Here is a 57671-nt window from a genome sequence, read left to right on the forward strand (position 1 = left end):
AGACCCCGATCGGCGTCTACGGCAAGCTCGCCGCCGAGCGAGAGGGCACCTTCCTGCTGGAGTCCGCGGAGAACGGCGGCGTCTGGTCCCGCTACTCCTTCATCGGCGTCCGCAGCGCCGCGACCCTGACCGAGCGCAACGGCGAGGCGATCTGGACAGGCAACCCACCGGTAGGCCTGCCGCAGACCGGTGACCCGTTGCGGGCGCTCCGCGAGACCCTCGAGATCCTGCACACCCCGCGGCTGCCCGATCTGCCCCCGCTCACCGGTGGCATGGTCGGCTTCCTCGGGTACGACGCGGTCCGCCGGCTCGAGCGGTTGCCGGACACAACCGTCGATGATCTCGGCCTGCCCGAGCTGACCTTCCTCCTTGCCACCGACATCGCCGCGCTCGACCACGAGACGGGCGAGGTCTGGCTGATCGCGAACGCGGTCAACTGGGACGACTCCGACGAACGCGTCGACGAGTCGTACGCCGATGCGGTTCGCCGGCTCGACGCGATGGAGAAGGACCTGGCCCAGCCCACCCCGTCGTACGTGGTGCACGCGGATCGCAGCGCGAAGCCGGACCCGATCCGGCAGCGGTCGAGCGCGGAGTACAGGGAAGCCGTGGAGCACGCGAAGGAGGAGATCCGCGCGGGCGAGGCGTTCCAGATCGTCGTGTCGCAGCGGTTCGAGCTGCAGACCACGGCGAGCGCGCTGGACATCTACCGGGTGCTCCGCCGGTCCAACCCGAGCCCGTACATGTACCTGGTCCGGCTCGACGGTTTCGACATCATCGGCTCCAGCCCCGAGGCCCTGGTCAAGGTCACCGAGAACAAGGTGATCCTGCACCCGATCGCGGGCACCCGCCGGCGAGGTGCGACCCCGGAGGAGGACCACGCGCTGGAGGAGGAGCTGCGCGCCGACGCCAAGGAGCGGGCCGAGCACCTGATGCTGGTCGACCTGGGCCGCAACGACGTCGGCCGTGTCTGCGCACCCGGCACGGTCGAGGTGGTCGACTTCATGGACATCCGCCGCTACTCCCACGTCATGCACCTGGAGTCCACCGTCACCGGGCAGCTGGCGGCCGGCAAGACCGCGTTCGACGCGCTGACCGCGGCGTTCCCGGCCGGAACGTTGTCCGGGGCCCCCAAACCGCGGGCGATGGAGATCATCGACAAGCTGGAGGTGACCCGGCGCGGCGTGTACGGCGGGGTGGTGGGCTACCTCGACTTCGCCGGTGACGTGGACACCGCGATCGCGATCCGGACCGCCGTACTGCGCGGGACGACCGCGTACGTGCAGGCCGGTGCGGGCATCGTGGCCGACTCGGATCCGGCCGCAGAGGACGCCGAGTGCCGGACCAAGGCAGCCGCCGTCCTGAACGCGATCGCCGTCGCCGGCACCTTCTCCGAGGTCTGATGCGACCACAACGAATTGTTGATCTGCTGGCCGTCGTCGCGCTGGCCCTGCTGGCGTTGTCGGCGTATCTGACCTGGTCCCACGCGGATCCGGGCAGCGGCCGGCCGACGGTCGACTTCAACGGGTACGCCGTGACCCGCGCCCCCGTCACGTTGGCGTTGGCGGCAGTGGTCGCCGTGGTCGTCACCAAGCTCGCCGGTACTGCGCTGCGCCGGGTGCTGGCCGTCTTGGTTCTGCTGATGGGCGTGGCCGCGATCGGTGTCGCACTGCAGGTCCGTCCGGACGCGGGCGAGCTGAGCCGGCTTCGCCCCGAGCTGAGTCAGGCCGTCACGGACCAGGTCGCGCTGTCGACGGGACCCGCGCCTTGGTTCGCCCTGGCCGGCGGCCTCGCGTTGTCCGCGGCCGGTCTGATCGGGCTGCTGACCGCACACCGCTGGCGGCGGCCGACGATGCGTTACGAGCGGGATCCGGCCGCCACTCCCGCTGATCAGTGGAAGGCGATCGACGCGGGTGAGGACCCGACGATCTGATCGCGGCGGGGTACCGCCACAATAGGGACGGGACGACAAGAGGGAGTGGCACAGGGATGGACAACACGACCGCTGGACAACCGGTGACGTACGAGAGCGAGGACGCCCACGCGGGCGGTCTGCACGGCAGCACTCCGGCGGCCTGGACCGCTGTGGTCATCGTGCTGGTCGGCTTCACCCTGGGCGCCATCGCGATGGTGATCGGCCCGAACTGGGTGCTGTTCTGGATCTCGGCGGCAATCGCGGTGGCCGGCGGCCTGGTCGGCAAGGTCATGCAGTTGCTCGGCTTCGGCGCCAAGCCTGACGCGCACCACTGACGGACGGACCTGATCATGACTGTGCTTGACGACATCCTCGCCGGGGTCCGGGAGGACCTCGCGGAGCGCCAGGCGCGGGTCAGCCTGGACGACCTGAAGCTCGAGGCGCACCGCAAGCCCGACGCGAAGGACCCGATGCCGGTGTTCCGCGGCGACGGGATCGCGATCATCGCCGAGGTGAAGCGCTCCAGCCCGTCCAAGGGCCCCCTGGCCGAGATCGCCGACCCGGCCGCGCTGGCCGCGGAGTACGCCGAGGGCGGTGCGGCCGCGATCTCCGTGCTGACCGAGAAGCGCCGGTTCAACGGCAGCCTGGACGACCTGCGCGCGGTCCGCGGCCGGGTCGACGTACCGGTTCTGCGCAAGGACTTCGTGGTGTCCTCGTACCAGCTGTGGGAGGCGCGCGCGGCCGGTGCCGACATGGTGCTGCTGATCGTCGCCGCGCTCGAGCAGGAAGCCCTGGTCTCGCTGATCGAGCGGGCCCATTCGATCGGCCTGTGCCCGCTGGTCGAGGTGCACGACGAAGAGGAGACCCGGCGTGCGGTGGACGCCGGAGCCCAGCTGATCGGCGTGAACAACCGCAATCTGAAGACGCTGGACGTCGACCGGGGGACCTTCGCCCGGGTGGCGCCGCTGATCCCGTCGAACCTGGTCCGGGTGGCCGAGTCCGGCGTCCGCGGTCCGCATGATGTAATCGAGTTCGCGCGCGCCGGGGCCGATGTCGTCCTCGTCGGCGAAACCCTGGTGACCGGCAGCGATCCCCGCTCCTCGGTCGCCGACCTGGTCGCTGCCGGATCACACCCCGCCATCCAGCAGCGGCACTGACAACTTACGGGGCCCGCTTCCAACCCGGGCTCGCGAGCGGGTTCAACGGTCGTTGAACCCGCTCGATCGGTTTTTCCGACCTTCGGGTCACGGAAGGCGACACATCATGACCGCAGTGCTGCCCGACCAGCTCGGGCACTTCGGCCGCTTCGGCGGCAGGTTCATGCCGGAGGCGCTGATCGCCCCGCTGGACGAGCTGACGAAGGCCTGGCAGGAAGCCATGGCCGACAAGGAGTTCACCGGTGAGTTCGAGCGGATGCTGCGCGAGTACGCCGGCACCCCGAGCCTGCTGTACGACGCGACCCGGCTGTCCGACGTCGCCGGCGCCCGGATCCTGCTGAAGCGCGAGGACCTCAACCACACCGGCGCGCACAAGGTCCGCAACGTGCTCGGCCAGGCGCTGCTGACCAAGCGGATGGGCAAGACCCGGGTGATCGCCGAGACCGGCGCCGGTCAGCACGGGGTCGCGACCGCGACGGCGTGTGCGTACCTCGACCTCGAGTGCGTGGTCTACATGGGCGAGGTCGACACCGAGCGGCAGGCGCTCAACGTGGCCCGGATGAAGCTGCTCGGCGCCGAGGTGATCCCGGTCAAGACCGGTAGCCGGACGCTGAAGGACGCGATCAACGAGGCCCTCCGCGACTGGGTCGCCAGCGTCGACAACACCCACTACCTGCTCGGTACGGCGGCCGGTGGGCACCCGTTCCCGGCGATGGTGCGCGACTTCGTCCGGGGCATCGGTGACGAGGCCCGGGAGCAGTCGCTGGAACTCCTCGGCCGGCTGCCCGACGCCGCTGTCGCGTGTGTCGGTGGCGGGTCGAACGCGATCGGCCTGTTCGCCGCGTTCGTACCGGACACCGAGGTGAAGCTGTTCGGGATCGAGGCCGGCGGCGACGGGTACGAGACCGGTCGGCATGCCGCGACGATCACGGCCGGCCAGGTCGGCGTACTGCATGGCGCCCGGTCGTACCTGCTGCAGGACGAGGACGGGCAGACGATCGAGTCGCACTCGATCTCGGCCGGGCTCGACTACCCGGGGGTCGGCCCGGAGCACGCGTGGCTGGCGGAGACCGGCCGGGCGTCGTACCGGCCGGTGACGGACGCGGCCGCGATGGAGGCGTTCCGGCTGCTGGCCCGGACCGAGGGGATCATCCCGGCGATCGAGTCCGCGCACGCGATCGCCGGCACGCTGGAGATCGCGGCCGAACTGGGGCCGGAGGCAACCATTCTGGTGTGCCTGTCCGGTCGCGGCGACAAGGACATGGACACGGCCGGCGAGTGGTTCGGCCTGATCGACGGGGAGACCCAGGCATGAGCGACCTGATGGCCCTGGGCAACGCCGGTACGGCGATCCGGCGGGCGAACGAGGCCGGCCGGGCCGCGCTGGTTGGATACCTACCGGCCGGCTACCCCACGATCGACGGCGGGGTCGACGCGATCAAGGCGCTCGCCGACGGCGGGGCCGACGTGATCGAGGTCGGCCTGCCGTACAGCGACCCGGTGATGGACGGCGTCACCATCCAGCGGGCCGCCGAGATCGCGTTGGCCGGCGGGCTGCGGATCCGCGACGTCATCGCCACCGTCGAGAAGGTCGCCGCGTACGCCGGGATCCCGGTGCTGGTGATGACGTACTGGAACCCGATCGAGCGGTACGGCGTGGACCGGTTCGCCGCGGACTTCGCGAGTGCCGGGGGAGCGGGGCTGATCACGCCCGACCTGATCCCCGAGGAGGCCGCCGAATGGGCCGCCGCCGCGGACAAGAACGAGCTGGACAAGGTGTTCCTGGTCTCGCCGTCGTCCACCGACGAACGCATCGCGCTGACTACCCGGAGTTGCCGCGGTTTCGTCTACGCGACCGCTGTGATGGGTGTCACCGGGGCCCGGGAGCAGCCGTCCGACCTGGCCGCTCCGCTGGTGGCCCGGACGAAGGCTGCGACGAGTCTGCCCGTCGGGGTGGGCCTTGGTGTGTCCAACGCGGAGCAGGCGGCGGGCGTCGCAGCGTACGCGGATGCCGTGATCGTGGGGTCCGCGTTCGTGAAGCAGCTCGAGGCAGGGAACGGGCCGGCCGGCGTACGGGAGCTGGCGGCAAGCCTCGCCCAGGGTGTCCGGCGGGAACCCTGAGCGACCGTCGATCGTTGGAGTGCAAGTGAGTCGAACCAGGAACGCGGCCGTTTTGCTTGCCGCGGTGGCTCTGCTTGCCCTCGCGGGCTGCAGTGGCGGTCAGAAACCAGAAGCCAACAACCCGGGCGGTGCGATCATCCGCACCCCGGCCGGCGACGCGAACGGGTTGCGCGGGGCAACACTGGACCGGCCGTATGCACTGCCCGCCAAGTCGCTCACTGATACCTCGGGCAACGAGTTCAACCTGGTCACGTCGACGAAGAAGCCCGTCACCCTGATCTTCTTCGGTTACACGAACTGCCCGGACGTGTGCCCGACGGTGATGGCCGACGTGGCTTCGGCGCTGACCAAGCTGGACAAGTCGGTCCAGGACGAGATCCAGATGCTGTTCATCACCACCGACCCGGCGCGCGACACCGGTCCGGTGATCCGCAAGTACCTGGACCGGTTCGACCCGTCGTTCGTCGGCCTGACCGGCTCGCTGACCGAGATCAAGGACATCGCCAAGGCGGTCGGCGTGCCGGTCGAGGGGATGAAGAAGCTGCCGTCCGGCGGGTACGAGGTCGGGCACGGCGCGCAGGTACTGGGGTTCGGCAACAACGACAAGGCCACCGTGCTGTGGCTGTCCAACGCCGCGATCGGTGACCTGGCCCACGACTTCGGCAAGCTGGTGGAGGACAACCGGTGAGCCGGCCGCCCGTATTCGAATCGGACCCCTCGACAGGAGCAACCGCGTCGTGAGCAAGACCAAACAGCCCGTCAACCCGTTGCTGCAGCAGAAGAAGCGCCGGATCGGGCCCGGCGTCGTCATCGTGATCGTGCTGGTGCTCGCGCTGGGCGGCGGCGTCGGCGTGCAGTACTGGCGGAACAACTCCGCGGTCGAGGTGAGCTCGAACGGGCAGGCCGAGCCCACCGTGATCACCGGCCCGGGCGCCAACGGCAACGGCGTCACCGTCGGCAAGGCCGGTGCCAAGGCGCACATCGACCTCTACATCGACTTCCGCTGCCCGCACTGCAAGGAATTCGAGGACGAGTCCGGCGCGACCATCAACAAGCTGGTCGACGACGGCACCGCGACCGTGACGTACTGGCCGATGATTTTCGTGGCGGATTCCTCGCCCCGGCTGGCGAACGCGTTCGCTGCGGCCGCAGCGGAGGGCAAGGCCCGCAGCTACGCCGACGAGCTGTACTCCGACTTCGCGAAGAGCTGGACGAACGACCAGTTGATCGAACTGGGCAAGCAGCTCGGCGTGGACAACTCGAAGTTCGAGGCCGCGGTCACCGGCAACACCTACGCCGGCTGGCTGACGTCCGTCGGGCAGGCCGCGACCGACCGCAAGGTCGAGGGCACGCCGACCGTCTTCGTGAACGACAAGCTGCTCAACGCCGACCAGCTGACGCCGGACGGGATCACCAGCGCGGTCAACGCCGCGGGTTGATCGGTGTTCGCTCACCCGAGTCCCCATCGTGACCACGGGTTTGTGGTCGCGCTGGGGGCGGTCGAGTAGCGTTCGTCCTTGCCATGATTAGTTCAGTGCCCGCCGTGATCGTGCCGGCGTTCATCCCCAGTCCGAGCCAGGGTGTCTGGCACCTCGGTCCGATCCCGTTGCGGGCCTACGCGCTGTGCATCCTGGCCGGTATCTTCGCCGGCTACTGGCTCGGCCGGAAGCGCTGGGTCGCCCGCGGCGGCTCGGCCGAGGTACTGCTCGACATCATCTTCTGGGCGGTGCCGTTCGGCCTGGTCGGAGCCCGGATCTACCACGTGCTGACCGACTGGCAGCGGTACTTCGGCGAGGGTTCGCCGGACGACCCGATCGACGCGCTGAAGATCTGGCACGGCGGTCTCGGTATCTGGGGCGCGATCGCGTTCGGTGCGTTCGGCGCCTGGCTCGCCTGCCGGCAGAAGAAGGTGCCGTTCCTGGCCGTCGCGGACGCGATGGCGCCGGGGATCGCGCTGGCCCAGGTGCTCGGCCGGGTCGGGAACTACTTCAACCAGGAGCTGTTCGGCCGGCCGACCACGCACTTCTGGGGGCTGGAGATCGACCCTGGGCACCGGCCGGACGGGTACGAGCAGTTCGCCACCTTCCACCCGACCTTCCTCTACGAGGCTGTCTGGAACCTTGCCGTGGTCGCGCTGGTGATCGTGGCTGACCGGCGGTTCAGGCTGGGACATGGGCGGGCGTTCGCGTTGTACGTCGCGGGGTACACGGCCGGACGGGGCTGGATCGAGACCCTGCGGATCGACGAGGCCGATCACATCGCGGGCCTCCGGCTCAACGTGTGGACGTCGATCATCGTGTTCGTGGCCGCGGTGATCTACTTCGTCATCAGTGCCCGACTGCGGCCTGGTCAAGAGGACATCACGGCAGGACCGTCCGCAGGCAAGCCCTCCGACTCGGCCGCCGCTGAGGTTTCTGCCGGGGACACGGCGGAGACGGACGCCGCTGAGGGTGCCGACACCGCCGTCGACGAGGCTGCTGCGAAGCCCGCATCCGAAGGCGATCCGAGCACCCGCGACACCGCCAAGCCGACGGTCGACGCGAACGCCGTCGCGGCCCCGGGCGATCCCGGGGCTCTCGGCGACGCAACCGACGACGGGCCCCGTGACTGACGACACCACCGACCCGGCCGACGGCGAACGAACCACGTCGCCGCCGGCCGAAGTACGGGGTGAGCCCGCAATACCGGCTCAGCCCGCGGTCGTCGTACGGGGTGTTTCGGCGGAGCATTCTGGGGATCACACGCATCGGGATGTGACCGGGGGATGGTTGCGGCCGGCCGTGTTCGGGGCGATGGACGGGCTGGTGTCGAACTTCGCTCTGATCGCGGGCATGGACGGCGGTACCGAGTCCGGTTCGCGGTTCATCGTGCTCGCTGGTCTGGCGGGTCTGGCCGCAGGAGCGTTCTCAATGGCGGCGGGGGAGTACACCTCGGTCGCGTCGCAACGGGAACTGGCGCGGGCCGAGATCGAGGTCGAACGGCGCGAGATCGAACGGCACCCCGTCGATGAGGAGTACGAACTCGCCGAGACCTACCAGGCGAAGGGCCTCGACCCCGACCTGGCGGAGAAGGTTGCCGAGCAACTCCACGCCGACCCCGAGCAGGCGCTCGAAGAACACGTCCGCGAAGAACTCGGCCTGGACCTCAACGACCTCCCGTCCCCGGTCACCGCGGCCGCTTCGTCGTTCATCTGCTTCGCCGCCGGCGCTTTCGTCCCACTCCTGCCGTACCTCCTCGGCGCCGCCAACGTCATCCCCGCCCTGATCGTCTCCCTGACCGCCCTCTTCGCCTGCGGCGCCATCGTCAGCCGCGTCACTAGCCGCTCCTGGTGGTACTCCGGCCTCCGCCAACTCCTCCTCGGCGCCGCCGCGGCCACCCTCACCTACTTCGTCGGCACCTTGGTCGGCCCCGGCGTCGGCTAACCCGCTCGCGCGACGTCTGGCCGCTCAGTAGCCTCGGAGAAATGTTCCCTGGGGAGATCCACGAGCAACCCATCGACTTCATCCAGCAACTCGGCACAGTGTTCGCGAGGTTCGGCGCGGACACCCAGGACTCCGGCAACGTCTCGTACGGCGTGGACGCGGGCGGGCAGCGGTACTTCGTCAAGACCGCGGGCGATCCCACCGCCAAGCCGTTCCTCGACTTCGACGAACGCGTGGCCCTGCTCCGCAACGCGGCGTACCTGGCCGAACACGTCCGGCACCCGGTACTCCCGGCGTACCACGGCCTGATCGAATCGCCTGGCGGACCGTTGCTCGTCTACGAATGGCGCGACGGCGAGCACCTCGGCACCACGCGCGAGCGGCGAGAAGACCCCGACACCGCCTTCCAACGCTTCCGGGCCCTGCCGGCCGAGGAGATCCTGGCCGCCCTCGACCAGCTCTACGACCTGCATGCCGGGCTCACCGAGGTCGGCTGGGTCCAGGGCGATTTCTACGACGGCGCCCTGCTCTACGACTTCGCCCGTCGCCGGCTCACCGTGGTCGACCTGGACAGCTACCACTTCGGTGCCCACCGCAACGACATGGGCCGGATGTTCGGCTCGACCCGATTCATGGCCCCCGAGGAGTTCTCCCTGGGCGCCCCCATCGACGACCGCACCACGGCGTACGTGATGGCCCGCACCGCCCTCGTCCTCCTCTCCGACGGCACCCTCGACCCCACCGCCTTCCGCGGCACTCCCGCCCAGTACGCCGTACTCCAGGAAGCCACCACCACCCGCTACTCCACCTACTCGGCCTTCCATGAAGCCTGGCTCGGTGCGTGAAAGATCCCGGAAAGTTCAGCCTCAGTGCATGGTTCCGGAGGGCTGGTGGGGGGAATATGGGTGGGGACAGTGAGCGCTTGCTTACGAAAGGTGAGCGTCAGGTGTGAACGGCGCGTTGAATGGTGGAATGGCAGTCCACCAGGCGGGCGTCATGAGGTAGTCTCGGGACTCCCGGCTTGGGCCAGTGTTGTCCCGCGGCCAGTTGTTGACCGTAGGACGACGGGAGCCCCTGAATGTATGGTCGCCCCCCCTTTTCGATCGGGCACAGGCCGAGCGAGGGTCTGTACGACGGACAGCACGAGCATGACGCTTGTGGTGTCGCTTTCGTCGCGACCCTGACCGGTGAACCGAGCCACGACATCGTGGCGAAGGCCTTGACCGCCCTGCGCAACCTCGAGCACCGCGGTGCCTCCGGCGCCGAACCCGATTCCGGCGACGGCGCCGGCATCCTGATCCAGGTCCCGGACGCGTACTACCGCAAGGTGTGCGACTTCGAGCTGCCCGTGCAGCGCGGCTACGCGACCGGTATCGCCTTCCTGCCGCAGGACGCCGACGACGCCGCCAAGGCCGTCGCGCGGATCGAGGAGCTGGCGGACGAGGAGAACCTCACCGTGCTCGGCTGGCGGGACATGCCGACCGACGACTCGATGCTCGGCGCGACCGCGCGATCGGTGATGCCGGAGTTCCGGCAGCTGTTCGTCGCGGCCAAGGCCGGCCGGGTGCTCGGCCTCGGGCTGGAGCGGATGGCGTTCCGGCTTCGGAAGCGGGCCGAGAAGGAGACCGAGACCTACTTCCCGTCGCTGTCCGGCCGGACCATCACCTACAAGGGGATGCTGACCACCGACCAGCTGGACAAGTTCTTTCCCGAGCTGACCGACCCGGATCTCGCCTCCGCGATCGGCGTCGTGCACTCGCGGTTCTCCACCAACACGTTCCCGTCCTGGCCGCTCGCCCACCCGTACCGGTACATCGCGCACAACGGCGAGATCAACACCGTCCAGGGCAACCGCAACTGGATGCGGGCCCGCGAGGCACTGCTGGCCAGCGACCTGATCCCGGGTGACCTGGAGCAGCTGTACCCGATCTGTACGCCGGAAGCGTCGGACTCGGCCACGTTCGACGAGGTGCTGGAGCTCCTGCATCTCGGTGGTCGCTCGTTGCCGCACGCGATGCTGATGATGATCCCGGAGGCGTGGGAGAACGCCACCACGATGGACCCGATGCGGCGCGCGTTCTACGAGTTCCACTCCACCCTGATGGAGCCGTGGGACGGCCCGGCGTCGGTGGTCTTCTCCGACGGCAACCAGGTCGGCGCCGTGCTCGACCGCAACGGCCTGCGCCCGTCGCGGTACTGGGTCACCGAGGACGGGCTCGTCGTGCTCGCCTCCGAGGCCGGCGTACTGGACATCGACCCGGCCACCGTCACCCAGAAGGGCCGGCTCGAGCCCGGCCGGATCTTCCTGGTCGACGTCGAGGCGCACCGGATCGTCACCGACGCCGAGGTGAAGTCCCAACTCGCCGAAGCCCACCCGTACGACGAATGGCTGCACGCCGGCCTGATCCGGTTCGAGGACCTGCACGAGCGCGAGCACGTCGTCCACAGCCACGCTTCGGTCACCCGGCGCCAGCAGGTGTTCGGGTACACCGAGGAGGAGCTGCGGATCATCCTCGGCCCGATGGCGAGGACAGGCGCCGAGCCGATCGGTTCGATGGGCACCGACACCCCGATCGCGGCGCTGAGCGACCGGCCGCGGCTGCTGTTCGACTACTTCGCGCAGCTGTTCGCGCAGGTGACGAACCCGCCGCTGGACGCGATCCGTGAGGAGCTGGTGACCTCGCTGTCGTCGTCCCTCGGCCCGGAGGCGAACCTGCTCAACCCGGGCCCGGCGTCCTGCCGTCAGGTGGTGCTGCCGTTCCCCGTGATCACCAACGACGAGCTGGCCAAGCTGCGGCACATCAACCTGGACGGCGACATGCCGGGCCTGGCGACCACGGTCCTGCGCGGCGTGTACGACGTGGAAGGCGGCGGTACGGCGCTGCGCGAGCGGCTGGACGAGATCTGCGCCGAGGCGTCCGCCGCGATCGCGGACGGCGCCCGGATCGTGGTCCTGTCCGACCGGCACTCCAACGCGGACAAGGCGCCGATCCCGTCGCTGCTGCTCACCTCCGCGGTCCACCACCACCTGGTCCGGGAGAAGACCCGCACCCAGGTCGGCCTGGTCGTCGAGGCCGGCGACGTCCGCGAAGTCCACCACGTCGCCTTGCTGATGGGGTACGGCGCGGCCGCGATCAACCCGTATCTCGCGCTCGAGTCGGTCGAGGACCTCTGCCGGCAGGGCACCTACCTGCCCGGGATCGAGCCGGAGCAGGCGGTCCGGAATGTGGTGAAGTCGCTCGGCAAGGGCGTGCTCAAGGTGATGTCCAAGATGGGCGTCAGCACCGTCGCGTCGTACACGGGCGCCCAGATCTTCGAGGCGACCGGGCTGGCTCCGGATCTGGTGGACACCTACTTCACCGGGACGTCGTCCAAGCTCGGCGGTGTCGGGCTGGACGTCATCGCCGAGGAGGTCCGCCGCCGGCACCTGCGCGCGTATCCGGCCGACGGCATCCTGCCGGCGCACCGCAAGCTCGAGATCGGCGGTGAGTACCAGTGGCGCCGGGAGGGCGAGCCGCACCTCTTCGACCCGGAGACCGTGTTCCGGTTGCAGCACTCCACCCGCACCGGGCGGTACGACGTCTTCAAGCAGTACACCCAGCGGGTCAACGAGCAGTCCGAGCGACTGATGACTCTGCGCGGGCTGTTCGCCTTCAAGTCGGGCCGGCAGCCGATTCCGGTCGAGGAGGTCGAGCCGGTCAGCGCGATCGTCAGGCGGTTCTCCACTGGTGCGATGAGCTACGGCTCGATCAGCGCCGAGGCGCACCAGACGCTGGCGATCGCGATGAACCAGCTGGGTGGCAAGTCGAACACCGGTGAGGGCGGCGAGGACTCCGACCGGCTGCACGACCCGTCCCGGCGGAGCTCGATCAAGCAGGTCGCGTCCGGCCGGTTCGGCGTCACCGCGGAGTACCTGACGAACTCCGACGACATCCAGATCAAGATGGCGCAGGGTGCCAAGCCCGGCGAGGGCGGGCAGCTGCCCGGCCAGAAGGTCTACCCGTGGGTGGCCAAGACGCGGCACTCGACGCCGGGCGTCGGGCTGATCTCGCCGCCGCCGCACCACGACATCTACTCGATCGAGGATCTGGCCCAGCTGATCCACGACCTGAAGAACGCGAACCCGTCGGCCCGGATCCACGTGAAGCTGGTCTCCGAGGTCGGGGTCGGCACGATCGCCGCCGGGGTCAGCAAGGCCCACGCGGACGTAGTACTGATCTCCGGTCACGACGGTGGGACCGGCGCGGCCCCGCTGACGTCGCTGAAGCATGCCGGTGGTCCGTGGGAGCTCGGGCTGGCCGAGACCCAGCAGACCCTGCTGCTGAACGGTCTGCGGGACCGGATTGTGGTCCAGACCGACGGCCAGCTGAAGACTGGCCGGGACGTCATCATCGCGGCCCTGCTCGGTGCGGAGGAGTTCGGTTTCGCCACCGCGCCGCTGGTGGTGTCGGGCTGCATCATGATGCGGGTCTGCCACCTCGACACCTGCCCGGTCGGCGTCGCGACCCAGAACCCGGTACTGCGTGAGCGGTTCGCCGGGAAGCCCGAGTTCGTGGTCAACTACTTCGAGTTCATCGCCGAGGAGGTCCGCGAGTACCTGGCGGAGCTGGGTTTCCGGTCCCTCGACGAGGCGATCGGGCACGCCGACGTAGTGGACATCCAGCGCGCGGTGGACCACTGGAAGGCCGACGGGCTCGACCTGACCCCGATCCTGCACGTGCCGTCGTTGCCGGAAGGCGCAGCCCGGCACCAGACCGTGCTGCAGGACCACGGGCTCGACAAGGCCCTCGACATCGAGCTGATCCGGATCTGCTCGCCGGCCCTGGAGTCCGGCGAACCGGTCCGCGCCCAGCTGCCGATCCGGAACGTCAACCGGACCGTCGGAACCATGCTCGGCCACGAGATCACCAAGCGGTACCGCGCGGCCGGGCTGCCGGACGGAACGATCGACCTGACCTTCACCGGGTCGGCAGGCAACTCGTTCGCCGCCTTCGTGCCGAGCGGCGTGACGCTGCGGCTGGAGGGCGACGCCAACGACTACGTCGGCAAGGGCCTGTCAGGTGGCCGGGTCGTCATCCGGCCGGACCGGCACGCGCGGTTCGACGCGGCCGACCAGATCATCGCCGGCAACGTGATCGCGTACGGCGCGACCTCGGGCGAGCTGTTCATCAGTGGTGGGGTGGGGCAGCGGTTCTGCGTCCGCAACTCCGGTGCCACCGCCGTGGTCGAGTCGGTCGGCGACCACGCGTGCGAGTACATGACCGGTGGTCGCGTCGTGGTGCTGGGCGCGGTCGGCCGGAACTTCGCGGCGGGCATGTCGGGCGGCGTGGCCCACGTGCTCGACCTGGACCCGACCTTGGTCAACCCGGAGCTGGTGGATCTGCACCCGCTCACCGAGGCGGAGTCCGACCTGTTGCACGACCTGGTCCGCAGGCACCACGAGGAGACCGGTTCGGAACGGGCGGCCAAGCTGCTCGCCGACTGGCCCGAGGCGGCCGCCAGGTTCACCACGGTGATGCCCCGTGACTACGCCCGCGTGCTGGCGGCCAAGGCGGCCGCCGAACGGGACGGGCTGGACGAGGACGCCACAACGCGAGCGATGATGGAGGCCATCTGATGGCTGACCCGAAGGGATTCCTGACCACCCCACGCGAGGTCGCGGACCGCCGTCCGGTGACCGAGCGCGTACAGGACTGGAAAGAGGTCTACCCCGGTGGGCCCGGCAAGGCGTTGCTGCCGATCATCACCAAGCAGGCCGGCCGCTGTATGGACTGCGGTATCCCGTTCTGCCACTCGGGCTGCCCGCTCGGGAACCTGATCCCGGAGTGGAACGACCTGGTCTGGCGGGACGACTGGTCCGGCGCGATCGAGCGGCTGCACGCGACGAACAACTTCCCGGAGTTCACCGGCCGGCTCTGCCCGGCGCCGTGCGAACCGGCCTGCGTGCTCGGCATCAACCAGGAGCCGGTGACGATCAAGAACGTCGAGGTCGCCATCATCGACAAGGCCTGGGAGTCCGGTGACGTCCGGCCGCAGCCGCCCGAGTGGCTGACCGGCAAGACGATCGCGGTCGTCGGCTCCGGGCCGGCCGGTCTGGCCGTCGCCCAGCAGCTGACCCGCGCCGGTCATACCGTCGCGGTCTACGAGCGGGCCGACGCACCGGGCGGGCTGCTCCGCTACGGCATCCCCGAGTTCAAGATGGAGAAGGTGCAGGTCGAGCGCCGGATCCAGCAGATGAAGGAGGAGGGCACGGTCTTCCGTTCCGGCGTCAACGTCGGCGTCGACGTCACCGGGACCCAGCTCAAGCAGCGGTACGACGCGGTCGTGATCGCCACCGGCGCCACGGCTGCCCGGGATCTGCCGGTGCCGGGACGCGAGTTCGGCGGCATCCACCAGGCGATGGAGTACCTGCCGCAATCGAACCGGGTGGCGCTCGGCGAGACGGTGCCCGACCAGATCGTTGCTACCGGCAAGGATGTGGTGATCATCGGTGGTGGTGACACCGGGGCCGACTGCCTCGGCACCGCGCACCGGCAGGGTGCTCACAGCGTCACCCAGCTGGAGATCATGCCGCGCCCCTCGGACGACCGTCCGGCCGGGCAGCCGTGGCCGACGTACCCGATGATCTACCGGGTCGCCTCGGCGCACGAGGAAGGCGGCGAGCGGGTCTACTCGGTCTCGACGGTCGACTTCGCCGCCGATGCCGAGGGCAACGTCTCCGGCCTGAACCTGGTCGAGGTCGAACTGGTCGACGGCCGCTTCACCCCGATCGAAGGCACCGAGCGCACCATCCCCGCCCAGCTGGTGCTGCTGGCGATGGGCTTCCTCGGTCCCGAGCGGGAGGGTTTCCTCGAGCAGCTCGGTGTGGACCTGGACGAGCGCGGCAACGTCAAGCGCGACAAGTCCTACCAGACGTCGGTCCCCGGCGTCTTCGCCTGCGGCGATGCCGGCCGGGGCCAGTCCCTGATCGTCTGGGCCATAGCCGAAGGCCGCTCCTGCGCCAACGGCGTGGACGCCCACCTGACCGGCTCCTCCACCCTCCCCACGCCCATCCCCCCAACCGCCCGCCCCCTCGTGGTCTAGACCGCGCGGGAGTCGGGGCAACCTGTGAAGACAACCCCAACAACGACTGCTTACGTTTGTTCTTTCTCACCCGGCCGGACCCGGGAAAGTTGCCCACGGCCCGCACAAGGGTGAGAAAGAGCAAGCGGAAGCTACCCGCACCAACCGACCCACGCACCGGCAGTAGCGGGTGTCCGCAGTACGAGACCGCACCGCGCGCCCGGATGCGCCACCTTGATGAGCGCAATACCTTGGACACCGTGTCTCGACGGCTGGTCATACAGGCCCGGGTGCGCAAGGCCGCACCCTGGGCCGCGCTGACCCTGCTCTTTCTGATCGTCTCAACCGCCGTCGCCCTGGTCGGCTTCCTGAACGACTCCGAGCGCGTCACCATCGGTGCCCACGCCGCCACCGTCTCACCCACCCTGGACGGCCACGCCACCCTCGATCTCGGCGCCGTACTCCCGCGCCTCCGCCTCCCCACCGACCTGCCTTCCGACCTCGGCGTCCACATCGACGTCCAGGAGACCGACGCGAACAGCCTCACGGACCTCCTTACCCGTGACGCCCTGATCGCTTCCCAGCCCGACGGTGAGATCGCCCGGATCCAGCAGGTCGTCCAGGAGCTGGCCGTCGACAACGCGGTCGCCGGCGTCGGCACCGGGCTGCTGGTCGCGGTCGTCGTCGCGACCGGCTGGACGATGCTCGGTCCCCGTCGCCGGCGCGAGCTGTTGCATCTGGTCCACTCGCACGAGCGGCGCGTCCAGCACCGGGAGATCGTCGTCCTGGTCGCGATGCTGATCACGATCGCCTCGATCATCGGGCCCGGCCAGATGCGCCCGGCCCAGGCCCCGCCGACCCAATGGCGCCCGCTCGCCGAGCTGCTGCCGGAGCTGTCGTTTGACGAGCGCCTGCAGAACGTCGAGGTCGCGACCGGCTTCTCCACCACGGGCGGAATCGGCATCATCCGTACGGCGGTCGAGACGTACGAGCGGTCCACCGAGTTCTACGGGCGGCTGCGCGACCAGGTGCCGCGGATCGGCGGCCGGATCCGGCAGGCGGCCGACGGCGAGACCGTGGCACTGCTGGTCTCGGACCGGCACGACAACATCGGGATGGACCCGTTCGCGGCCGAGGTGGCGAAGGTGGCCCGCGCCAAGGTGCTGATCGACGCCGGTGACGACTCTTCGTCGGGCCAGTCCTGGGAGGTGTTCAGCATCAACTCGCTGGCCGAGCACTTCAAGGACCTCAAGGTGGTCGCGGTGGCCGGCAACCACGACTCCGGCGGGATCATCGAGGACGCGATGCGGAAGAACGAGTTCACCGTGCTGGACAGCAAACCGGTAGAGGTGGAGGGGATCCGCTTCCTCGGCGACAGCGATCCGACCCGGACCGGGCTGGGCAGCGCCGACACCGCGGGCGACGAGACCACCGCCGAGCAGTCCAAGCGATTGGCGGACGTGGCCTGCAACCAGTCGGAGGACCAGCGGATCTCGACGTTCCTTGTGCACGACCCGGCGTCGTACCAGGACACGGCGACGCGGGGTTGCGCGACGTTGCTGCTCTCGGGACATCTGCACCGCCAGATCGGGCCCGATACGAAGACGGTGGACGGCAGCCCGGTGACGACGTATACGAACGGCACGACCGGGGGAGCGGCGTACGCGTTCGCCCTTGGCTACACCTTGCGCCGCCCTGGTGAGGTCACGCTGATCACCTACTCGGACGGCCAGCCGATCGGCATGCAGACCGTGACCGCGGAGCTCACCGGCGAGGTCACGGTCGGCACGTACCGGCCGCTACCTTCATGAACTGCACGATCGCCACGAGGTGTTAACCGTCCAGTAACGGGGGCGGACCAGCAACCGAGTGGTCTTGTAGGAGTAGGGTTTTGTGACGTGCGTCGCGCAAAGATCGTTTGTACGCTTGGCCCGGCTACGGCCGCCCCCGAGCGCATCCTGGAACTCGTCCAAGCAGGCATGGACGTCGCCCGGCTCAACTTGAGCCACGGCGCCCACGCCGAGCATGAGCGCATCTATCAGCGGATTCGGACGGCCGCGGCCGAGACCGGGCAGAACGTCGGCATCCTGGTCGACCTGCAGGGCCCGAAGATCCGGCTGGCGGAGTTCGCCGAAGGCAAGGTCACGCTGACCTACGGCGAGCGCTTCACCATCACCACCCGGGAGGTCCCGGGTGACGTCACCATCTGCGGTACGACGTACGACGGGCTGCCGGGTGACGTGAATCCCGGGGACCAGCTGCTCATCGACGACGGCCGGATCGCGCTCGTCGCCGAGGAGGTGACCGAGACCGACGTGGTCTGCCGGGTCACCGTCGGCGGTCCGGTCTCGAACCACAAGGGCATCAACCTCCCCGGTGTGAACGTCAGCGTGCCGGCCCTGTCCGAGAAGGACGCCGAGGACCTGCGCTGGGCGCTGCACCTGCCGGCCGACATGATCGCGCTGTCGTTCGTCCGGGACGCGGCCGACATCCAGCTGGTGCACAAGATCATGGACGAGGAAGGTCACCGGGTGCCGGTGATCGCCAAGATCGAGAAGCCGCAGGCGGTCGCCAACCTGGACGAGATCGTCGACGCGTTCGACGGTTTCATGGTCGCTCGTGGCGACCTCGGCGTGGAACTCCCGCTCGAGGAGGTCCCGCTGGTGCAGAAGCTGATCATCGACCAGGCCCGGCTGAACGCGAAGCCGGTGATCGTCGCCACCCAGATGCTGGAGTCGATGATCTCCGCCCCCCGGCCGACCCGGGCCGAGGCGTCCGACGTCGCCAACGCGGTGCTCGACGGCGCCGACGCGGTGATGCTGTCCGGTGAGACCAGCGTCGGCCGGTTCCCGATCGAGACGGTCAAGACGATGGCCCGGATCGTCAAGACCACCGAGGAGCAGGGCCTGAGCCGGCTCAAGGAGATCGACTGGGAGCCGCGGACCAAGGGCGGCGTGATCGCCAAGGCCGCGGCCGACGTGGCCGAGCGGATGGAGGCGAAGTACCTGGTCGCCTTCACCCAGAGCGGTGACACCGCGCTGCGGCTGGCCCGGTACCGCACCGAGATCCCGGTGCTCGCGTTCACCCCGGTTCCGTCGGTGAGCGCGTGGCTCAGTGTGGTGTGGGGGATCGAGACGCATATCGTCCCGACCGTCGACCACACCGACGACATGGTCCGCCAGGTCGACCAGCGCCTGCTCGAACTCGGCAAGCTGAAGAAGGGTGACCTGGTCGTCATCGTGGCCGGCAGCCCGCCCAGCATCCCCGGCTCCACCAACGCCCTCCGAATCCACCGAATGGGCGACGCCATCGAAGGCATAGCCCCCGGCTACCGCAAGTAGAACCGAAGTACTCGATCGAGGCGGGCACCCACAGGCTGCCCGCCTCGCCCCCTTTGCGGGAGGCGCGCGGCCGGCTTCAGTCCGGCAGGTTGTAGGCGACCGGATGCATCGGCTGGTACACCGGCAACCTGGCGCCGCTCGGCAGGGTGATGGACGCCAGCCGTCCCCAGCCGGCGTCGGTGATCTCTCCGGAGACCGACGCACCGGCCGCCGACACCTTGGCCAACGCCGCCTCAATGTCCTCGCACATCAGATAGAACTCGTGCGCCTCGTCGCCCTCGGTCGGATGTACGGCGATCTCAGCCGGCGGCAACCGGAAGATCAGCCAGCCTCCACCTGCGTCAACGTGCGGAAATCCCAACACGTCGGCAATGAACGCCCGATCCGCCTCAGCATCCCGGCTGTAGATGATCACGTGCGACCCGACGAACATGACCCACTCCTCTCCCGGTCGACCCCGCTCAGACGACGACTTTACGACTTCGGCCCGACATACCCGTCGACCTTCCCAACTGCCTCCCGCCGAGCCGCCCAGTTGATCACCCGGCAACCATCGGAGTTGAACACCCCACTCACGAACGGCTCGGGGCACCCGGCAACGATCTCCCGCTGCCAACCGGCCAACTCGATCCTGCGCTTGTGCTTCGGCCCCACACCCATGCTGCGGAAACAGACAAGGCCAGCGAGTAGACGTCCTTCTTCAGATTCGACAGACAACAGCACCGAGGTACAACCCCAGCAGATGCGCGTTGGGCCCCACCGGGAGCTGCCCCTTGGCGCACCGCGGACAAGCCGTCGGGTCGTTCTGAGGAGCCCGCCGGTCCCGCCACTACGGAGAGTGGCGGTCGTCATCCCCCGTCGCCGGCTGGTTGAACTCCAGCCTCCAGCCTCCAGCGCACCAAGCGTGGCCAGACGCACCCGAACGTCATACATGAGATGAGATTCGCAGCAACGACCGACAGATTCCGATCGAATGTGTGCCCTGGGTGCCCTGGGTGGGACTCGAACCCACACTGTATGGTGTTTGAGACCATCATCTCTGCCGAAATTGGATTACCAGGGCGTGTGCCCGAAGATCGTAGCCCACCGAGTGGAGCGCTGCCTGGTTGGGCGCGCGGTCTCAGTGAACTGATCACCTCGAGGCGACTGCTTCGACTCGGACTATCTTCTTGTTTTTTAGGGCTTCTGGCAAATCCGGGTTGGACTGAGACTGTCGGCGGCGAGCGCGAACATGAGACATGCCACATTTCAGGTCGCGGGAGACGGTGGAGTCGGCGCTGCGGATGTCCGATGACGGGGTCAGCGATCGGGTGAACGCCGAGATTCACGGTGTTGCACTACGGACCATCCGGACCTGGCGGCGGCGATACCAGGTTGAGGGGCGGACTCGCGGGGGTGCCGGGTGTCCACGGTGTGATGGGGCTGAGCTGGACGAAGCTGCATACGCCTTGTTGTTGGGGTGGTACCTGGGCGATGGGTCCATCGCACGCGCGCGGCGAGGCGTGTTCACGCTGCAGATCGCGAACGACCAGAAGTATCCAGAGTTAAACCAGGAGATCGCCGCGACGATCAAGCTCGTGAAGCCGAACGCGAGTCCGTGCCTGCGGGGTGGATCGAGCGCGATCCGGATCGAGGCGCGTTGGAAGCATTGGCCGTGCGTGTTCCCGCAGCATGGCGTCGGACGGAAACATCTGCGGAAGATCGAGCTGCACCCCTGGCAGCGGGAGATCGTTGCCAAGTACCCCGAACAGCTCCTGCGCGGGTTGTTCCACTCCGACGGGTGCCGGGTCGTCAACTGGGCCAGCAAGACCACAGCGGACGGCGGGTCCAAGCGGTACCACTACCTCAGATATCAGTTCTCGAATGAGTCTGAGGACATTCGGAACATCCTGACGGACGCTCTGGATCTGCTGGGGATTCCCTGGCGGCAGCCGCGGCGGAACGCGATCGCGGTGAGCCGGCGGGAAGCGGTTGCTGCACTCGACACGTTCGTTGGTCCGAAGAGGTGACAGGGGATCGATAAGGTGTGGCTGTGACTGGGAAGCGTGTGGTGATCGCTGAGGACGAGGCGTTGATCCGGATGGATCTGGCCGAGATGCTGCTGGAGGAGGGTTATGACGTCGTCGGGCAGGCGGGGGATGGGGAGGAAGCGATCCGGCTGGCGACGGAGCATCGGCCCGATCTGGTGATTCTGGACGTCAAGATGCCGAAGCTGGACGGGCTCAGTGCGGCCGAGAAGATCGCCGGCGATCGAATCGCACCGGTGCTGATGCTGACCGCGTTCTCGCAGCGGGAGCTGGTTGAGCGGGCGCGGGATGCCGGCGCGATGGCGTACCTGGTGAAACCGTTCTCCAAGGCGGACCTGCTGCCCGCGATCGAGATCGCCGCGAGCCGGTACGTCGAACTCGCGGAGCTCGAGCGTGAGGTGGCCGACCTGGCGGAGCGGTTGGAAACGCGCAAACTGGTGGATCGGGCGAAGTCGGTGCTGCAGACGAAGTTCGGGCTGAGCGAGCCTGATTCGTTCCGGTGGATCCAGAAAACCGCTATGGATAAAAGAGTTTCCATGCGCCAGGTCGCTGAGTTGGTCGTTGACGAGGCGGGTAGTAGCGATTGATTTACTGTGCGCGAAGGGAGCCCAGGCGGGAAACCATGCTGTACAGCTGTCACTGATCCTCATGCTGCTTACGGCGGTAACGACCTCGCAACACACGCAGGGTGACGTTCGCCGGATGAGGTTCACTGGGTCTAACCTGCGGGTGCTCGCGGCATTCGCGAGGATCCGGGGTATCGCTCGGATTATCCAGACATGGGAGGAACAGTGCAGCAGCGTTCCGTAGTACGGGTCGGCGCGTCGCTGATCGTTGCGTCGTTGGCCCTGACTGCTTGCGGCTCACGCAGCGAAGACGGCGGCGGGGGCACCGCAACGAAGACCGCCAAGATCGGTGTGATCGCGCCTCTGTCGGGAGACCTGTCGGCGCTGGGTCTGGGTATCCAGCACTCGGTGGAACTGGCCGTCAAGCAGGCCAACGACTCGAACGCGATCCCGGGCTGGAAGCTCGAGGTGGACGCCAAGGACGACGAGGCCAAGCCGGATGTCGGCAAGACCGCCGCGACGTCGCTGTCTTCGGACAAAGACGTGATCGGCGTGGTCGGCACGCTGAACTCGAGTGTCGCCCTGCAGGTCCAGCCGGTGCTCGCGCCGAAGAACATCGTGCAGATCTCGCCGGCCAACACCAACCCGAGCCTGACCCAGGGCGCGAACTGGCAGAGCGCCCCGAAGCGGGCGTACCCGACCTACTTCCGCACCTGCACGACCGACGCGGTCCAGGGTCCGTTCGCGGCCCGGTACCTGTTCGAGAAGGCCGGGATCAAGAAGGTCGCCACGATCCACGACAAGAAGGCCTACGGTCAGGGTCTGGTCGGCACCTTCACCGAGGAGTTCAAGGCGGCCGGCGGTCAGGTCGTCGCGGCCGAGACGATCAACCCGGAGGACTCGAACTACCAGGCCGTCATCTCGGCCGTGAAGCCGTCGGCCCCGCAGGCTGTGTACTACGGCGGTGAGTACCCGCAGGCCGGTCCGCTCTCGCAGCAGATGAAGGCCGCCGGGCTGAACGTCCCCCTGATGGGTGGCGACGGCATCTACGACCCGAAGTTCATCACGCTGGGCGGCAAGACCAGCACGGGCGACCTGGCCACCTCGGTCGGCGCGCCGGTGGACACCCTCGAGTCGGCGAAGAAGTTCATCTCGGACTACAACGCGGCCGGCTTCAAGGACCCCTACGCGGCGTACGGCGGCTACTCCTACGACGCGGCGAACGCGATCATCAACGCGCTGAAGGAGTCGCTGAAGGACGCCAGTGACGTCGAGTCCGCGCGGCCGAAGACGGTCGAGGCCCTCGGCAAGGTTTCGTTCGAAGGCGTCACCGGCAAGGTCGCCTTCGACCAGTACGGCGACACCACGTCTAAGGTGCTGACCGTCTACAAGGTCGCCGGTGGCAAGTGGGCCACCGAGCTGACGCAGGACCTGGCAAAGAAGTAATTAGGTCGACCTGATGGCCTCGGGGGTGGGAACCCGATTCCCACCCCCGAGGCATGTCGGAACTGATTCGGTTTGGAGGTCGACGTGGACCAGTTCTTCCAGCAGCTCGTCAACGGGCTCACCCTCGGATCGCTGTACGCCCTGATCGCTGTCGGGTACACCGTGGTGTACGGCATCGTGCAGCTGATCAACTTCGCCCACGGCGAGGTCTTCATGATCGGTGCGTTCGGCGCGCTGAGCACCTACCTGCTGTTCTTCGACGGTCAGACCGGTGTGTGGATCCTGCCGATCATGATCGTCGGCGCCATCATCGCGTCGGTCGTCACCGCCGTCGCGATGGAACGTGTCGCGTACCGTCCCCTGCGGAACGCGCCCCGCCTGGCGCCACTGATCACCGCGATCGGCATCTCGGTGTTCCTGCAGGAGCTCGTCCGGGTCTTCTACGACCGGATCCCGTTCGCGGACTTCCCGAGCGCGAAGCAGCGGATCCCGTTCCCGCAGCTCGACGGGGTCAGCGGCAAGGCTGTGGAGGTCGGCGATGTGACGATCCAGCGCTCGGCCATCTTCACGGTCGCGGCCCTGGTCGTCTGCGCGATCCTGCTCTGGTACTTCATCAACCGGACCAAGTTGGGTCGCGGCATGCTGGCCGTCTCCCAGGATCCGGACACCGCCCGCCTGATGGGCATCAACGTGGACCGGATCATCGTGGTGGCGTTCGCGCTCGGCGCCGTACTGGCCGCCGTGGCCGGTGTCTCGCAGGGGCTGCAGAACAACAACATCGACTTCAAGATGGGCTTCATCGCCGGTCTGAAGGCATTCACCGCCGCGGTGCTGGGCGGTATCGGGAACATCCAGGGGGCCGTGTTCGGCGGACTGGTTCTCGGCGTGGTCGAGTCGATGGCCACGCAGTACGTCCCGGGCCAGTTCGGTGGCGGCACCTGGAAGGACGTCTGGGCGTTCGTGCTCCTGATCCTGGTCCTCGTCTTCCGGCCGCAAGGCCTGCTCGGAGCAAGGGTGGTGGACCGCGCATGAGTATTCCGACCCTTCCTGACGCGTTCGTCGAGAAGCACGCGGCCAAGGGCTGGCCCGTCGGCCTGGCCGGCGTCGCGCTGGTGATCATCGGCACGTTCATGTCCTGGAGCTTCGACCCGAACATCCTGGGTGACCTGTCGGTCTACGGATATCCGGGTGGGCTGCAGATCCTCGCGATCATCCTTTCGCTGCTGGCGCTCGTCCTGCTGCTCACGGTCAAGGGGCCGCTGGCCTCCCGGCTCGGTCAGTGGCTCGACGCCGCGCTCGGTCTGCGAGCGCTCGGCCTCTGGCTGCTGATCTACATGGTCGGCGTGATCCTCGCGATCGCGACCGACTCGAGTGGTCTGGTCAACGTCGACCCCGGTGGCTGGATCTCCTTCGTCGGCGCGGTGCTGGTGTTCGCCGGCTCCCAGGTGATCCCGCTGCGGGAACTTCGCGACCTGGGCCGGGCCCGGCTGCCGGGCTGGTTCGAGATCGCGGCCGTCGCCGTGGTGATGGCGGGCGTCCTCTTCGGCGCGGCGTACGCGCTGGCCCGCGAGGACGCCTGGTCGTTCGTGCTGGTCCTGGTCTTCGCCGGCGGGACCGTCGCGGCCATGTTCCGGACCGGGACGATGGGCTGGTTCGGTCACGTCGCCACCCGGCGCAGGAAGGTGCTCACGCTGGCGGCGTTCGCGGTCGCGTTCTTCTTCCCCTTCACCCAGCAGGGGTCGGACGCGAACATGTCGATCGCCACTTCGGTGCTGATCTTCGCGGCCACCGCGATCGGCCTGAACATCGTGGTCGGTCTGGCCGGTCTGCTCGACCTCGGCTACATCGCGTTCCTCGGTGCGGGCGCGTACGTCGCGTCCTCGCTGTCGCGGTCGGCCTTCGCCACCATCGACTGGCATCCGCCGTTCCTGGTGATCGTGCTGCTCGGTGGCTGCGTGTCGGCGACCCTCGGCCTGATCATCGGTACGCCGACGCTGCGGGTCTCGGGTGACTACCTGGCCATCGTGACGCTGGGCTTCGGGGAGATCTTCCGGTTCTCGATGTTCAACCTGGACGGCAACAACGGCCCGAACCTGACCAACGGCCCGAACGGCATCCCGGGCATCCCGGAGCTCGCGGTCGGCGGCTTCAACTTCGGTGACGAGCACGTTGTGGCGGGCATCACGCTGGGCCGGTTCTCGAACTACTACTTCCTGCTCCTGCTGCTGATGGCCTTCGTCATCCTGGTCTTCACCCGGCTGAACAACAGCCGGATCGGCCGTGGCTGGGTCGCCATCCGCGAAGACGAGAAGGCCGCCGAGGCGATGGGCGTCAACGTGTTCGGCCTGAAGCTACTGGCCTTCGCCGTCGGCGCGTTCCTGGCCGGCCTGGCGGGCACCATCAAAGCGCACCAGGACGGTGCGACCAGTCCGGACCAGTACATCTTCCTCGAGTCGGCGTTCCTGCTCGCGGCGATCGTCCTCGGCGGTATGGGCACCATCGCGGGTGTGTTGCTCGGTGCAACCATCCTGAAGCTGCTGCCGGAGAAGCTGCGGTTCTTCTCGGAGTACCGGTTGCTGCTGTTCGGCCTCACCCTGGTGCTGATGATGCGGTTCCGGCCGGAGGGCCTGGTGGCCAACAAACGCCGGCTGCTGGAGTTCCACGAAGAGGACGAGAAGCTGGCAACGGCCGTCGAGAGCGAACTGGTCGAGGAGGCGAAATGACCGTCACGGACGAGGTACGCAGCCCGGCCCGGGCGAGCGGGCAACCCTTGCTGGAGGCATCCGGCGTGACCATGCAGTTCGGTGGTCTGCTGGCCGTGAACGATGTCAACCTGAGCGTGCACGAGGGGGAGATCCTCGGTCTGATCGGCCCGAACGGTGCCGGCAAGACCACCTTCTTCAACTGCCTCACGGGCTTGTACAAGCCCACCCGGGGGCAGGTGCGGTTCAACGGCGTACCGCTGGCACCGAAGCCGCGGGCCGTGGTCGAGGCGGGGATGGCGCGGACGTTCCAGAACATCCGGCTGTTCGCCAACATGACCGCGCTGGAGAACGTGATGGTCGGGCGCTACTGCCGGACCAGTTCGATGGCGCTGACCTCCATCCTGCACGGACCGAAGTACCGCAAGGAGGAGGCGGCCACCCGGGCCCGGGCCCAGGAGCTGCTGGATTTCGTCGGTCTCGGCAGGTCCTCGGAGCACCTGGCCCGGAACATGCCGTACGGCGATCAGCGGCGGCTCGAGATCGCCCGGGCGCTGGCCACCGACCCGAAGCTCATCCTGCTGGACGAGCCGACGGCCGGGATGAACCCGCTGGAGACCCGGCAAGCGAGTGACCTGATCTTCAAGATCCGGGACTCGGGCCTGTCGGTGGTGGTGATCGAGCACGACATGCGGTTCATCTTCGGTCTGTGCGACCGGGTGCTCTGTCTGGTTCGTGGCGAGACACTGGTCGAGGGCACCCCGATCGAGGTGCAGTCCGACTCACGGGTGATCGAGGCCTACATCGGCACCGGCGAGAGCGATGACGAGGATGCGGGGCAAGACACCCCGGCCGGTGGCGACGAGGAGGGTAAGTCGTGACCGCGATGCTCGAGGTCAAGGACCTGGAAGTTGCCTACGGCAAGATCGTCGCCGTCAAGAAGATCAGCTTCTCGGTGGAGCAGGGCCAGGTCGTCTCGCTGATCGGTACCAACGGTGCCGGCAAGACGACCACGCTGCGCACCATCTCCGGGCTGCTCCGGCCGAACAGCGGCCAGATCAACTTCATGGGTCAGCCGATCCACCACGTCCCCGCGCACGACATCGTGAGCATGGGGCTGGCTCATTCGCCGGAGGGCCGGCGGATCTTCCCCAGGCTGTCGGTGGAGGAGAACCTGCTGCTCGGCGCGTTCGCCCGCAACGACACCGCAGCGATCCGGACCGATCTGGACGCGGCGTACGCCCTGTTCCCGATCCTCGGGGAGCGGCGCAAGCAGCCGGCCGGGACGTTCTCCGGTGGTGAGCAGCAGATGCTCGCGATGGGCCGGGCGATGATGAGCAAGCCCAAGCTGCTGATGCTGGACGAGCCGTCGATGGGGCTGTCGCCGATCATGATGAAGGTGATCATGACCACAGTGACGGCGCTGCAGCAGCAGGGCACCACGATCCTGCTGGTCGAGCAGAACGCCCAGGCGGCGCTCAAACGGGCCGACTACGGCTACGTGCTGGAGGTCGGCAAGATCGTCCTGCACGGCAGCGGCCGCGAACTGCTGGTCAACGACGAGGTCCGCAAGGCCTACCTCGGCGAGGACTAGGACACAGGTAGTTGCCAAGAGCCCCGGTCTCGTTGAGAGGCCGGGGCTCTTGCACGCAGGGGGTTTGGGTGGTCAGCTGCGGATGACGATCAGGAGCTGGACCAGCAGTGGGGCGACGATCAGGGCGGGGAGCAGGTCGGCGACGGCGACCTGTTTGATCTTGAGCAGGCGGAGGCCGACGCCGACGAGCAGCAGGCCGCCGGTCGCGCCGAGAGCGGTGACATGGGCCTCGGGCAACACATCGCCGAGGACGAAGCCGACGGCCGTCATCAGGCCCTGGACGACCAGTACCACGAGTGCGGACGCCGCGACGCCCCAGCCGAGCGAGGCGGCGAAGGCGATCGACGCGAACCCGTCCAGCACCGACTTCAGGAACAGCTGATCCGCACCCCGGCCGAGCCCGTCCGACAGCGCGCCGAGGAATGTCAGTGGCCCGACGCAGAACACCATCGACGCGGACACGAACCCCTCGACGAACGTGCTCTCCCCGTCGCCCCGGCTGAACCGGTGCTGCAGCCAGGCCCCGAATCCCTCCAGCCGTTGTTCGATCCGCAGCAGCGACCCGGCGATCCCGCCGATCAGCATCGCGCCGAGCACGATCAGTACCGGTGCGGAGTCGCCGACCGCGGTACTGAGCGCTTCATCGCCCACGGTCAGTGCCGAACTGATCGCGATCAGCAGCGTGACCAGGCCGAGCGCGTCGGTGACCAGATCGCGGGTTCGATGGCTGAGCCGGTGGCCGACCAGGACGCCGAGGACGGACCCGGCGAGTACGGTCCCGACGTTGACGACCGTACCGATTCCGATGAACAAGCGTGCTCTCCGATCGCCGGCGGTGACCGCCGGTGTGGGGGACGCGGACGGGGTGAGAGCGAGAGGTGTCGTCGCTTTGCAACGGACCTCCGAAGCCCTACTGTTGCGCGAGGATGAGCGTATCCGCCCGTCCCGTTCACCTCGGGGGTGGACCAAGATCAGGAGGCTGACGTGGCGCCAGCCATCGAGGTGCGCGACGCTCGCCCGGACGACGCGGACGCGTTGGTGACGATGTGGGGGGAGATGTCGGCCGGCGCCGGCCATCATCGGTTGCTGCCGACACCGACGGCGGAGTCCGTCCGGGCCTCGATCGAGCGCCTGCGGGACGATCCGGGCGGCCGGCTGGTGGTCGGCGAACTCGACGGCCAGGCCAGCGGAATGGTGTATCTGCGCCGGACGCCGATCAGCCCGCTGCACAACGAGATCACCGTGACGATCGAGTACCTGCACGTGACCGGCCAGGCCCGTCGGCACGGCCTGGGCAAGGCGCTGATCGCCGAGGCGACCGGGTGGGCCGAGCACGGCAACTGTCCGCATGTCGGGGTGGTCGCCCCTGCGGCCGCGCGCGAAGCCAACCGTTTCCTGGCCCGCCTCGGGCTGGGACAAGCCGCCGTACTGCGGTTCGCCGGCACCCACACCGTACGGCGCAGGCTGGCGGCCGAGCACGCCCCGAACCTGCTGGCCCTGCTCTCGTCGCGGCGCTCGGTGATCGCCCGGCGGGCCCAACTCGGCCGCAACCACTCGGGCGAACCGTTCACCGTCGAGCCGGAGGACTACTCCGACCCGATCAGCTTCCCGGCGGAGCCTGAATCAGCTGGCAGGTGATCCGCGCGGTGCACACCCGGCGGTCCCGCTCGTCGGTGATCACCACCTCGTACGACGTCGTCGTACGGCCCAGGTAGATCGGTGTGGCGACCCCGGTGACGAGGCCCTCGCGGACGGCCCGGTGATGGGTCGCGTTGATGTCGACGCCGACCGCGACCTTGTCGAGCGGGGCAGCGTGCAGGGCCGAGCCGATCGATCCGAGGCTCTCCGCGAGCACACAGGACGCCCCGCCGTGCAGCAGCCCGTACGGTTGGGTGTTGCCCTTGACCGGCATGGTCGCGACGACCCGCTCCGGGGCGGCCTCGGTGACGGCGATGCCCATCAGGCTCAGCAGGGTGCCCTCCATGCCCATGCCCGGCCCGAGGTCCATACTCTCGGCGCTCTGATCACTCACAGGGGGTCTCCTCGGGCTCGCACGTCGTGTCCAGACGCAGACTACGTCAGGCATCCCCGCCCCACCGATGCATTGTGACGGAACTGTCCATGGGACCCACTAGAGTCGGATCGTGGCTGCTGAGACCAACTCCTCGACGATGACCAAGGACCCGAGCCCGGCGGTGGGCGACACCCCGAGGCCGCGGATCCTGCTGCTGGACGGGCACTCGCTCGCGTACCGGGCGTTCTACGCGCTGCCGGTGGAGAACTTCTCCACCACGACCGGTCAGCACACCAACGCGGTGTACGGGTTCACCTCGATGCTGATCAACATGCTGCGCGACGAGCAGCCCACCCATATCTGCGTGGCGTTCGACGTGTCCCGCAAGACCTTCCGCTCCGAGCAGTACACGGAGTACAAGGCCGGCCGGTCGAAGTCGCCGGACGAGTTCAAGGGCCAGGTCTCGCTGGTGAAGGAGGTGCTGGAGGCGCTCCGGATCCCGACCACCGAGATCGACGGCTGGGAGGCCGACGACGTCATCGCCACTCTCACCACCCAGGCCGCCGAGCAGGGCTTCGAGGTGCTGATCAGCAGCGGCGACCGGGACGCGTTCCAGCTGGTCAGCGACGACGTCACGGTGCTGTACCCGAAGCGTGGCGTGTCCGAGATCGCCCGGATGGACCCGGCCGCGGTCGAGGACAAGTACGGCGTCACCCCGCGGCTCTACCCGGACCTTGCGGCGCTGGTGGGGGAGCAGAGCGACAACCTGCCGGGCGTTCCCGGTGTCGGGCCGAAGACTGCGGCCAAGTGGCTGAACCAGTTCGGCTCGCTGAACGACGTGGTCGACCGGGTGAACGAGATCAAGGGCAAGGCCGGCGATTCGCTCCGCGAGCACCTGGCCGACGTGATCCGGAACCGGCAGATCAACGAGCTGGTCCGCGACCTGACCCTCGACGTCACCGTCGACGACCTGGCCCGGCAGCCGTGGGACCGGGAGAAGGTGCACACGCTGTTCGACAGCCTGGAGTTCCGGGTGCTGCGCGAGCGGCTGGTCGCCGAGCACGAGCAGGTGGACGAGACCGTCGACCAGGGCTTCGAGCTGCAGGGTGCGCAGCTGAAGCCGGGCGAGGTGGCCGCCTGGATCAAGGAGCACGTGAACACCGGCGAGCGGGTCGGCGTCGCGGTCCAGGGGAGTTGGGGCCGCGGGACCGGGGAGATCACCGGGCTCGCGCTGGCGAACGCATCCGGCGCGGCTGCCTGGTTCGACCCGACCACGGTGACGCCGGACGATGATGCCGCCTGGCAGGCCTGGCTCGCGGATCCCAAGCAGCCGAAGGCGTTGCACGACGCCAAGGGCCCGCTGCTCGGCTTCCTGGAGCGCGGCTGGACGTTGGCCGGGCTCACCTCGGACACCCAGCTGAGCGCGTACCTGGTCCGCCCGGACCAGCGCTCGTACGATCTGGCCGACCTGACCGTGCGATACCTGCGCCGTGAGCTTCGCTCCGAGGACGCGGGTGATGGCCAGCTCAGCTTCGACGACATCGAGGGCGGCCCGGCCGCGGACGCGACGATGCTGCGCGCCCGTGCGATCGCCGATCTCGCCGACACCCTCGACGCCGAGCTGGACAAACAAGCCGGTACGGCGCTGCTGGCCGACGTGGAGCTCCCGCTGATCGACGTGATCGCGGCGATGGAGCGGGACGGGATCGCGGTCGACCGGCCGTACCTGGAGGAGCTCGAGGAACGGTTCGCCACCGGAGTCCGGGAGGCCGCGACCTCGGCGTACGACGTGATCGGCAAAGAGATCAACCTTGGTTCGCCGAAGCAGTTGCAGGTGGTGCTGTTCGACGAGTTGCAGATGCCGAAGACGAAGCGCACCAAGACCGGGTACACCACCGACGCGGACTCGCTGCAGGCGTTGTTCGAGAAGACCGAGCACCCGTTCCTGGCCTACTTGCTGGCGCACCGGGATGCGACCCGGCTGCGGCAGACGGTCGAGGGGCTGCTGAAGACGATCAGCCCGACGGACGCCCGGATCCACACCACGTTCAACCAGACGATCGCGGCGACCGGCCGGCTCAGCTCGACCGACCCGAACCTGCAGAACATCCCGATCCGGACCGAGGAGGGCCGCCGGATCCGGCAGGCGTTCATCGTCGGCGACGGGTTCGAGTCGCTGATGAGCGCCGACTACAGCCAGATCGAGATGCGGATCATGGCGCACGTGTCCGAGGACGAGGGGCTGATCAGCGCGTTCAACTCCGGCATGGACTTCCACTCGGTGACGGCCGCGCGGGTGTTCTCGGTCGAGCCGGCCGAGGTGACGCAGGAGATGCGGGCCAAGATCAAGGCGATGAACTACGGCCTCGCGTACGGCCTGTCGGCGTACGGGTTGAGCCAGCAGCTGAAGATCGGCGTGGACGAGGCCAAGGGCCTGATGGACGAGTACTTCGAGCGCTTCGGCGGCGTCCGCGACTACCTGCGCAGCATCGTTCTCGAGGCTGGGAAGAGCGGCTACACCGAGACGATTCTGGGTCGTCGGCGGTACCTGCCAGACCTGACCAGCGACAACCGGCAGCGTCGCGAGATGGCCGAGCGGATGGCCCTGAACGCCCCGATCCAGGGCTCGGCCGCCGACGTGATCAAGCTCGCCATGCTCAAGGTCGACACCGCCCTCCGCGAGGCCGGCCTGAAGTCCCGGATGCTCCTCCAGGTCCACGACGAACTGGTCTTCGAGATCGCCCCCGGCGAACGCGAATCCCTCGAAGCTCTGGTCCGCCAGGCGATGGGCTCCGCAGTGGAAATGGCCGTCCCCCTGGACGTCTCGGTAGGCGTCGGCCGAACGTGGCACGAGGCCGCCCACTGACACCCGCTTACCGCCCCGAAATCCACGACTCAACACCCATCGGCGCCGCGAGACCTCACCGACCCCGCAGTACGGTGACGAGTTGCCACATGGCGGCGAATTGTTGCCGTCTTGCGAGGGCGGGCCGAACGCCGGGGTGCGGCGGGTGTGGCTAGGTGGTCGCGTAGATGGGCGTGGGGGTGTTGGTCAGGGCGTTGGTGATGCAGGTTTGTTCGCGGGGGGATAGGCGCGGGTGGTCGGTCAGGGGGAACCAGGCGACTTCGAGGGACTCGTCGTCGTTGACTCGGGGTTCGCCGCGGAGCGGGTGGCAGCGGAAGCAGAGGTCCAGGTACTGGACCTGGTCGCCGTTGGGGTAGCTGGACGGTGGCAGGGCCTCGATGCTGACCAGGCGGTCGACGGCGGCCTCGACGGCGGTCTCCTCGTGGATCTCGCGGACGACGGCGATCGCGGGTTGTTCGCCGGGTTCGAGGATGCCGGCCGGCAGGCTCCAGCGGCCGTCGTCGGCGCGGCGGACCAGGAGGATTCGCTCGGTGTCGTCGAGCACCACCGCAGTTATTCCGGTCAGCCAGAGCAAGTCGTGACCGATCTTCTCGCGCAGCTCGAGGATGAACTTCGGGGTCGCCATGCCGAAAACCCTATGCGACACCCCGATAACGTTGTCAGTTTGCCTCGCCGGACCCGTACAGCTCCGCGGCGGAGCGGTACGCGACCGGCCTGACAGGGTGCCAGTTTCCCTTCCGTTCCGACCTTACTTATGTCATCCTCACTGAAATTGCATGGATCCTATCGGATTTTGTCCCCGCCCCCAGGAGGAACCGATGCGGAACAACGATGTCAATGCCAGGGCCGGACTGAGCCGTCGATCGCTGCTGAAGGGCACCCTCGGCGTGACAGCAGCGGCAGCCGGCGGTGGGTTGCTCGCCGGTTGCAGCGGATCCACGAGTGCGGAGACCGGCCCGTCGGCCGCCCCGGCTGCAGCCAAGGTGACGCTGGGCACGAAGACGGCCGGGGTGGTGTATCCGGACGGGTACGTCGGCCCAGTGGCCCGGGAACTGAAGCCGATCACGACCGAGAAGGTCACCTTCAAGATCGTGGTACCGCAGGACCTGACGGTCGGCGACTGGAAGACCAACGCGTTCACCAAGTGGCTGGAGCAGAAGACGGGAGTCCACATCGAGTGGAACCAGGTCGGCGGCACCGTCGACGACGTGATGACCAAGGTCAACGCGATGATCGCGGCCGGCGACATTCCGGACGCCTTCATGGGGATCGAGTTCACCCGGTCGCAGCTGTTCCTGTACGGCCAGCAGGGCCTGTTCACCGACGTCAACCAGTACATCGACGGCTATGCCCTCAACCTGCAGCAGGCGATGAAGGACTACCCGGACGCGCGCAAGCTGGTCCAGGCGCCGGACAAGAAGATCTACTCGTTCCCGCACGTCAACGACTGCTACCACTGCCGGGCGAGTAACGGGCGCGCGTACCTCAACACCGACTGGATCAAGGAGGTCGGGCTGGACCTCCCGAAGACCACCGAGGAGTTCGCCGAGGTACTGCGCGCCTTCAAGAAGGCCGATCTCGGCGGCAACGGCCGGACCATCCCGTTCTGCGGCTACAAGGAAGCGCCGTTCGACACGTACCTGATGAACTCTTTCCTCTACACCCCCGGTGATCCGTGGCTGGTCGTCAATGACGGCAAGGTCGACGTGACGTTCGACAAGGACGAGTGGCGCGAGGGGGTGAAGTACATCCACGGCCTGTACGCCGAAGGGCTGATCAACAAGGACGTGTTCACCGCCGACCAGGACCAGATGCTGCGCTACGGCAACTCGCCGGGCAAGCCAATCGTCGGCGGCGCCCGGGCCACCTACTGGGGCGCGTTCCTCGACATCGACCAGAAGGATCCGAACGCCCGGTGGCGCAAGTATGTCGCGCTCCCGCCGCTGGAGGGGCCGAACAAGGTCCGGTACGCCGCCTGGAACTACCTCGGTGTCGGTGTCGGGGTGGCGAAGCTGGTGATCACCAAGAAGTGCGCCAAGCCCGAGCTGCTGGTCCAGTGGGCCGACGCGCAGCTGGAACTGGAAGCGATCTTGCGTGGCTACAGCGGCTCGAACTTCGCGTGGGCGAAGAAGGGTGAACTCGGGATCAACGGCAAACAGGCCGTCTATGGGTACACGCAGACCGAGATCGCCGAGAAGAACGTCAACTGGTACCAGTTCAACCCGATGTACCGCTCGCAGGACTTCCGGCTGGCCGAGCGGGTCAACCCGAAGGACCTCACCTTCGAGAGCCCGCTCTACCAGCAGACAGCGGACAGCTACTTCCCGCACAAGCAGCCGCAGGAGATGCAGTTCCCGCCGGTCACCCTGGACCAGGACCAGGCCGCGCAGGAGGCCGAGCTGAAGACGAACCTGACCAGCGAGGTCAACCTGTCGTTCTCCAAGTTCGTCACCGGCCAGCTCGACCCGAACGACGACGCCGCCTGGAACGACTACAAGGACCGGGTCGAGAAGATCGGTGTGAAGACCTATCTGGACCTCGAGCAGGCTGCCTACGAGACCTACAACTCATGACCACCGCCGGCACCCTGCCGCCGGACGAGCAACGGCTGGCGGTCGGCTCACCGATCCAGGACACCCGCGGCGACAAGATCGCCCTGGCCTGTATCTACACCGCGCTCGGGCTCTTCTGCCTCGCGGTGCTCTATCCGCTGGTCTACGTCATCAGCGCCTCGGTCAGCAACACGTCGAAGGTGTCGGCCGGCGAGGTGTGGTTGTGGCCGGTCGGCTTCACCCTGGACGCCTACAAGGCGATCTTCGACTACGACGCGATCGTCAGCAGCTTCGGCAACTCCGTGTACTACGCGGTGGCCGGAGCTGTCGTGGCCACGATTCTCACGCTGCTGGCGGCGTACCCGCTGTCGCGGAAGGGGTTGCCGGGCAAGGGCCTGATCATGGCGCTGTTCGTGTTCACGATGATGTTCAGCGGCGGCCTGATCCCGACGTACCTGGTCGTGGACCAGCTGGGGCTGCTGAACACGCGGTGGGCGATGATCCTGCCGACCGCGCTGGCGGTCTGGAACGTGATCATCACCCGGACCTACTTCATGGTGACGATCCCGGAGGAACTGGTCGAGGCCGGCAAGGTGGACGGCTGCAGCGACTTCGGTTTCTTCTGGCGGATCGTGCTGCCGCTGAGCAAACCGATCATCGCGGTCAACCTGCTGTTCTACGCGGTCGCGCAGTGGAACTCGTTCTTCAACGCGCTGATCTACCTGACCAACGAGCATCTGTTCCCGTTGCAGGTGGTGCTGCGGCAGATCCTGATCCAGAGCAGGGTCGATCCGTCCCAGATGCCCGACACCAGCAAGCTGGCGCAGCTGAAGGAGCTGCAGCAGCAGCTGAAGTACTCGCTGATCGTGATCGGCATGATTCCGCCGTTGCTGGTCTATCCCTTCGTGCAGAAGCACTTCGTCAAGGGAGCCATGATCGGCTCGCTGAAGGGGTGACGAGATGACCGCATCGACGGAAACCCGGGCCGGCGATCGGCCGGCCACGCAGCCGCCGGCCGGGCGCCGGTCTCCCAACGGCCACCAGAAGGGCCGGGTCAAGGCGTCGAAACCCTCGGTCCGGCTCGGCCTCCGGATGCGCCGGAACTGGCAGTTGTACGCGATGCTGGCGCTGCCGCTGATCTGGCTGGCGATCTTCGCCTACTGGCCGATGTACGGCGTCATCATCGCCTTCAAGGACTACAACGTGGTGTCCGGAATCTGGGGCAGCCCGTGGGCCGGGTTCAAGCACTTCGACCGGTTCATCGAGTCGTACCAGTTCTGGAAGCTGATCCGGAACACGGTCTATCTGCACGTGTACGAGCTGGTCGCGACCTTCCCGTTGCCGATCATCCTCGCGCTCTGCCTGAACACGATCCGGAAGAAGTGGTTCAGCCGGTCGGCCCAGCTGATCACCTACGCGCCGCACTTCATCTCCACGGTGGTCGTGGTGGGTCTGGTCGTCGTACTGACCAACCCGAACACCGGGGTGGCGAACAAGTTCATCGGACTGTTCGGGTTCGGCCCGGTCGACATCATGGGTGACGCCGGGATGTTCCGGCACATCTATGTGTGGTCGGGTGCCTGGCAGACGATGGGGTTCGCCGCGATCATCTACCTGGCCGCGCTGACCAGCGTGCCGCCGGAGTTGCACGAGGCGGCGATCGTGGACGGCGCGTCCCGGTTGCGGCGGATGTGGCACATCGACCTGCCGGCGATCGTGCCGGTCGCGGTGATCCTGCTGATCCTGAACATCGGCTCGATCCTGTCCGTCGGCTTCGAGAAGGTGCTGCTGATGCAGAACAACCTGAACCTCGACACGGCCGAAGTGATCGATACCTACGTCTACAAGATCGGGCTGGCGTCGGCGGTTCCGCAGTTCAGCTATGCCACGGCGATCGGGTTGTTCCGCTCGGTCATCGGCCTGGTCCTGCTGGTCCTGGCCAACACTTTCGCCCGCAGATTCGCGAAGTCCAGCCTTTGGTGAGACAGGCCAGCCTCTGGTGAGAGCTACTCCGTGGCTGCGCCGTCAGGGACCGTCTGGCGGTGCAGCCCGGAGGCCAGGGCGGCAGAGAGGGCCAGTGCACAGGTGCTGGTCATGGCGACCAGGACCTTCACGCCGGTCATGCCGGTGGCGATGTCGGTACCGAGGATGATGAACGTGGCCACGGCCAGACTGACCAAGCCGACCCAGATGAGCAGTGCGGCCCGCTTCTCCTGCTGCGCGATCGCGGCGTACACGACCAGCTGGAGTACGGCGTACGAGGAGCCCGCCAACGCGAACAGCCACGCGATCGGGCCGACCGGGGCGTAGTCCGAGCCGCCGACGATCTTGACGACCAGGTCCGGCAGGATCAGCGCGCCAAGAACGCAACAGATGCCGAGGGCACCGACAGCCTGGATCGCTCGCCGCAACCGCAGGGTGTCGCCCGGGTTCGTGGCGAGCGACGGGAAGACCACTACGATGACGAACTGCGGCAGGAAGAGGCACGCCTTCGCCACGATCACACCGGCCGCGTAGTACCCGCTGTGCTGCTCGTCGAGCAGACCACGGGCAAGCAGCACGTCCGCGTTCGCGATCACGAAGAACGCGAGCAGCGTGTGCGTCCCGTGCACCGTCTCCCGCAGTACCTCCTTCACCTGCTCCGGGGTGCCACCGGTCGAACCACGCAACAGGAATCCACCGAGCAGAGCCGGTACTGCCGCGCCGAGGGCGAGGCCGATCATCGCCGCGGTCAGGCTCTGGTGGACGAACAGCGCTCCACCGCCGAAGACCAGCCGCCCGATCCCGGTCGAGGTGTAGACGGCCGCCAGTTCGGTCCAGTTGTGACCGCCCTGCAGTACCCCGAGCTGCGACCCCATGATCGTCAGGCAGCCCAGCGTGGGCGCGACCAGCAGCGCCGCGACCAGGGAGTCGATGTGCAGCAGCCACATGAACAACGGCGTCAGCAGCAGGCTGAGGGCCGTCAGAGCGAGCGCCGCCCGGCGACCGGCCTTCAGCATGGAGTCGGCCAGTGCCGCCTCGCCCGGGCCGGTGTGGGTGGCGATCCGGCGGGCGCCGGAGGCCTGCAGACCGAGGGAGGCCACGTTCCCGATCAGCAGCAGCCCGAGCAGCGCCGTGACGGCGCCGAACTGGGCCGGTACCAGCCGGTGCACCGCAATCAGGGTGAAACCGTAGGCGGCCACGTTCATGATGGCCATACCGACGGCCACCACGGTGGCACTGCGGAGGAAGGCCAGCTTCGGCGCCGCGGACTGCTGCTCGGGAGTGGTCTCTGAAGTCATCCGGCTTCTGTTCTGCTGGTGGGTCGGTTCGGCAGGTAGGTTGCGCTGGAACAGTACTGCGAGGAGGCGGTCGTGGCGGGGGGAGCCAGCCAGGCGGGGCGTGACGGGGAGGGCGACCTGTCGCTGGAGCCTGCGCTGAGGCCGGTGGCGCGGGTGCTGCCGTGGGCCTGGCCCGTCCTGCTCACTGTGCTGATCACCGCTCCGCTGCTCGCTCCCGGCTTCGTGGTCGGCTACGACCTGGTGTTCGTGCCGGACCTCACGCTACGGCGTGATCTGTTCGGTGTCACAACTGCCTTACCGCGCGCAGTTCCCTCCGACGTGATCGTGGCGCTACTCGACGAGGTCACGGGCGGGCAGGTACTGAACAAATCGCTGCTCATAGCGGTGCCGTTACTGGCCGGCCTGGGCATGACCGTGCTGTGGCGCGACCTGCGTCTCGGCGGGCCGCTCGCCGGCGCGGCAGCGATCACACTCTTCGTCTGGAACCCCTTCGTCGCCGAGCGGCTGAAGCTGGGCGCCTGGGCCCTCCTCCTCGGGTACGCCGCTCTGCCGTGGCTCGTCCGCTCGGCCCTGAAACTGCGCAACGGCGACGGATGGGTCGGGTTCCTGCTCGCCTCGGCAATGTGCGCGCTGTCCGCAGCGGGCGGAGTGGTCGGCCTACTGGTCGGCGCGCTGCTCCTGCTCTGGCCGAGGCACACCCGCAGTGCAGCCGAGCCGCAGCCCCGCAGGTGGCCCCTGCTCGGTGCAGTGGCCCTGAACCTGCCATGGATTGTCGCGGGCCTGGCGAGGACGTCCGCAGCTACCACTGACCCGGCCTCGGTCGCCGCCTTCGCAGCGCGGGACGAGGGCTACGGGGGAGTGCTGCCCACTCTGCTGACCCTCGGCGGCGTCTGGAACGCGTATGTCGTCCCCGGCAGCCGCGGCGATCTGGTGCCGCTGGTGTTCGCCTTCGTGATGCTGCTCGCGTCCGTGGTAGGCGCGGTGCTCTTGTGCCGACGGGACCGGGCTGCGATGGCGCTGGTCGTGGCCGGTGTCCTCGTGCTCGGCATCGGGATGGCCGGTGTCGTCGCGGAAGGCGCATTCGCCTGGGTGGTCGAGGAGGTTCCCGGGGCCGGTCTGTTCCGAGACAGCCAGCGCTACCTCGGCCCGTTGGCGTTGCTCGAGGCCGTGGGGTTCGGCGCTGCCCTGGCCGCGCTGCTGCGGGTAGTACCGCTGAAGTGGTTGGTCGGGGCGACGGCTGCGCTGATGCCGATCGCTGCGCTGCCGCAGTTGGTCGGGAGTGGGCTCAAGGTGTCGGAGTACCCGGATGACTGGGCGCAAGCGCGGGCTGTGCTGGCGGCGGATCCGCAGCCGGGGGAGTTCATCCCATGGCCGTTCGAGTCGTACCGCGTGCCGCTGTGGAACGGGCGACGGCCAGTGCTCGACCCGATGCCGCGGTACTTCAGCCGGCCATCACTCGTCCCCGATGAGCTGATCGTCGGTGGGCATCGGCTGGCCGGGGAGGACCCGCGCGCGGCCGCGGTGGCGAACGCGCTCCGGACCGCGGTACGGACCGGCGCGGACCCCACTCCGGAGCTGCTGCGCCAAGGTGTCGGCTGGGTGGTCGTCGACCGCGAGGCCGGGGGACCGCAGCCGCGGCAGCTCATCCCGCAGCTCACCGAGGAGTACAGCGGCCCGAGCGTGTCCGTCTACCGCATCGAGGGCACGCCCGCCGAGCAGCGCCTGCGACCGTGGTCCGTCGTCCTCGTGTACGCCGCGTGGGTGGTTGCGGCCGGCGTGCTGGTGACGGCCGTGGCCGGTGCCGCAAGCGGTCTGAGACGAGTCCGTTCCAGGCTCTAGCGGAGTTACCGGCCCGTTGTTACTCTTCGGTTCACTTGTCGAGGAGGGGACGTTTCATGGGAACACTGATCGGTGCGGCCATCGCCGTGCTGGCCGGGCTGGCCGTAGCCACCACCACTGTCGTCGGGGTGGTACAGACCGTGCAGGACGAACCGGCGCCGCCGGCCCCTGGTCAGATCAATGGCCAAGCGGACGTCCCGATCGTGAACTACGGCGATAAGTAAGCCCGTCCTGACCCCGGGGCGGTGGGGTCAGGAAACCGCGCTTCAGCGGCCGGTCAGCGATGCTGGCCGGTCGTTCTGCTGCCCGCTGTCCGCTGCTTCCTGGCCGGTCAGTAGACGGTCGAAGGACCGCACGGTCGCTGTCCACGTGAAAGCACCCGAGGCGGTGACAGCACCCGCTGACAGCTCTCGTCGCCGTGCCTCGTCCTCGAGCAGCGCGGTGATCGTCGCGGAGAACTCGGCCGGGTGGTTCACCAGAACACCCGACAGCCCGTCCCGCACGGATTCGGTGGGACCACCGGCACTCCGGTAGGCAACGGTCGGTACGCCGTGCCCAGCCGCCTCGCCGACCACGAGTCCCCAGCCCTCCTTCAGGCTGGGCAACGCCAGCACCCACGCCTCGTCGTACGCCGCGTGCTTGTCCGCCTCACTGACGTGCCCGCGGAACTCAACAGCGTCGTCGAGCCCGCGCTCGGTCACGTAGCCGCGCAACGAATCCTCCCACCAACCGGAGCCGACAACGATCAACCGTGCATCCGGCAACACCTCGCGGGCCGCACCGATCGCGTCCACCGCGTGCTCGACCTGCTTGTGCGGCACGATCCTCCCCACGCACACGACTGTCGGCACGGCGGCTTGCGGGACCTGCCGGGCGGGCGCGGGATCAGTGCCGTTGTGTACGACGTCGATCCGGTCCGCGTCGACTCCGAGTCGCAGCAACTCGTCCTGGGAGGCCGACGAAACCGTGACGTAGCGACAGTCCCGGTAGACCCGGGGAGCGACCCAGGACTCGAGCCACCATCCGACCCGTCCACGCCAACCCGGGTACACCACCTGCCACTGTTCCTGGTGGACGTGGTGCACGAGCACGACGACTCCGGTTCGACGTACGAGGCGGGTAAAGAATGGCAAGCCGTTCTGCACGTCCACCACGCGATCGGGGCGGTGCAGAAGGGTGTGCAGCAGCCCGCGGAGGTACACGGTCACCTTGCTGCCGCGGTACAGGTAGCGGACGTCATCGCGGCGAGCCTCCCGGGGGCTGCCGGGGTAGGCCGCACACAGCACGGTGACCGACCAGCCCAATCGCGCAAGGCCTTTCGCCACCTCCTCCACGTACCGCTCCGAACCGCCACCCTCCGGATTCGTCGTGTCACGCCAGTTGACCAACAGCACGCTCTGGGCACGCACCCGCAAACCCCCACCCTCACTAGATCTACCCCCGGGTAATGGGGCGGGACGTTACCAAGGAGTAACGATGTCCGCCAGACCTCGCGAGATCGGTTATCGTCCCGCCTGTGTCCCCAGCGAGTCCGAGTCGATCAGCAGCCACCGAGTGGTCTGCCGACTTGGGTCGTGCGGTGCGGTTGTTCCGGGCGTTCGGGGTCGAGCAGACCGACCCCGATCTCTTCTACGGCACCCTCGCCGCGGACTCGGTCGGCCAGCTCTCGGCGTACGCCGACCTGCGGGGTGCGCGGATGCTCGATGTCGGCGGCGGCCCCGGGTACTTCGGCGACGCGTTCCGCGCGGCCGGGGCGACGTACTACGCGATCGACTCCGATCTCGGTGAGCTCAGTGGTCGCGGCGAACCCGTCCCCGGCACAGTGCTCGGCAGTGGGATGGCCCTGCCGATCGGGGACGCGCAGGTCGACATCTGCTTCTCGTCGAACGTGCTGGAACACGTCCCGGATCCCTGGCTGATGGCCGACGAGCTGGTCCGGGTGACCCGGCCGGGTGGCACGATCTTCCTCTCCTATACGGGTTGGTGGGGCTTGCACGGCGGTCACGAGACGGCGCCCTGGCACTTCCTCGGCGGACACCGCGCGGCCCGTCGGTACGAGAAGCAGAAGGGGCGTCCGCCGAAGAACAAGTTCGGTGAATCGCTCTTCCCGATTACCGTGGCCGGCGGACTCCGCTGGGCCCGGGGCTGTACCGACGCGGAGCTCGTGGCCGCTCTGCCGCGGTATCACCCGCGCTGGGCGTACGGCGTACTGGCTGTTCCGGGGTTGCGGGAGTTCGCGACCTGGAACCTCGTGCTGGTGCTCAGGCGGAAATGACCGGGGTGGTGGGGCGGCGAAGGTATTCAATGCCGACGGCACTGACGAGGCTGGCGGCCGGGAGTACGCAACAGGTGGTCTGGCGAGCGAGGCTCGTGCTGGGCTGCCTGGTCCTGGTCGCCCTGTGCTTCCACCAGGATCCCGGCAAAATCGTGCCGGACACCAAGCTGGACCTGACGGCCGGACCAGGCGGGTTCCTCGCGCGATCACTGCACCTGTGGGATCCGCAGGGCGCATTCGGGCAGTTGCAGAACCAGGCGTACGGCTACCTGCTGCCGATGGGCCCGTTCCACTGGCTGCTGGACTCGGTCAGCGTGCCGGGCTGGGTGATCCAGCGGCTGTGGTGGTCGCTGGTGCTCTGCGTCGCCTTCCTCGGCGTGTGGAAGCTGGCCGGTGCACTCGACTACGGCGCACCCTGGGCACGGTTCGTCGCGGCCCTGCTGTACGCGCTGAGTCCGCGGATGCTCGGCGAGGTGGCGATCACCTCGATCGAGGTGTGGCCGATCGCGATGGCCCCCTGGGTTCTGCTGCCACTGGTGACGCCACGGGCTCGCTCCGGGTGGTGGCGGGTCGGCTGGTCGGCGGTCGCCTTCGGACTGGTCGGGGGAGTTAACGCTGTCGCGACCGGGGCGACGTTGGTGCTGCCTGCGCTGTGGATTCTGACCCGCAGGCTGGACAAGTCGACGCTGAAGCTCGCGGCCGGCTGGTTCGGGTGTGTGGTGGGCGTTTCGTTCTGGTGGCTGGTGCCACTGGTGTTGCTGGGCCGGTACAGCCCGCCGTTCCTCGACTGGATCGAGAACGCCGGTGTCACGACCGGCACGGCCAGTGTGTTCGAGTCGTTCCGCGGGACGTCGCAGTGGTTGAACTTCCTGTCCGGCGGCAACGGTCCCAGCTGGCCTGCCGGCTGGCTGTACGTGACGCAGCCCGCCCTGATCCTCACCACGGCAGTGGTCGCGCTACTTGGGCTGGTCGGCCTGGCGATGGGGTCGCTGAAGCATCGCGGCTTCCTGCAGGTCTCGGTAGCGGTCGGCCTGCTCCTGTTGACGCTCGGGCACGTCAGCTCGCCCCTGTCCGGTCCACTGCAGGAACTGCTCGACGGACCACTGGCTGCACTGCGCAACACGCACAAGTTCGAGCTGGTCGTGCGACTGCCGCTCGTCCTGGCCGCTGCCCATGCGCTGACCCGGCTGACTGCCTGGGCGTCGACTCGCGGCGTGCACCGCCGCGTCGTACCGGTGTTGGCCGCCTGTCTGGCCGTGTCGGTAGCGACTCCGGCGATCTTCGCTCAGCTGCCGAGGCCGGAGGGGTACGAGGCGATCCCTGCTCATTGGAGTGAGGCGGCTACCTGGCTGGACGGACAACAGACCAGCGGCAGCGTGCTCGTCGTACCGGCTGCGTCCTTTGCGGACTTCACCTGGGGGTCGACCAAGGACGAGCCGTTCCAGGCGTTGCTCAAGCGCCCGATGGCCGTACGGGACGCCGTGCCGCTCGGGTCGGCCGGTGCGACGCGGTGGCTGGACGAGGTGGAGCGGCGGCTGTCGTCGGGTGTCGGTGACCGGACTCTGCAGCAGGCGCTGGTGCGGGCCGGTGTGCGATACGTCGTGGTCCGCAACGACCTGCGTGTCGATGCGCAGGTGACGCCGGTCCTCGCGGTCCACGAGAGCCTGGCCGAGTCCGGCATCCAGCGTGCGGCGTACTTCGGTCCGCCGACAGGCAGTGATATCGAGCAGCCGGGGCTGACCCTGGACGAGCGGACCCGGCTGCCATACCCGAGTGTCGAGATCTTCGACGTCGGTGCGGTCACCCCTGCCCGGCTGGTCCCGCAGTCGCAACTGGTGGAGGTCCGCGGTGCACCCGAGGACGTACCGTCGGTGCTGACCTCGCTCGGTGGTGATCGCGAGGCCGTGCTCAGCGCCGACGCCGGTGGGCTCAACCTGCCGCTGGTCCAGACCGACGGGCTGCAAAGGCGTGAGGTGTCCGTCGGCCGTCCTGCGGACAACTACTCGCCCGTCCTCACCGCGACCGACCCCGGCCGGCAAGGACGCCGCACGCTCGACTACGCCATCGCCAAAGCATCAGCGAGTACTACGAGGTCGTGGGCCGGCGGGGTCGCCGACGTGCGGGCATCCTCCTCGGCGGCCGATGCGGGCGCGACCTTGCGGACCGGGCCCGGCAACGGCCCGTTCGCGGCGGTCGACGGCGATCCGGCGACCCGGTGGATCTCGGGTACGTTCGGGCGGAGCAGCGGCGAGTGGATCGAGCTGAACTTCACGGCCCCGCGCAAAGTGGAGAACCTCAAGGTCCGGTTCTCGTTGGCGGCGCCGACCACCGATCCGGTCCGCACGCTGAAGGTGGACACCGACGCGGGCACGGTGACCAGCATCGTGGCCGGTTCGGACCAGCCGCAGACCATTCAGGCGCCGGACGGGTTCACCCAGCGGCTGCGGTTGAGCGTGGGGGTCACGGACGGCAAGAACCCGAACGGGGTGTCGATCTCGGAGATCACGCTGCCCGGGTTGACCCCGGTCAGCCGGTTGTCGGTACCGGGTGGACTGGAGCGCCAGCCCGAGGCGTTGGTGTTCCGGAACGAGCAGCTCGGGCGTTCGGGTTGTCTGCACGCCGGCAGCCGGCCGTTGTGCCGGGCCGGCTTCGCGAAGGACTCCGAGGAGCCGACCGGGTTGTACCGGAGCGTCGACCTGCCCGACGCCGCGTCGTACGAGCTGCGGGGGACGGCCTTGCCGCGGGACGGGGCCTCGCTGGAGCGGCTGCTGGTCGTCCCCGGGGCGATCACGGCGACCGCATCCTCGCGAGCGGTGACCGCGCCCGAAGGACGGCCCGGTGCGGCCGTCGACCGGGATCTCGGCACCGGGTGGATCGCCTCGCCGAACGACCAGCAACCGAAGCTGACGGTGAAGTTGCCGCAGGCAAGGAAGCTGCAGGGGTTGCAGTTCCTTGCCGACCCGTACCTGGCGGCCTCCCGGCCGAGTGAGGTGTCGATCCGGTTCGACAACAGGGAGCCGACGACGCTGCCTGTGTCGGGCGAAGGGTTCGTGACGTTCCCGGACCGGTTCAGGCGGGTGCGCGGCTTCGAGGTGACCTTCACGGCGACGAAGGACGTGGTCGACGTCGACTCGGCGACCGGGATCGCCCGGCGGTTACCTGTCGGGGTGGCCGAGCTCCGGATCCTCGGCGCGGACGATCTCCGCAAGGCCATCGCCCCGAACGCCCGGACCGGGGCCGCCTGCGGGTTCGGCCCGTCGGTCCGCGTCGACGGCGTACCGGCTGCCACTGAGATCGACGCGACGATCCGGGACGTACTGCAACGACGGCCCGTGACGTACAAGCTGTGTGACTCCGACGCCGTCCCGTTGCAGGCCGGGCGGCACAGCGTGGATGTTGTGGCGAGCAAGGACTTCGTTCCGGTCGAGGCCAAGCTGACGAGGCCCGGTCTGGCTACTGCTTCGACTGCGGTGAAGGGCGTGGACGTGTGGCGGCCCAATCCGGCCGAGCTGACGCTGGAGGTGCCCGCGACGGACCAGGCGTCGGTGCTGACGGTCGCGCAGAACTACAGCGAGGGGTGGGAGGCGTACGACGGGAGCGGGCACCAGCTGGTCCCGATCCGGATCGGTGGATGGCAGCAGGGCTGGCTGGTCCCGCCCGGAGCCGAGCAACTTGTCACGGCCCGCTTCATGCCGGACCGGAACTACCGCGCGGGACTCCTGGTCGGCCTGGCCGGGTTCGTGCTCGTCATCGGGCTCGCGATCTTCTCCCGCCGCAAGGCCCGGCACTCGGGGCACCGGTTGCGCGAAGCAGCCCGGCTGAACCCGTGGCTGCCCCCGGTGCTGTTGGTTGCCGCAGGCACCTTCATGGCCGGCTGGGTCGGCCTGGTCGCCACTGTCGTCGCCGCGGCGCTCGTGTGGTTCCTCGGGGATCGACCCGACCGGGGCGGTGGGGCGGGGAAGGTCAAGGGAAGACTCGTGCTGATCGCAGTACTGGGTGGGGTCGTGCTGGTGGGGACGCTGGTGGCGGTCGTTCAGCCCTGGCCGGATGGGGGAGCGGGCGTGACGTCCGGGGTCGTCCAGGGGTCGATCTTGTTCGGCCTCGCGGCGGCTGTGCTGTCCCGGCCGACGCCGGAGACGTCGTAGGTCCGATCCCGCCGGCCGCGCCGCATGATCGGGCGCTCCATCAGGTAGTAACTCGCCGAGGCCACCGCGACCGACAGGATCAGGGTCGGCCAGAACAGCAACGCGAACTGCCCTTTGAACAACTCGATGTCGAAGACCTGCTCGACCACGCTCAGCACGATCAGGTGGTAGCAGAACACGCCGTACGAGATATCTCCGGCGACGTGCCCGACGCGACCGCCGAGGACCGCCGCGACCTTGGGCCTCGGCGTGATCGCCGGGAACACCACACAGGCCGCGATCGCGGTGTAGAGCAGGCTTTTGACGAACGCCTGCCCGGGAGTGGGCGTGGTCAGGTTGTACGGACCGGCGATCGGGCTGGACGCGACCAGCAGCAGGGCGATCGCGATACCCCACACCGTGCCGGGGATCGTGGTCAGCGTGTCGAGCGCGGACGGGCCCAGCCGGCCACTGCTGCGAGCGACCTGCCACAGCGCGAACCCCATGCCGACGGCGAACCACCCGAGGTACCCGGGCAACCAGAGCCCGGCCCGCGCCTCCTCTGTGGTGTTGACGCCCGCCATCCAGATCGGCCCGAGCAGGGTGAAACACGCCAGTACTGCGAGCCGCCAGCGAACCGCACGCCGCGTCGGCCGCTCGTAGTTCGTCAGCAACCTGGCCAGGAACGGCAGCAACAGGTAGAACGCCACCTCGGTCGCCAGGCTCCACAACTGGGTCAGACCATCCGCGGCCGGTGAGTCCACATAGATCTGCGTGAGTGTTGCCTGCCGCAAGTACGACGCCCACGTCACCGCGTCGCCATGCGGAACCAGCAGGACAGCAAGCAGTACTGCGACCCACAGGGCGGGCAGGATCCGCAGCGCCCGGTTCCGCAGATACGGCAGGGTCAGCGGCGGATCCGTGTGCTCGAACCAGGCCACGGCGTACGGCCGGTAGAGCAGGAAACCGGAGATCGCGAAGAAGATCGCCACCCCGACGTCCAGCCGCGACAGGACTCCCGCGAAGGGACCGTTGAGCGCGTCGCCACTGTGGAAGCCGACGTGCGTCGTCAGCACCGCCAGCGCGCCGACGGCCCGGAGCCCGTCGAGGGCCGGGAACCGCTGCCGTCTCATCCGCCGCTCACTTTCGGTAGTCCGATGTCGATCGAGCCGACACACAGGTTCGTGTCCGGATCGCTCGTCCGCAACCGAACCGACGTGGCCAGCAGCTTCGGCGCCGGGCCGAGGTACATGGTGCCAAGGTTGGCGGGCCACGCGTCGGGCGGCTCGGGCATCGCCACCACCCTGCCGTTGTCGTCGAGGAACTCCAGCCGCAGCCGGGGTTCGCGGACCGAGAGGTAGCCGACCCTCGCGAACCAGCCGCCCTCGCTGAACTCCGGCAGCGTCGACTCGAGGGGCAGCGTGACCTCGTCGACGCCCCGCATCACCAGGCTGCCGCACAAGGGGTTGCCGGTCTTCGGGAGGACCGCCCGGGACCAGACCGCCAGTTCGGCCGTGCGGAGTTTGCCGGTGTTGTCCACGATGTATGGGTCACTTCCGGGGCCCTGGAGCCGGAACGGGATGCCGGCCATCCGCAGTACAGGCGAGAGCCGTGAGTCGGCGGCGAGGACTGTGGTGATATTGCCCGGCATCGGGGTGTCCCAGAGGTTGACCGACGGGCCGGCCTTGTCGAGCTCGGCGCGCACGGTGTCGAAGTACGGGCGGGCCGGGTTCTTGCCCCAGAGGCTGGCGAAACCGGTGTCGGAGATCACGACGCCGGCCGTCCATGCGAGCAGGCAGCACAGGGCGACGGCGGGCGCGACCCGCACCATACGCACTCGAGGCTTGATCGAACGAGCGGTGAGTACGGCGGCGAGGGTCAGCGGGATCGAGAGGTCGGACCAGTAGTGGTAGTGCACGGTGAACGTCGAACCGAAGGTGTCGAACCGCCCGTACGCGACCAGGAACAACGTCACCAGCGTGTAGACGAAGACCGATCCCCAGAGCAGGAACGCCTTCCGGTCCTCCCGCCACGCGATGAAGAGGAGGAACGCCGCCACGATCGCCCCGAGGATCACGGCCGCGACCGGGGCATCCGCAGTACCGAACGGGGCCGCGATCGGACTCCAGGTCCACGGCCCACCGGCCAACGCACCCAGCGGTACGGCGAACGCGCGGCCGCCGAGTTCGACCATCCGGCCAGGACCCGGGAGATTGCCTTCGGACGGGCTGCCGTGGGTCGCGTAGAGGATGCCGAAGGCAACGACTGGGAGGACCAGGGCGACTGCGAACGGCCAGGTCTGTCGAAGCCAGGTCCGGAGCGGAGATTCCCGGAGGTAGAGCGCCAGCGCGAGCACGGTGACCAGGATCAGGCCGGACTTTTCCCAGCAGGCCAACGAGATCAGCAACGAGAGCGGGCCGATGGCAACGGCTCTGCGGCGGTGGCCGGAGTACCAGTCGACGGTTGCGTGTAACAGCAACAGGCCGAAGACGTGGGCGGGGAGGTTGTTCACGCCGCTCGACAGCGACATGAAGGACGGCATGCTCAACGGTGTCAGGGCATAGAAGAGGGTGCCGGTGACGACCCACCAAGTCGCGCCGAGCAGGCGGATCAGGAGCAGTCCCATCATTGCGATCGCGATCGCCTGCAGGAGCATCCGCCAGCCGACGGTGAAGTCCCAGTTGAGCGGAGCGACCTTCGCGAAGACGGCATAGACGAAGCGGAGACCGGGCGCGATGTGATCGTTCAACGGGGTCAGCAACTCGCCGGGCGCGAAGCCGCGGCTGCCCTGGACCATGAAGTCGAGGTCGTCACTGAGCCAGGAACCACGGCGCGCGAGCAGGCCGAGAACGCCGGCCTGGACGACCGCGATCGCGAGCACGACCGCCCGCAGTACGGTCTCGTCGGGCCTGCGCCGAAGCTGCCCGAACGCGGTCGCCCGCGTGGTTTGGGTCCCCCTCATGGGGCCGGACTATATGACAGTTCGGCCACCGGGGGATTTTGGCTGGATTCGGGTCTGTTCAAGTTGGCTACTCGCTGGTAGCGTCCCGCGGACAGACCGGGAGGGGTTGTTGTGGGGAATCGCAGTCGTGCCCTGGTGATCGCACTGGGAATCTTCTTTGTCGGGGTGGCCGCGCTGGCCAAGTTCTACGCGTATCCGACGCTGGCGGTGGCGCCGGCCGACCAGGTCGCGCATACCGTGTCCGCCGGACCGGACGCGACCATCTTCAGCGTCGCTGACCTGGCCGAGAAGTCGCCCGTCGAGCTGGAGGCGCGCCGTACCGTCCGCGGTGACGTGGTCGCGGCCGAGCGGATCAGCAAGGCGCTGAACCGCAAGGTGGTGGTGTTCGACACGGCGGTGGTGACCGACGACTCGCCGGACTACAAGTTCCCCGACGACGCCTCGAACACGGAGGACGCGCCGCTGAGCTTCGTCCAGGAACGCGTCGTCCTGGACGCGCACACCGGCGAGGCGGTGCGGTTGAACCCGACCGACCCGAACGACAAGAGCGGCGAGTACATCACCACCACGCTGAAGCCCGAGGACCGGTTGCGGCCGGACCCGGCCAGCCCGTTCTTCAAGGGACACGAGGGCCTGGTGCTGAAGTTCCCGTTCGGCACCGAGAAGAAGACCTACAACTTCTGGGACACCAGCACGCGGAAGGCGTTCCCCATCCAGTACAAGCGCGAGGCCGTGCTGAACGGGTTGAAGGTCTACGTCTTCGAGCAGGAAGTGCCGAAGCAGGACATCCCGCTGGCCAAGCCGCTCCTGGTGCCGGGCAAGCTGGTCGACGAGCCGGGCAAGGACTCGGCCGAGGTGCAGCGCAGCTACCAGAACACCCGGACGCTGTGGATCGAGCCGATCACCGGCGCGATCATCAAGGGCGAGGAGAAGCAGCTCGCGACCCTCGACTACAACGGTGAGCCGAAGGTGACCGCGACCCGGGTGACGATCGCGTACGACGACGCGACGGTGAAGAAGAACGTCGACGGCGCGCGGGAGGACGGGCGCGAAGAGGGCGGCTACAAGGACAAGGCCGCTCAGCTGAACCTGATCGGGTTCTGGGTGCCGCTGGTGTCGTTGATCGTCGGCTTGCTGCTGCTCGGGTTGGTTGTGGCGCTGTCGGTACTTCGGAGCTCGGCCCGGCGGGCTGCTGCTTAGATCCGGGTGGGCTGGTCAGCTTTTGTGGGCGGACCAGATCGCGGTGCCTGGGATCAGGCGGCCGCGGTCAGGTCCCCAGCCGCCCCAGACCTGGTCGTGACCGGCCGGCCACTCGGGTTCGATCAGGTCGTCGATGACGAACCCGGCGCCGGTGAGGGCCTGGATCCAGTCGCCTAGGGTCCGGTGGTGCTCGGCGTACACGGCCGTGCCCTGGGCGTCGACTTCGACGTACGGCGTGCGGTCGAAGTACGACTGGGTGATCCGCAGGCCGGCCGGGGTCGGGTCGTCCGGCAGGCTCCACCGGATCGGGTGGGTGACCGAGAAGACCAGTAGTCCTTGGGGTTTGAGGGTCCGGGCGATCTCGCGGAGTGCGGCCTCGGCGTCGGCGACGAACGGCAGTGCGCCGAAGGCCGAGCAGGCGAGGTCGAAGGTCGCGTCCGGGAACGGGATCGCGGTCACGTCGGCGGCGACGGTCCGTACGGCGGTCCCGGTCCGGCGGTCGAGGTCCCGGCCGATCCGGAGCTGCTCGACGGAGATGTCGAAGGCGACCACGTCGGCGCCCTGCTTGGTGAGCCACCGCGCACACTGGGCCGCGCCGCAACCGACCTCGAGGATCCGTTTGCCGCGGGTGCTGCCGAGGAGTTGGGCCTGCTCCTCGTCGACGCCCTCGGGACACCAGATGAAGCGGTCGTCACCGAGGAACGCGCCATGTTCTTCGAGGTACTCCCCGGCCGCCGAATCCCAGTAGGTCCGGCTGGCCCGGGAACTCTGCGCCTCGGTCAGCTCGGTGCGTTGCGGCTCGACCACCCAGTCACCTTAGCTACTCGGCTCGGCTACTCGGCCGCGGCGCGGGTGGCGAGGGCCTGGTTCATGGCCTCGAACTGGGGCCTGATCGTGTCGTTGAGCATTCCGGTGGTGAAGGGGATCGCGACACCGCGGAAGTGTTCCTCGTGGATCAGGCGGGAGCGGCCGTCGGTGAGCGGCTCGATCCGGAACGTGTGCTCGCCGTCGAAGATGCCGCCGAAACCGATCTTGCCGATCCAGCGCAGTTCCTTGCCGGGCTCGACGGCCAGCAGTTCGGGGGTGAAGGTGGTCTCTTTGCCGTTCGTGTCGCGGAGGGTGTTGCTGATGATCGCGCCGGTCTTCAGCTCACCGGACGCGGCGATGATGAACGGGTTCCACTCGGGGTAGGCGGCGCGGTCGGCGAGCACCTTCCACACCTGGTCCGGTGTCGCGTCGATCTCGATCTCGGTGTGCAGGACGTACGGGCGGGCGATTGTGAAGACGGTGTACCCGGCGAGGAGGAGGACGAAGACGCCCAGGCCGGCCAGCAGCTTGCGGCGTACGGGGGTCTTCTTGGTGGCGGTGGTCATCAGGACTCCTGGTCTGAGCGGCTGGGGCCGAGGACGCTGGTCACGAGCGTCCGGGCGTATTCAGGGGTGAGCGGCTCGCCGGTGACGAGGAGCCGGTAGTACAGCGGGCCGACCAACTGATCGACCAGTACGGCGGGCGCGACGTGGGTCAGGACGAGCCCGTCCTGTTGCGCCTTGGCCACGACTTCGGTGACTGCGCGGTGTCGTGCGGCCCAGAGGGTGCGGACGCTTTCGCTGATCCGGGGATCGCGGGCGGCCGCCGCGGCGAGGTCGGCGACCAGGGTGGTCGGGGTGCTGGTGAGGCGGGCCGCGATCGCGGTGACGAGAGCGGTGAGGTCGCGCCGGGAATCGTCGCCTGGTTCGAACGGGACGTCATCGCGGAGATGGGTGATCAGCGCGACGACGAGCTCGGCCTTGGAGGACCAGCGCCGGTAGATCGTCGTCTTGGCGACGCCGGCCCGCTCGGCCACCCGGTCCATCGCCAGCCCTTCATAACCACGCTGGCGCAACTCGGCCACCGCGGCCTCGAGCACCTTCCCCTCGACCTCGGCGTCCCGTGGTCGTCCTCGCCCAACCATCGCGCTCCCTTTCCGCTACTGCGGTTTCGTAAATCATAGCGGACGCCCAGCACTCATCAACGCCCCGGATCGGGGTTGCCGCACGCTCAGCGGTCGCGGCGTCGGGGCCGTTGCACGAGTTTGGTGAGTGGTGGGAGTACGGCTCCGCGGTCCATGTGCGGGTGTAGTGGTGGCGGTCCGGGGCTTGTCGGGGCCGTCCGGCAGGATCGGGGTGTGGATGGGTTCGAGGCGATCGCGGCGAGTGCTGTTCCCCTGACCGGCGGCTACGGCGGTGAGACGTATGCGGTGAGCGCTGCCGGGGAGGATGCCGTGTTGCGGCTGTACGTGCGGCAGCCGGAGCGGGCGGCGGTCGACGTGTCCCTGATGGAGCTCGTCCGCGGGCTGCTGCCGGTTCCCCGCGTGCTGGACGCGAAGCCGGAGGGGTCGCCGGACGATCCGCCGTACGTGCTGACGGAGCGGTTGCCGGGGGCGAACCTGGAGGTCTACCTGCAGACGGCGGGTGAGGCCGAGCGGCGACGGGTCGGGCAGCACCTGGGCGAACTACTCGTCCGGTTGAGCGGGATGCCGTTCCGGGTGGTCGGCGAGTTCGTCGGCCGGGAGTTGACGGTGCGGCCGTACGACTTCGGCGATCTGCAGCAGTACGTCGATGCGCACGTCGCGGACCTCGAACTGGACGAGAAACAGGTCTCGAACCTCGGGGACGTGGTCGGCCTGGCCGAGGACGTGCTGGTCGGGGGAGTGGATCGGGTCTGCCTGGTGCACAGCGACTTCAACCCGAAGAACCTGCTGGTCGACCCGGACACGCAGCAGATCACCGGGCTGATCGACTGGGAATTCGCGCACGCTGGTTCGCCCTACACGGATCTCGGGAATCTCCTTCGGTTCTGCACGGATCCGGCGCTCGGCGGGGCCGCTCTTCGCGTCGTCCGCGAGCACGCGCCCGGGCTGGGTGATCCACGGCTGCAGGATCTCGGCCGGGCCGCCGATCTGTGGGCGCTGATCGACCTGGCGACACGCCGTACGGCGAATCCAGTGGCGGCGGCCGCTCACGCACTGATCACCCGGATCGCCGACACGGCCGACCTCGCCGGCGACAGGCCGGATCTGGACGTCGGGCCGCCGGCCTGAGCTGGGCGTCGTACATTGAGTACAAGTGGCACGTCGGGTGACCTCGGCGGGCGGCCGGTACGACCGGGTGCCCCGGGTTGCCGTGCCTTCGTCAATACCCGTATTCTGTGAGATGCGCTATGGGCCCGCGCGACCTCGGACGGAGCAGGCCCGTGCTCGCAGCAGGCGGTGGTGACTCTGTCCTCTTCAGGCTTTCCAGCGGTTTGGTGCGATCAACGGTCCATGACGCACCCGTACAACACCATCAGCCCACGGAGCAACCCACCACATGACGGCCAGCATCGAGGCACCTCTCGACCCCGCAGTACGCACCACCCCGCAGGTAGCGGTCAATGACATCGGGTCGGAGGAAGACTTCCTCGCGGCGATCGATCAGACCATCAAGTACTTCAACGACGGCGACATCGTCGAGGGCACCATCGTCAAGGTCGACCGGGACGAGGTCCTGCTCGACATCGGTTACAAGACCGAAGGCGTGATCCCCTCCCGCGAGCTGTCGATCAAGCACGACGTCGACCCGAACGAGGTCGTCAACGTCGGTGATCACGTCGAGGCCCTGGTTCTCCAGAAGGAGGACAAGGAAGGCCGTCTGATCCTGTCCAAGAAGCGCGCTCAGTACGAGAAGGCGTGGGGCACGATCGAGAAGATCAAGGAAGAGGACGGCGTCGTCACCGGCACCGTCATCGAGGTCGTCAAGGGTGGTCTCATCCTGGACATCGGCCTCCGTGGCTTCCTGCCGGCCTCGCTGGTCGAGATGCGCCGGGTCCGCGACCTCCAGCCGTACGTCGGCCAGGAGATCGAGGCCAAGATCATCGAGCTGGACAAGAACCGCAACAACGTGGTCCTGTCCCGCCGGGCGTGGCTGGAGCAGACGCAGTCCGAGGTGCGGATGAACTTCCTCACCCAGCTGCAGAAGGGCCAGATCCGCAAGGGTGTCGTCTCCTCGATCGTCAACTTCGGTGCGTTCGTGGACCTCGGCGGCGTCGACGGTCTGGTGCACGTGTCGGAGCTGTCCTGGAAGCACATCGACCACCCGACCGAGGTGGTCGAGGTCGGCCAGGAGGTCACCGTCGAGGTGCTGGACGTCGACATGGACCGCGAGCGCGTCTCGCTGTCGCTGAAGGCGACCCAGGAGGACCCGTGGCAGCAGTTCGCCCGGACCCACCAGATGGGCCAGATCGTGCCCGGCAAGGTCACCAAGCTGGTTCCGTTCGGCGCGTTCGTCCGGGTCGAGGAGGGCATCGAGGGTCTGGTGCACATCTCCGAGCTGGCCGAGCGTCACGTCGAGATCCCGGAGCAGGTCGTCCAGGTCAACGACGATGTGATGGTCAAGATCATCGACATCGACCTCGAGCGGCGCCGGATCTCGCTGTCGCTGAAGCAGGCCAACGAGGGGGTCGACCCGGTCTCCGACGACTTCGACCCCACGCTGTACGGCATGGCGGCGACGTACGACGAGCAGGGCAACTACGTCTACCCGGACGGCTTCGACCCGGAGACGGGCGAGTGGCTCGAGGGCTTCGACAAGCAGCGTGAGGAGTGGGAGCGGCAGTACGCCGAGGCCCACGCGCGCTGGGAGGCCCACAAGAAGCAGATCGAGGACGCCAAGACGGCGGACGTCGAGGCCGGCGAGGCCTCCACGTACTCGTCCGCGGCCGCCCCGAAGGACGACGCTCCCGTCGAGGGCGCGCTCGCATCCGACGAGGCCCTGCAGGCGCTCCGCGAGAAGCTGACCGGCCAGGGCTGATCCACCGGCTGAGCTCAACTGATCGAGCCCGAGACCCCCGCACCCCCGTACTGGGTGCGGGGGTCTCGCTCGTTCGGTGACCCATTTCGGCTACTGAACAGGCGCTGCGGCAGCTGAACAGGCGCCGCCGGCTACTGAACAGGCGCCGCCTCGATCACGAACACGGCGCTCCCGGTCGGCACCGTCCGGATGAGATCGAAGCCGGCCGCCGCGAGCAACGAGCGGTACTCGTCCGTCGTACGTTCCCGGCCGCCTGCGATGGCGAGCATGGTGAGGTCGGAGAACGCCGTCCGAACGGGGTCAGGAGACTCGTCCGGCAACTGCTCCACCAACAGCAGGCGACCGTCCGCCGGTATCGACCGCCGGCAGGTGCGCAGGATCTCCACGGACTCCGCCTCCGGCCAGTCGTGGATCACTGCCTTCAGAAGGTAGGCGTCCCCACCCTCCGGGACTGCGTCGAAGAAGCTGCCCCCGACCACCCGGCAACGCGGCGACACTCCGGTCGCCGACAGCAGTTCGTGTGCGCCGGCCACGACATCAGGCTGGTCGAAGAGCACGCCGTTGACCGACGGATAGTGGGACAGAATGGTCGCCAACAGGATCCCGTGGCCGCCGCCGACATCGACGATCGTGCTGAACCGGCTGAAGTCGTAGGCGGTCACGACGTCGTCGGCCACCGCCTGGGACAAGGCCGTCATGGCGTCGCCGAAGATCTTCTGCTCGTCGGGACGCTTGGCAAGGTAGTCCCAAACCGACTCGCCGTGGACAGCGGCGAACGCGTTTTCACCCGTGCGAACGCTGTGCTCCAGCGAGCCATACGCCTGCCAGTGGTACGGGCGGCCGACGAATCGCGCCCAGCCGGCGACCGAACGCGGCGCATCCGTCCGGAGGGCGTCACCAAGCTCGGTGTTCGCGAACCTGTCGTCGCCGTCCCTGACGTACAGCCCGACCGTGGCCAGCGCACGCATCAGACGAGCCAACGAACGTGTGTCCGCTCCCGTGGCATCGGCGAGCTCGGCCACGCTTCTCGGACCGTCGGCGAGCAGGTCGGACAGGCCCAGGTTTGCGGCGACGTGTACTGCCTGCGAAACCTGGTACCCGGTGACCAGGCGGTGGAGCTCTCGGGAGGCGTCCATGGGGGCATTGTGCTCCCTGGGGTGCGGCTGGTTCGAGGTGTGAGCAGCACCTGGATAGGGTGCGGGGGTGCTGAGAGTCGGGCTTACCGGGGGTATCGGGTCGGGGAAGAGTGCGGTGTCAACGCGGTTGGCGGCGCGCGGCGCTGTGGTGATCGACTCCGATGTGCTGGCGCGGGAAGTGGTGGCCAAGGGCACCGATGGACTGGCCGAGGTGGTGGCGGCCTTCGGGGAGGTGCTGACGGCGGCGGGGGAGCTGGATCGGCCTGCCGTCGGGCGGTTGGTGTTCGGGGATGAGGCGGCCCGGCGGAAGCTGGAGGCGATCATCCATCCGCGGGTCCGGGCCCGGGCGGCCGAGATCGAGGCTGCGGCGCCGGACGATGCGGTCGTGGTGCATGACATCCCGTTGCTGGTGGAGACCGGACAGGCCGGGGAGTTCGATCTGGTGCTGGTGGTCGACGTACCGGTCGAGGTACAGGTCGAGCGGCTCGCGGAGCAGCGGGGGATGACTGACGAGGAAGCGAAGAGCCGGATCGCCAGTCAGTCGTCGCGTGAGGACCGGCTCGCGGTGGCCGATGTGGTGATCGACAACTCCGGCTCACTTGACGAACTCGACCGCCGGATCGACGAGGTGTGGAGCGCTCTGCGGGCGCGGGCAGGCCACGGTCCGGACACGAAAGCGTGACCCCTGCGCGGTAAATGATGAATCCGGGCCGGGCTGTACAAGAATCGCAGCCGGTTCGACGGGCCCGGGTCCGGTCGGCCCCCGGCGCGTCCCCCGCGCCGGTCCGCAAGTCCAAGGTTGGGAGGATGGCGTGGACTGTCCGCGCTGTAGCTCTGAAGTCCCCGAGGTATCGCATTTCTGCCATCACTGTGGCACTGATCTGCAGTCCGGGGACGCGGGGCGGAAGAAGGCGTACGCCGCGAAGCCGGATGAGCCGGTCGCGTCGTTCCGGCTGGTCTCGACGATCATGCCGCAGGGCGCCGGTCGGCAGCCGTACACGTACAAGGTGGCGCTCGGCATCGCGCTGCTGCTCACGGTGGTGACCGCCGCGCTCGGCGCGCTGCCGGTCGCGATCATGGTGGCCGCCTTCGCCATTCCGATCGTGTACATCCTCTACTTGTACGACGTGAACCTGTGGGAGGACGAACCGGTACCGGTCGTCGCCGCCGCGTTCGTGCTGACCGGTGTGCTGGCCGCGGTGTTCACGTGGTTGTGGTCCGACCAGGTCGGCCTGTCACTCGG

49 protein-coding genes and 1 tRNA gene (2 of these 50 running past the window's edge) are annotated in these 57671 nt (G+C 68.2%); 36 read left to right on the top strand and 14 right to left on the bottom strand.

The genetic code is table 11. The annotated features are described in order from the left end of the window. From EV643_RS13080 to pyk, 15 genes are all read left to right on the top strand, one after another. On the top strand, window positions 1-1403 hold the 3' portion of the coding sequence (locus EV643_RS13080; RefSeq protein WP_133800296.1) for an anthranilate synthase component I. The gene continues 112 nt to the left of window position 1, outside the view; the window shows 1403 of its 1515 coding nt (coding positions 113-1515); its start codon lies beyond the left edge, outside the window; the stop codon is at window positions 1401-1403. Then, the gene (locus tag EV643_RS13085) at window positions 1403-1933 is read left to right on the top strand and encodes a Trp biosynthesis-associated membrane protein (RefSeq protein WP_133800297.1); all 531 of its coding nucleotides are present in this window, start codon (window positions 1403-1405) and stop codon (window positions 1931-1933) included. The genes EV643_RS13080 and EV643_RS13085 overlap by 1 nt, the downstream gene beginning before the upstream one ends. Before the next feature lie 56 nt (window positions 1934-1989). Next, entirely contained in the window at window positions 1990-2250 is a 261-nt protein-coding gene (locus EV643_RS13090) for an HGxxPAAW family protein (protein ID WP_133800298.1), read from the top strand. 15 nt (window positions 2251-2265) lie between these two features. Continuing rightward, entirely contained in the window at window positions 2266-3072 is an 807-nt protein-coding gene (gene trpC, locus EV643_RS13095; RefSeq protein ID WP_133800299.1) for an indole-3-glycerol phosphate synthase TrpC, read from the top strand. Window positions 3073-3178: 106 nt separating this feature from the next. Beyond that, window positions 3179-4387 carry a tryptophan synthase subunit beta gene (trpB, locus tag EV643_RS13100; RefSeq protein WP_133800300.1) on the top strand — a complete coding sequence of 403 codons (1209 nt, stop codon included), beginning with the start codon at window positions 3179-3181 and terminating at the stop codon, window positions 4385-4387. Continuing rightward, the gene (trpA, locus tag EV643_RS13105) at window positions 4384-5193 is read left to right on the top strand and encodes a tryptophan synthase subunit alpha (RefSeq protein WP_133800301.1); all 810 of its coding nucleotides are present in this window, start codon (window positions 4384-4386) and stop codon (window positions 5191-5193) included. Before trpB ends, trpA begins: the two co-directional genes overlap by 4 nt. A 25-nt stretch (window positions 5194-5218) precedes the next feature. Next, a complete protein-coding gene (locus EV643_RS13110) occupies window positions 5219-5881 on the top strand; it encodes an SCO family protein (protein ID WP_238165552.1) in 663 nt (220 codons plus the stop codon). Window positions 5882-5930: 49 nt separating this feature from the next. Next, complete coding sequence (locus tag EV643_RS13115; RefSeq protein WP_133800302.1) at window positions 5931-6632, top strand: DsbA family protein; 702 nt, start codon at window positions 5931-5933, stop codon at window positions 6630-6632. A 95-nt stretch (window positions 6633-6727) separates the two neighbouring features. Continuing rightward, on the top strand, window positions 6728-7804 hold the full coding sequence (gene lgt / locus EV643_RS13120; protein WP_238165553.1) for a prolipoprotein diacylglyceryl transferase: 1077 nt from the start codon (window positions 6728-6730) through the stop codon (window positions 7802-7804). After that, window positions 7797-8615, top strand: coding sequence for a VIT1/CCC1 transporter family protein (locus EV643_RS13125; RefSeq protein ID WP_238165554.1), 819 nt, complete (start codon window positions 7797-7799; stop codon window positions 8613-8615). The genes lgt and EV643_RS13125 overlap by 8 nt, the downstream gene beginning before the upstream one ends. 41 nt (window positions 8616-8656) lie before the next feature. Further along, a complete protein-coding gene (locus tag EV643_RS13130; RefSeq protein ID WP_133800303.1) occupies window positions 8657-9460 on the top strand; it encodes a serine/threonine protein kinase in 804 nt (267 codons plus the stop codon). Between the two features lie 233 nt (window positions 9461-9693). Then, window positions 9694-14232, top strand: a complete 4539-nt coding sequence (gltB, locus tag EV643_RS13135; RefSeq protein WP_133800304.1) for a glutamate synthase large subunit — start codon at window positions 9694-9696, stop codon at window positions 14230-14232. After that, on the top strand, window positions 14232-15698 hold the full coding sequence (locus EV643_RS13140) for a glutamate synthase subunit beta (protein WP_133800305.1): 1467 nt from the start codon (window positions 14232-14234) through the stop codon (window positions 15696-15698). The genes gltB and EV643_RS13140 overlap by 1 nt, the downstream gene beginning before the upstream one ends. Before the next feature lie 239 nt (window positions 15699-15937). Further along, window positions 15938-17488, top strand: a complete 1551-nt coding sequence (locus EV643_RS13145; protein WP_133800306.1) for a metallophosphoesterase family protein — start codon at window positions 15938-15940, stop codon at window positions 17486-17488. 87 nt (window positions 17489-17575) lie between these two features. Further along, entirely contained in the window at window positions 17576-19018 is a 1443-nt protein-coding gene (gene pyk / locus EV643_RS13150) for a pyruvate kinase (protein ID WP_133800307.1), read from the top strand. A 76-nt stretch (window positions 19019-19094) separates the two neighbouring features. Here pyk and EV643_RS13155 read toward each other — a convergent pair whose 3' ends face one another. From EV643_RS13155 to EV643_RS13165, 3 genes are all read right to left on the bottom strand, one after another. Next, window positions 19095-19451: a VOC family protein gene (locus tag EV643_RS13155; RefSeq protein ID WP_133800308.1), complete on the bottom strand. Its 357-nt coding sequence runs from the start codon at window positions 19449-19451 to the stop codon at window positions 19095-19097. A 41-nt stretch (window positions 19452-19492) separates the two neighbouring features. Next, complete coding sequence (locus EV643_RS13160) at window positions 19493-19678, bottom strand: hypothetical protein (protein WP_133800309.1); 186 nt, start codon at window positions 19676-19678, stop codon at window positions 19493-19495. A 327-nt stretch (window positions 19679-20005) separates the two neighbouring features. After that, window positions 20006-20081, bottom strand: a tRNA-Leu gene (locus EV643_RS13165). A 439-nt stretch (window positions 20082-20520) separates the two neighbouring features. On the opposite strand from EV643_RS13165, the gene EV643_RS13170 reads away from it, so the two are divergent. The 7 genes from EV643_RS13170 to EV643_RS13200 all read left to right on the top strand — a co-directional run bounded on the left by EV643_RS13170 (window position 20521) and on the right by EV643_RS13200 (window position 27353). Next, window positions 20521-21027 carry a hypothetical protein gene (locus tag EV643_RS13170; RefSeq protein WP_238165569.1) on the top strand — a complete coding sequence of 169 codons (507 nt, stop codon included), beginning with the start codon at window positions 20521-20523 and terminating at the stop codon, window positions 21025-21027. Window positions 21028-21050: 23 nt separating this feature from the next. After that, window positions 21051-21632 carry an ANTAR domain-containing response regulator gene (locus EV643_RS13175; RefSeq protein ID WP_133800311.1) on the top strand — a complete coding sequence of 194 codons (582 nt, stop codon included), beginning with the start codon at window positions 21051-21053 and terminating at the stop codon, window positions 21630-21632. Window positions 21633-21824: 192 nt separating this feature from the next. Then, on the top strand, window positions 21825-23057 hold the full coding sequence (locus tag EV643_RS13180) for a branched-chain amino acid ABC transporter substrate-binding protein (RefSeq protein ID WP_238165555.1): 1233 nt from the start codon (window positions 21825-21827) through the stop codon (window positions 23055-23057). 84 nt (window positions 23058-23141) lie between these two features. Then, the gene (locus tag EV643_RS13185) at window positions 23142-24089 is read left to right on the top strand and encodes a branched-chain amino acid ABC transporter permease (protein ID WP_133800312.1); all 948 of its coding nucleotides are present in this window, start codon (window positions 23142-23144) and stop codon (window positions 24087-24089) included. Next, window positions 24086-25780, top strand: coding sequence for a branched-chain amino acid ABC transporter permease (locus EV643_RS13190; protein ID WP_133800313.1), 1695 nt, complete (start codon window positions 24086-24088; stop codon window positions 25778-25780). Before EV643_RS13185 ends, EV643_RS13190 begins: the two co-directional genes overlap by 4 nt. Next, complete coding sequence (locus tag EV643_RS13195; RefSeq protein WP_133800314.1) at window positions 25777-26640, top strand: ABC transporter ATP-binding protein; 864 nt, start codon at window positions 25777-25779, stop codon at window positions 26638-26640. Before EV643_RS13190 ends, EV643_RS13195 begins: the two co-directional genes overlap by 4 nt. Beyond that, window positions 26637-27353, top strand: a complete 717-nt coding sequence (locus EV643_RS13200; RefSeq protein WP_133800315.1) for an ABC transporter ATP-binding protein — start codon at window positions 26637-26639, stop codon at window positions 27351-27353. The genes EV643_RS13195 and EV643_RS13200 overlap by 4 nt, the downstream gene beginning before the upstream one ends. Before the next feature lie 72 nt (window positions 27354-27425). Here EV643_RS13200 and EV643_RS13205 read toward each other — a convergent pair whose 3' ends face one another. Next, a complete protein-coding gene (locus EV643_RS13205; RefSeq protein WP_133800316.1) occupies window positions 27426-28166 on the bottom strand; it encodes a DUF554 domain-containing protein in 741 nt (246 codons plus the stop codon). 171 nt (window positions 28167-28337) lie between these two features. Here EV643_RS13205 and EV643_RS13210 point away from each other — a divergent pair, with 171 nt between their 5' ends. Next, window positions 28338-28991, top strand: coding sequence for a GNAT family N-acetyltransferase (locus EV643_RS13210; RefSeq protein ID WP_133800317.1), 654 nt, complete (start codon window positions 28338-28340; stop codon window positions 28989-28991). Here EV643_RS13210 and EV643_RS13215 read toward each other — a convergent pair. Further along, entirely contained in the window at window positions 28954-29361 is a 408-nt protein-coding gene (locus EV643_RS13215) for a hotdog fold thioesterase (protein ID WP_133800425.1), read from the bottom strand. The genes EV643_RS13210 and EV643_RS13215 overlap by 38 nt on opposite strands. Before the next feature lie 163 nt (window positions 29362-29524). On the opposite strand from EV643_RS13215, the gene polA reads away from it, so the two are divergent. Continuing rightward, the gene (gene polA / locus EV643_RS13220) at window positions 29525-32233 is read left to right on the top strand and encodes a DNA polymerase I (RefSeq protein WP_133800426.1); all 2709 of its coding nucleotides are present in this window, start codon (window positions 29525-29527) and stop codon (window positions 32231-32233) included. 151 nt (window positions 32234-32384) lie between these two features. Here polA and EV643_RS13225 read toward each other — a convergent pair whose 3' ends face one another. Continuing rightward, window positions 32385-32858, bottom strand: a complete 474-nt coding sequence (locus EV643_RS13225) for an NUDIX hydrolase (RefSeq protein ID WP_133800318.1) — start codon at window positions 32856-32858, stop codon at window positions 32385-32387. 193 nt (window positions 32859-33051) lie between these two features. On the opposite strand from EV643_RS13225, the gene EV643_RS13230 reads away from it, so the two are divergent. From EV643_RS13230 to EV643_RS13240, 3 genes are read left to right on the top strand one after another with little or no spacing between them, the layout of a single operon-like run. Then, a complete protein-coding gene (locus EV643_RS13230; RefSeq protein WP_133800319.1) occupies window positions 33052-34806 on the top strand; it encodes an extracellular solute-binding protein in 1755 nt (584 codons plus the stop codon). Further along, window positions 34803-35741, top strand: coding sequence for a carbohydrate ABC transporter permease (locus tag EV643_RS13235; RefSeq protein WP_133800320.1), 939 nt, complete (start codon window positions 34803-34805; stop codon window positions 35739-35741). The genes EV643_RS13230 and EV643_RS13235 overlap by 4 nt, the downstream gene beginning before the upstream one ends. 4 nt (window positions 35742-35745) lie before the next feature. Further along, entirely contained in the window at window positions 35746-36768 is a 1023-nt protein-coding gene (locus EV643_RS13240; RefSeq protein ID WP_133800321.1) for an ABC transporter permease, read from the top strand. 23 nt (window positions 36769-36791) lie between these two features. Here EV643_RS13240 and EV643_RS13245 read toward each other — a convergent pair whose 3' ends face one another. Then, on the bottom strand, window positions 36792-38066 hold the full coding sequence (locus tag EV643_RS13245) for an MATE family efflux transporter (protein ID WP_133800322.1): 1275 nt from the start codon (window positions 38064-38066) through the stop codon (window positions 36792-36794). A 72-nt stretch (window positions 38067-38138) separates the two neighbouring features. On the opposite strand from EV643_RS13245, the gene EV643_RS13250 reads away from it, so the two are divergent. Both EV643_RS13250 and EV643_RS13255 read left to right on the top strand, forming a co-directional pair. Beyond that, window positions 38139-39905 carry an MmpA family trehalose lipid delivery protein gene (locus EV643_RS13250; protein WP_238165556.1) on the top strand — a complete coding sequence of 589 codons (1767 nt, stop codon included), beginning with the start codon at window positions 38139-38141 and terminating at the stop codon, window positions 39903-39905. Window positions 39906-39961: 56 nt separating this feature from the next. Beyond that, the gene (locus EV643_RS13255; RefSeq protein WP_133800323.1) at window positions 39962-40129 is read left to right on the top strand and encodes a DUF2613 family protein; all 168 of its coding nucleotides are present in this window, start codon (window positions 39962-39964) and stop codon (window positions 40127-40129) included. Between the two features lie 42 nt (window positions 40130-40171). Here EV643_RS13255 and EV643_RS13260 read toward each other — a convergent pair whose 3' ends face one another. Then, entirely contained in the window at window positions 40172-41314 is a 1143-nt protein-coding gene (locus EV643_RS13260) for a glycosyltransferase family 4 protein (RefSeq protein WP_238165557.1), read from the bottom strand. A 170-nt stretch (window positions 41315-41484) separates the two neighbouring features. Between EV643_RS13260 and EV643_RS13265 the strand changes: the two genes are divergently transcribed. Together EV643_RS13265 and EV643_RS13270 are read left to right on the top strand one after the other, a co-directional pair. Beyond that, window positions 41485-42180, top strand: a complete 696-nt coding sequence (locus EV643_RS13265) for a class I SAM-dependent methyltransferase (protein WP_133800324.1) — start codon at window positions 41485-41487, stop codon at window positions 42178-42180. A gap of 29 nt (window positions 42181-42209) precedes the next feature. Beyond that, window positions 42210-46325 (top strand): alpha-(1->3)-arabinofuranosyltransferase, encoded by a 4116-nt coding sequence (locus EV643_RS13270; RefSeq protein ID WP_133800325.1) that lies wholly within the window; start codon window positions 42210-42212, stop codon window positions 46323-46325. Here EV643_RS13270 and EV643_RS13275 read toward each other — a convergent pair. Together EV643_RS13275 and EV643_RS13280 are read right to left on the bottom strand one after the other, a co-directional pair. Further along, window positions 46214-47437: an acyltransferase family protein gene (locus tag EV643_RS13275; protein ID WP_133800326.1), complete on the bottom strand. Its 1224-nt coding sequence runs from the start codon at window positions 47435-47437 to the stop codon at window positions 46214-46216. The genes EV643_RS13270 and EV643_RS13275 overlap by 112 nt on opposite strands. After that, complete coding sequence (locus EV643_RS13280; RefSeq protein ID WP_133800327.1) at window positions 47434-49266, bottom strand: hypothetical protein; 1833 nt, start codon at window positions 49264-49266, stop codon at window positions 47434-47436. Before EV643_RS13280 ends, EV643_RS13275 begins: the two co-directional genes overlap by 4 nt. A 111-nt stretch (window positions 49267-49377) precedes the next feature. Here EV643_RS13280 and pgfA point away from each other — a divergent pair, with 111 nt between their 5' ends. Next, window positions 49378-50466 carry a cell envelope lipid trafficking protein PgfA gene (pgfA, locus tag EV643_RS13285; protein ID WP_133800328.1) on the top strand — a complete coding sequence of 363 codons (1089 nt, stop codon included), beginning with the start codon at window positions 49378-49380 and terminating at the stop codon, window positions 50464-50466. A 15-nt stretch (window positions 50467-50481) separates the two neighbouring features. Here the strand turns inward: pgfA and EV643_RS13290 are convergent, their stop codons facing one another. From EV643_RS13290 to EV643_RS13300, 3 genes are read right to left on the bottom strand one after another with little or no spacing between them, the layout of a single operon-like run. Then, window positions 50482-51273: a class I SAM-dependent methyltransferase gene (locus tag EV643_RS13290; RefSeq protein WP_133800329.1), complete on the bottom strand. Its 792-nt coding sequence runs from the start codon at window positions 51271-51273 to the stop codon at window positions 50482-50484. Window positions 51274-51299: 26 nt separating this feature from the next. Continuing rightward, window positions 51300-51839, bottom strand: a complete 540-nt coding sequence (locus tag EV643_RS13295) for an SRPBCC domain-containing protein (protein ID WP_133800330.1) — start codon at window positions 51837-51839, stop codon at window positions 51300-51302. Next, entirely contained in the window at window positions 51839-52417 is a 579-nt protein-coding gene (locus EV643_RS13300; protein ID WP_133800331.1) for a TetR/AcrR family transcriptional regulator, read from the bottom strand. The genes EV643_RS13295 and EV643_RS13300 overlap by 1 nt, the downstream gene beginning before the upstream one ends. Window positions 52418-52630: 213 nt before the next feature. Between EV643_RS13300 and EV643_RS13305 the strand changes: the two genes are divergently transcribed. Both EV643_RS13305 and rpsA read left to right on the top strand, forming a co-directional pair. Next, window positions 52631-53545 (top strand): phosphotransferase family protein, encoded by a 915-nt coding sequence (locus tag EV643_RS13305; protein WP_133800332.1) that lies wholly within the window; start codon window positions 52631-52633, stop codon window positions 53543-53545. A gap of 268 nt (window positions 53546-53813) precedes the next feature. Beyond that, entirely contained in the window at window positions 53814-55292 is a 1479-nt protein-coding gene (gene rpsA / locus EV643_RS13310) for a 30S ribosomal protein S1 (RefSeq protein ID WP_133800333.1), read from the top strand. Between the two features lie 131 nt (window positions 55293-55423). On the opposite strand, the gene EV643_RS13315 is transcribed toward rpsA, so the two are convergent. After that, window positions 55424-56428, bottom strand: coding sequence for a methyltransferase (locus tag EV643_RS13315; RefSeq protein ID WP_133800334.1), 1005 nt, complete (start codon window positions 56426-56428; stop codon window positions 55424-55426). A 67-nt stretch (window positions 56429-56495) separates the two neighbouring features. On the opposite strand from EV643_RS13315, the gene coaE reads away from it, so the two are divergent. Both coaE and EV643_RS13325 read left to right on the top strand, forming a co-directional pair. Next, complete coding sequence (coaE, locus tag EV643_RS13320; protein WP_133800335.1) at window positions 56496-57110, top strand: dephospho-CoA kinase; 615 nt, start codon at window positions 56496-56498, stop codon at window positions 57108-57110. A 130-nt stretch (window positions 57111-57240) separates the two neighbouring features. Beyond that, window positions 57241-57671, top strand: partial view of a PrsW family glutamic-type intramembrane protease gene (locus tag EV643_RS13325; RefSeq protein WP_133800336.1) — the beginning only. The gene runs 778 nt beyond the window's last position; only the first 431 of its 1209 coding nucleotides appear in the window; the start codon lies at window positions 57241-57243; its stop codon lies beyond the right edge, outside the window.

The sequence above is a fragment of the Kribbella caucasensis genome (assembly GCF_004361855.1).
Classification (GTDB): Bacteria; Actinomycetota; Actinomycetes; order Propionibacteriales; family Kribbellaceae; genus Kribbella; species Kribbella caucasensis.

Excerpts from the sequence above, each read along its gene's own strand:
- EV643_RS13085 (WP_133800297.1), top strand. The coding sequence starts at position 1,403 with ATGCGACCACAACGAATTGTTGATCTGCTGGCCGTCGTCGCGCTGGCC.
- EV643_RS13090 (WP_133800298.1), top strand. The coding sequence starts at position 1,990 with ATGGACAACACGACCGCTGGACAACCGGTGACGTACGAGAGCGAGGAC.
- trpC (WP_133800299.1), top strand. The coding sequence starts at position 2,266 with ATGACTGTGCTTGACGACATCCTCGCCGGGGTCCGGGAGGACCTCGCG.
- trpB (WP_133800300.1), top strand. The coding sequence starts at position 3,179 with ATGACCGCAGTGCTGCCCGACCAGCTCGGGCACTTCGGCCGCTTCGGC.
- trpA (WP_133800301.1), top strand. The coding sequence starts at position 4,384 with ATGAGCGACCTGATGGCCCTGGGCAACGCCGGTACGGCGATCCGGCGG.
- EV643_RS13130 (WP_133800303.1), top strand. The coding sequence starts at position 8,657 with ATGTTCCCTGGGGAGATCCACGAGCAACCCATCGACTTCATCCAGCAA.
- gltB (WP_133800304.1), top strand. The coding sequence starts at position 9,694 with ATGTATGGTCGCCCCCCCTTTTCGATCGGGCACAGGCCGAGCGAGGGT.
- EV643_RS13140 (WP_133800305.1), top strand. The coding sequence starts at position 14,232 with ATGGCTGACCCGAAGGGATTCCTGACCACCCCACGCGAGGTCGCGGAC.
- EV643_RS13155 (WP_133800308.1), bottom strand. The coding sequence starts at position 19,451 with ATGTTCGTCGGGTCGCACGTGATCATCTACAGCCGGGATGCTGAGGCG.
- EV643_RS13160 (WP_133800309.1), bottom strand. The coding sequence starts at position 19,678 with ATGGGTGTGGGGCCGAAGCACAAGCGCAGGATCGAGTTGGCCGGTTGG.
- EV643_RS13180 (WP_238165555.1), top strand. The coding sequence starts at position 21,825 with ATGGGAGGAACAGTGCAGCAGCGTTCCGTAGTACGGGTCGGCGCGTCG.
- EV643_RS13190 (WP_133800313.1), top strand. The coding sequence starts at position 24,086 with ATGAGTATTCCGACCCTTCCTGACGCGTTCGTCGAGAAGCACGCGGCC.
- EV643_RS13195 (WP_133800314.1), top strand. The coding sequence starts at position 25,777 with ATGACCGTCACGGACGAGGTACGCAGCCCGGCCCGGGCGAGCGGGCAA.
- EV643_RS13215 (WP_133800425.1), bottom strand. The coding sequence starts at position 29,361 with ATGGACCTCGGGCCGGGCATGGGCATGGAGGGCACCCTGCTGAGCCTG.
- polA (WP_133800426.1), top strand. The coding sequence starts at position 29,525 with ATGACCAAGGACCCGAGCCCGGCGGTGGGCGACACCCCGAGGCCGCGG.
- EV643_RS13225 (WP_133800318.1), bottom strand. The coding sequence starts at position 32,858 with ATGGCGACCCCGAAGTTCATCCTCGAGCTGCGCGAGAAGATCGGTCAC.
- EV643_RS13230 (WP_133800319.1), top strand. The coding sequence starts at position 33,052 with ATGCGGAACAACGATGTCAATGCCAGGGCCGGACTGAGCCGTCGATCG.
- EV643_RS13235 (WP_133800320.1), top strand. The coding sequence starts at position 34,803 with ATGACCACCGCCGGCACCCTGCCGCCGGACGAGCAACGGCTGGCGGTC.
- EV643_RS13240 (WP_133800321.1), top strand. The coding sequence starts at position 35,746 with ATGACCGCATCGACGGAAACCCGGGCCGGCGATCGGCCGGCCACGCAG.
- EV643_RS13245 (WP_133800322.1), bottom strand. The coding sequence starts at position 38,066 with ATGACTTCAGAGACCACTCCCGAGCAGCAGTCCGCGGCGCCGAAGCTG.
- EV643_RS13255 (WP_133800323.1), top strand. The coding sequence starts at position 39,962 with ATGGGAACACTGATCGGTGCGGCCATCGCCGTGCTGGCCGGGCTGGCC.
- EV643_RS13270 (WP_133800325.1), top strand. The coding sequence starts at position 42,210 with ATGCCGACGGCACTGACGAGGCTGGCGGCCGGGAGTACGCAACAGGTG.
- EV643_RS13275 (WP_133800326.1), bottom strand. The coding sequence starts at position 47,437 with ATGAGACGGCAGCGGTTCCCGGCCCTCGACGGGCTCCGGGCCGTCGGC.
- EV643_RS13280 (WP_133800327.1), bottom strand. The coding sequence starts at position 49,266 with ATGAGGGGGACCCAAACCACGCGGGCGACCGCGTTCGGGCAGCTTCGG.
- EV643_RS13295 (WP_133800330.1), bottom strand. The coding sequence starts at position 51,839 with ATGACCACCGCCACCAAGAAGACCCCCGTACGCCGCAAGCTGCTGGCC.
- EV643_RS13300 (WP_133800331.1), bottom strand. The coding sequence starts at position 52,417 with ATGGTTGGGCGAGGACGACCACGGGACGCCGAGGTCGAGGGGAAGGTG.
- rpsA (WP_133800333.1), top strand. The coding sequence starts at position 53,814 with ATGACGGCCAGCATCGAGGCACCTCTCGACCCCGCAGTACGCACCACC.
- EV643_RS13315 (WP_133800334.1), bottom strand. The coding sequence starts at position 56,428 with ATGGACGCCTCCCGAGAGCTCCACCGCCTGGTCACCGGGTACCAGGTT.